Source organism: uncultured Tenacibaculum sp. (assembly GCF_947502995.1).
Classification (GTDB): domain Bacteria; phylum Bacteroidota; class Bacteroidia; order Flavobacteriales; family Flavobacteriaceae; genus Polaribacter.
Genome location: NZ_CANNBW010000018.1, coordinates 1 through 57,671 on the forward strand (window position 1 = coordinate 1; position 57,671 = coordinate 57,671).

A 57,671-nucleotide genomic window follows, 5' to 3' on the forward strand; every position below is an offset into this window, starting at 1 on the left:
AATGTTCTTTGAATTGGACCAAAGTTTGCAGTTACTGTTTTATCAGCATCCATTGTAATATTTAATGGATTTGTAGTTCCTGAAGCATCACCACTCCATCCTGTAAATTCATAACCTGAATCTGGTGTAGCTGTTAAAGTAACAACACTTCCATCGTCATAGGTTCCTGTACTTGGATTTGGAGCTACAGTAACGCTACCATTTGTTGCGTTTAATGTTAATGTTCTTTGAATTGGACCAAAGTTCGCTGTAACTGTTTTATCAGCATCCATTGTAATAGTTAATGGATTTGTAGTTCCTGAAGCATCGCCACTCCATCCTGTAAATTCATAACCTGAATCTGGTGTAGCTGTTAAAGTAACAACACTTCCATCGTCATAAGTTCCTCCAGCTGGGTTTGGTGTTATTGTTCCGTCAACTGCATTTAAGGTTAATGTGTATTGATTTGTTAGGCTAGGGTTATATTCATAAGCCCCCATATCTACAGTTGTATTAAAAATACGATCATTACCTTGTAAATCAAATGTAAATATTCCTGAAGGAATTTTTGAATTGTCTCCAGTATCTATCGCTGGGGAATTCGATTTCAGAGTAAAATCACCATTCAAAGCATTGGTAAATGAAGGATTACTAGTACCTATTCCTGTAGTATTTGAAATATTACTAAAACCATCTTGACCTACCGAATTTCCAACTTTATACTCTTGAAAATCTAATTGATTGGTATCATTTAACATAGAGATCATTACGTTGTTAGCCGCATTTCTATTTTCCCAAATGATCGAATTATAAACATGTAAAGAATTGAGCTGACCTACACTTGAAATTCTCGACGCATTTATTAATGTTGCATTATTACTTGCATTGGTATTATTTTTATTATACGCAAAAGTACAATTGGTAATAGTTACTCTTTGAGAAAAATTAAGGTCTTGTCTAAACCAAATAATTCCAGAATTACCTTGACCTGTAGGATTAATTGATTCTAGAATATTATTTTCAAATAAACAGTTCATAATATTTATATCCAAAATATCATTACTTGCTCTTGTATACAACGTAACACCTCCGTTTCCAAAATTATTTTTGAATATTGTGTTCTCTATATTCAGAAAACCATTTTGATCGATCATTTGAACAACCCCAAAACGACTTACTACATTTTTCTCAATGCTACAGTTTTTTACTGTTAAATTAGTCGATTGTATTAATAACGCGCTTCCTTCTTGAGTTTCACTTGTTGACAATTTATCAGCCTGACCGTTAGCTATCGTAAGTCCATCAAGAATACAATTATCAGCTTGAATTTTGACAATATGAATTGTATTATCAGTACGATTTACGCCAGTGTAACCTACGCCAGAGTCATCACCGTTAACATCTCCATCTAAAACAGTTTTGTATTGTGTAAAATCTCTATCCGACAATTGGCTTTCTGTTCCGTTAAATCCGCCATATAGTTTAACATTTGATTGATCAAGTACAAAACTATCTGTTCTAATTGCTCCAGGAGAATACGTTCCCTCTGCTATCCAAACTACATTATTACTGGCATCATTAGCTAGCGCGTCTTGGAGATCTGTATATGCATTCGTCCAAGAACTTCCATCATTATTTCCTGTCGCATCTTTATCTACAAAAATCAAATTAAAATTTGTAGTGTGCGAAGATTCATAACATCCATAATCTATACTTAGAGATTGAATTCTTTCATTGCCTAGAAGATCTGTAGTAATACCACTTGGCATTTTAGAAGAATCCCCATTATTTACAAATGGTGAAGAAGATTGAAGAGTAAAATCTGTACTACTTGTAAAGATTGGATTAGCATTAGAAATATTCGCTGTACTAGCGTTCACGTTAAAAATGAAATCGAGCGTAGAAAAATTATTGAAATTGTCTTCACCTACAGATGTTTCAACTACAAAATCATTAGTTCCTGTCTGAGAAGTATCATTACCAACTGAGGTCATAGTTCCATTTTGAGCATTTCTATTTCCCCAAAAAATAGAATTAAACACATTTAGAGAAGAAGATCTAGTATTTGAAGATAACCTCGAAGCATTAATTAATGTTGCTGGAACACTTACATTTGCTGTTCCTCTAGTCTTATTTTTGTTATTAACTAGTGTACAGTTCGTAATTGTTACATTTTGTGAAAAATTAAGATCTTGCCTAAACCATATTATCCCAGTGCTTCCTGATCCAGAAGGTGAAACGTTTTCTAAGGTATTGTTTTCAAATAAACTATTAATAATAGTAATATTTAAAGCTCCTCCATTGGCTCTTGTATATAAAGTAACACCACCGTTACCATAATTATCTTTAAAGATTGTATTTTCAATACTTAAAAAACCACTTTGATCAATCATTTGAATAACTCCAAAACGCTGAACAACATTCTTCTCAAAGGTAGAGTTTTTTATGGATATATTTTGAGCATCTATTAAGATAGCACTTCCTTCTTGGTTATCGCTTATTGAAGAGTCATTAGCGTGACCATTAGCAATTATAATTCCATCAAGAGTACAATTATTCGCTTGAATTTTTACTATGTTTAGCGTATTTTCATCTCTATTAACACCTGTATAGCCAACTCCAGTATCATCTCCATTTACATCACCGTCTAAGATTGTTTTATATAGCAAAACGTTTCTTTCTGATAAAAGTGATTCGGTTCCATTAAAACCACCATAAAGTTTGACATTAGTTTGATTTAAAATAAAACTATCAGTTCTATTTGTCCCAGGAGAGTAATCGCCTTCTGCTATCCAAATTTCATCACCACTAGAATCATTTGCTAGTGCATCTTGTAAGCTTGTGTAAGCATTAATCCATGAAGATCCATCGTTACTTCCTGTTGCATCTTTATCTACATAAATTTGTGCTTTAACCAGAAGACATGTAAATAAAAACAATAAGCATAATTTTATTTTCATAATAAATTTCATTTTTTACATTATGAAAACAAAGGTCTTACTTTAAATTGCTGATTATTTTTTTATTTAGTGAACTGTTAGGTTTTGTAAGTGAAATGTAATTAGTTAAATACTCTGTTTATCATTTCAATAAACTCATCTTTTCTATCTCTTGCTATGGGAATCGTACTTAAGTTATTCATGACGATGTGAAAACCATCTTTTTTAACTAATTCCTTCATAAATTTTAAGTTAATAAGATACGATCTGTGAGGTTTATAAAATAACGGTTGATTCACTAACTGCTCGGTAAAATGTTTTAATGTTTTACAGATTAATTCTGTTTTACCATTTTCTAAATGAACTTTTGTATAAACTCCATCTGCTTCGAAGTACATAATATCTTCATGTGAAGCAAAAATAATTCCTTTTGGAACTTCTAAAGCTATTTTATTTAATGATAATTGATGTAATGCTTTTTCTAGATTCTCTAGTTTATTTTTAATTTGATTATCGTTAATTACCTGTTTAGCTCGCTTAAATGCTTTAATTAATTCTTTCTCATCAATTGGTTTTAATACGTAATCAATTGCTGAAAGTTTAAAAGCTTCTACAGCATATTGTTCGTAAGCCGTTGTGAAAATTATTTGGAAATCAATGGACTCATTTGTAAAAAAATCAAGAATTTCTAAACCTGAATGTTTAGGCATTTCAACATCAAGAAATACTATAGAAGGTTTTTCTTTTTTAATGAGCTGAACTCCTTCTATGAGGTTTGATGCTTCTAAAATTATATTCACTTCTGTGCAATTATCTTCAAGTATTGATTTTAGTACACGTCTAGATCTATTTTCGTCATCGATTATTATTACTTTCATAGGGGCAAATTTATGGTTACTACAGTGCCAATTCCTTTTCGTTCTTCATCATAAAGATCTACTATTTTGACTTCTATATTTTTATTCATTGCTGAATTTAAAAGTGTGACTCTTTTTTGATTAGCTGACGTAGCAAAAGAAACATGATTTTTATGTCTTTTCTTATTAATTCTTGCGGCTGCTTCTCTTCCAATTCCATTATCAATAATGGTACATTGTAATGCGTTTCCATCTCTACTTTTTACAAACGAAATTTCTAGTTTTTTATCATCAATTTTATGCAATAAACCGTGCTTAAGAGCATTTTCCACATAAGGTTGAATTAATAATGATGGCACATAAATTTCTCTTATTTTTAATTCTTTATCTACATTTAAATCATAATCAAAATCGCCTTCAAATCTTTCTTTTTCGAGTTCTAAATATAAATTTAGAGTACTCAATTCATCCTCTAAAGATATTTCATTCTTTCTACTCTGATCTAAATACAATCGGATAAGTCTCGCAAATCTAACCAAGTAATCTCTAGCGAGTTTTTTCTCATTGATTATTATGTAATCCTGTATTGAGTTTAATGCATTAAAAATAAAATGCGGATTCATTTGAGAGCGTAAATTTTCTAACTGAGAAAACGTTAAATCACGATTAATCTCAGCTTTCTCTAATTGTATTTTTTGTGTTTCTTTTAATCTTTTTGTTCTTTTTCTAAAGTAAAAAATCACAATCATTATAGATAACACGGATAAAAGCAACCAGAATAATTCAGTTTTATAAAAAGGTAAGGTAATTTTGATGTTAATGCTATCGCCTTCTGAGACTTCTCCATTTACATCGTCAATAATTCTATATCTCAATACAAAATCACCTTCTGGCAAACTATTAAATTTAACATAATCCGAACCTCTTGTTAGCGTTATCCAATCTTTATCAACTCCTTTCAAACTGTATTGATAGATTATCGATTGATTGGAATGAAAACCTTTGATATTAAAATTAAATCGAACATTACTAGATTCTTGGCGTAATTGATAATTAGGAAGAATTAACGTGTCTTTCTCTTGAATTTGTACCGATTTGATATACGGCTTTTGTAATTTACGTTCTTTAAAAATTTTCGTTTTATCAAAACTAAATAATCCTAAATTTGAAGATAATAGAACATTATTTCCTAAAACTTCTATATGCTTAATGGCATAAGAATTTATTCCGTCTTGCTTTGTTAAAATTTTAAATGAATCAGTATTGGAACTGTACAGTTGAACTCCTTTTTCTGTAGCAATCCATAAATCATTTCCGTCAGTATTAATTGTATTCACAAAATTTGAAGCAAGACCATTTTCTTCATTCAATTTCTTTATTACAATATCATTTTTAATTCCATAAACACCTTTATCATAAGTGGAAACCCAAACAATTCCATTTGTAGATTCTGCCATTTTAAAAGTATAAATAGGATTTTGATTAATCTCAATTGCCTGTTTAACTTTTAAATCGTTGGAATATAAATTTAAACCATCAACATCACTAACATAGAGTTGATTATTAAATTTTGAAAACAAAGATGTATAAGCTCTTTTAAAAGTAATTCTAGTCAATTTACTTTTCCCTTTTATAATGTAAACACCGCTAGAAGAGCTAACAGCATATGTAGAATCGTTAATTACATTAGTGTTTTTAACTCCTAATGTATTCATTACACTGACGTTTTCCTTTCGGTTAAAAGCGTCGAATGTAAAAAAACTCTTATCTGATGCATATAATGTTTTTCCTGCCTTTTTATTGAATGATATACTCCTTATAAATGAATTATTAGAAAAAAGGTTTGTTTTAAAAATATTAGATGTTTTATAATACTCTAAAAGTTTACCAGATCTGGTTCCGATGTAACATGATGAATCATTTATCTTCTCTAAAACAGAGATATTATTCACATTGGAAATCTTTTTTAATTGCTCATTAGGTATTACATAAATACCGTTATTTAATGTTGATATCCATAAATTATTATTAACATCTATCAATGCTTTTGTTACAAATATCCCTTTTAGGTAATGATCTTTAATTTTGAGTGAATTATTCTTTTTAGTGCATATATACATGCCATTGGAAGTTGAAAAATAATAGTTATTATCTCTTTCGAATAACCCTTCGATTCTATGGGTATTTAACTCTTGTGGAATTTCGACTGGTAGCAACTCATTATCGTACTCATAAAAACTATTATTACTATGTTCAGCATTACTTTTTATGAGACAAAAACCTTCTTTAAGTTTATAAAAATTTGAAAAAGTAATATTATGAACCGTTCGATCACTAATTAATTTAGCTTCCTCATGTTCAAAACTATATGATTTTAACTTAAATCCCTTAGAAGTGTAATATAGAATATCATTAAATACAAATCCCATAGAGTTTCCAGTAACTGTTATTGGTAATTCTCTTTTTTTCTTAGTATTTATGTCTATTGCACAAATTTTTTGAGCTCCTTCTCCTAAATAAATTTTAAATACCAGCTCATCATTCAAAAAAACAAAATCTGTATAAGCTCCTTTAATAATATCTTGATAGTTTCCAAAGAGTTGCAATTTATTATTCTCAACATAGAAAAATTGGCCTGCTAAATTATTACACCAAACACGACCATAAGGATCTAAGGTTAAATTAAAGAATGATCTTCCTTGCTTTTTCGGATGCGTTAATTGAGTAAAATTTTTTCCATCAAATTTGAACAACCCTTTATTTGCTGCAATCCAAATGTCTCCTTTCTTATCTTGCAGTAAATCATAAACCTCATTATCAGGAAAACCATCCTTATCTGTAATATGAATAGTAATTGGATCTTGAGCATGAATCCCCAAGAAGAGTAAAAAAAAGTAAATATGGAATAAAGAGTTTTTCAATACGTTACTATTATACTCAAATTTACAATTAATTGAAAGTAGATTTATATAAATTTAATAAACTGTAATTGTTTACTAGTAAACAGTTCATTCTTTCAATAAAAAAGAGCTTATAAAATATAAGCTCTTTTAAATTAATCCCCTTTGATTATAACTTTGTCAATAAATATAGAATGAAACTATACAAAACAACCAAAGTTATTTCAAATCGGTATTTATCTTTACTCTTTTTCATTTATTTCTTGATAAATCTTCTGATTCCTTTTCCTGAATCAGTTCTTATCATTAAGAAATAAATTCCTTTACTTAAGCTAGATACTTCTATTCCTTCTGAAGAAAAATCCTTTACTTCAATTTCTTTTCCAAGCATAGAATATAGCTTTATTGCTTTAATATCTTCTTTTGATTCAACTTTTAAGAAATCAGTCACTGGGTTTGGATATAACTTAAAACGTACAGGAAACTCTTCTTCATTTACACTTAATGTATTTACTGAAAAGTTAGCTGTAACTGTTTTATCAGCATCCATAGTTATAGTTACAGGATTACTAGTTCCTGAAGCATCTCCACTCCAACCATCAAACTTGTATCCTGAAATTGGTGTAGCTGTAAGCTGTACCACCGTTCCTACGTTGTAAGAACCAACACCTGTAGCAGGATCAACAAAATCTGGTGCAGTGTCTACAGAAATATTACCATTAGTTGAAGCTAATATTAATCTAAATTGAACAATAGCAAACATTGCTGTAACTGTTTTGTCAGCATCCATCGTAATAGTTAGTGGATTTGTAGTTCCTGATACGTCTCCACTCCATCCAACAAACTCATAACCTGCGTTTGGCGTAGCTGTTAATGTTACCATAGTTCCATCTGTATAGGTTCCATTAGTTGGGTTTGGATTGGTTGTAACAATTCCGTTTGTAGCATTTATAGTTAATGTTCTTTGTATTGGTGTAAAGTTTGCTGAAACCGTTTTATCAGCATCCATTGTAACATTGATTGGATTTGTAGTTCCTCCAGCTACACCATTCCAACCTGCAAATTCGTAACCAGCGTCTGGTACAGCCGTTAAAGTTACCACACTATTATTATCGTAAGTTCCATTTACTGGACCAGGATTTGCTGTTATAGATCCATTTGTTGACGAACCTAATGTTAATGTTCTTTGAATTGGTGCAAAGTTTGCCGTTATATTTAAATCTGAAATGATTGTTACAGTTCTCGGATTTGTTGATCCTGTAAAATCACCACTCCATCCTATAAATTCATAACCAAGATTTGCCTTTGGTGTAAAAGTAACCGAAGTTCCATCATCATATGTTCCATTAACTGGATTTGGATCTGTTAATACAGTACCATTCATTGCATTTATAGTAACTGTACGCTGAATTTTACTAAAATTCGCTGTAACTGTTTTATCAGCATCCATTGTAATAGTTAATGGATTTGTAGTTCCTGAAGCATCGCCACTCCATCCAGTAAATTCATAACCAGCATCTGGTGTAGCTGTTAAAGTTACCACACTTCCATCGTCATAAGTTCCTGTACTTGGATTTGGAGCTGCATTAACGCTACCATTTGTTGCATTTAATGTTAATGTTCTTTGAATTGGGCCGAAGTTCGCAGTAACTGTTTTATCAGCATCCATTGTAATATTTAATGGATTTGTAGTTCCTGAAGCATCTCCACTCCATCCTGTAAATTCATAACCAGCATCTGGTGTAGCTGTTAACGTAACAACAGTACCATCGTCATAAGATCCTGTACCAGGATTTGGAGCTGCAGTAACACTACCATTTGTTGCGTTTAATGTTAATGTTCTTTGAATTAAAGTAAACGTAGCTGTAATATTTTTATCAGCATCCATTGTAATTGTTAATGGATTTGTAGTACCTGAGGCATCACCGCTCCATCCTGTAAATTCGTAACCAGCATTTGGTGTAGCTGTTAAAGTAACTGATGTACCATCGTCATAAGATCCTGTACCAGGATTTGGAGCTGCAGTAACACTACCATTTGTTGCGTTTAATGTTAATGTTCTTTGAATTAAAGTAAACGTAGCTGTAATATTTTTATCAGCATCCATTGTAATTGTTAATGGATTTGTAGTACCTGAGGCATCACCGCTCCATCCTGTAAATTCGTAACCAGCATTTGGTGTAGCTGTTAAAGTAACTGATGTACCATCATCGTAAGTTCCTCCAGCTGGATTTGGTGTTATTGTTCCATCAACTGCATTTAACGTTAACGTATATTGTGTAACTGCACTCTCATAAGCTCCCATATCTACTGATCCGCCTGAAACCCTTGTATTTCCAGCTAAATCTTCAGTAATATCAGAGGGTAAATCAGCACTTAAACCTCCGTCAATAGCATTTGAACCTGCTTGTAAAGTAAAATCATTATTTGCAGCATCAGTGAATAATGGGTCAGAAGCCATTCCTCCAGCTTGACCACCTTGAACAATAGAATTACTTACTGAAGAAGGAGTTCCTGTTGCATCGAAAGGAGATATTGAACCATTATCAAAAATAATACTGTTTTTAATAGTACTATTTGCTGCTCTCTCCATTTTTATAACATTCCCTAAATTCCCTGTATTTTTCGCAAAAGTAGAATTGATAATATCTACATCAATACCAGTTATATTTCCTCCTGAACCGGTTACCAAACGGATACACGAAGCACTTGTGCTGGATACATTATTATAGAAAAGACTATTTACAACTGAACCTCTACCAAACTGAGAGAAATTTTGTGATCCTACAAATAAGAAAGCAGATTGCGTATCTGAATAGTTATTTCTTATGATACAACTTTTGAAATCAGTATCACCTATAATATTGGTCTGCCCACATGGATTAAACTGAGCATATACTGCATATTCTGACCCCGAATTATTTTCTAAAATACAATTTTGAATTGTACTATAAATTCTACCAGTATTATAAGGTTGAACAATTATAGCTCCTCCTCTTCCTCCAACATCTTGATTTGTAGCTGAAGTTGTACAACTAGTACTATTTGGACCATTTGCATTTCCATCAGAAATTGTAAATCCATCAATGATAGTTCCAATTCCTGTTCCTTTTAAAGAAACTACGTGATATGAATTATCAGCTCTAGTTGGTTCAGTATTACTTAAATTACCATTATCATCTCCATTTAAATCTCCAGATAAAATAGTAACATTATTTTTATAATCTCTTTGATTTAAAGCTGTTTCAGTTCCGTTAAAACCACCGTAAATTTCTACAACTTTATTTTCTAACTTAAAAGTCCTACTATTTCCAGTTCCTGCTGTTGGTAAATACGTTCCTTGAGCCACCCAAATTTGAGTTGGTAAATTCGTGTTATCGATAGCATCTTGTAAGTTCGTATAAGCATCTGTCCAAGAAGTACCATCATTGTTACCTGTTGCATTAATATCAACATAAACTTGTGGTGCTGGAGCAACAACACCATAATATTGAACTGTAACTTTATTATTATCTAAATAAGCAACATATACTTTATTACCTGTATTATTAACAGTAATTTTTGCTTTTGGATCTACTCCTGTAAAATTTAAACCAATATTTAAATCACTCCAAGAGTTTAAATACTGATTGAATTGATTAATAATTAAATTATCACTACTGTTGTAATATAAAGCATAAGAATTATTATCTAAGTTATTATACTCCATGAACAAAGTTCTCTTTTTTGGAGAATCTGCTCCAGATGGCCTTGTTCCTGAAATCATCTCAATTCTATTAGTTGGAACAGTACCTTGATAATTATAATGGTGAATAATTCTATTACTTACTCCAGCCATTGTATACATGTAAGCATTTGCTCCACCTGGTGGTGTATACGAAGTATTTACATCGATATTCCAAGCACTACCATCATATGCATATCTTGTAGCTCTTGGTCTCCAATTTCCAAATCTATATCCCCAACCAACTACTAAATTATCTTCAGAAATTAAATCGTAACAGTTCTCAAAAATATTTCGGTTAAACTCGTTTGTCCAAGATCCACTTCTATTTGAATATAAATAGAAGATATTATTCGTAATATTAGAACCTGCTCTTGAAGTTCCTATAAAAGCTTGTCCTGTAGCCGAAAACTTTATAATCGTTTTACTATGTGGCGCGTAACTTGTTAAAGAAGCTACTTCACTAACCCAAGTTGTTCCATCAAATCTAATAACATCAAGTCTATTTGTTGTATTATTTCTAAAAGCAACCCAAGGTTGATTAGTTACTGGATTAATTGCAACTGCTATTAAACTTGGTGTTACAAGTCCAGTTGCATTACTTCCAACATCAACCCAGTTTGTACCGTCGAACTTTTGAACGTGTACTTGTCCATTTGTATTATCAGCATAAGCAACATATGGAACATCATTTGTATCAGATGCAATAGCAAGATCCGTAGCATCATTTGTAAAACGTGCTGTTCCCTCTACTTGCCATTGAGCAAAAGTTATGTTGCTAAGCAACAAAAATAAAAAGAGTAATTTTAATTTCATGATCTGTTTTTTAAGTCCTTATGTGTACAAAGTTGTCTTATTCACCTTAATATTTTTATGAAGAATTTCTGAAAGTACGATTTGAGTTGCTGAATTGAAGTGCGAAAACTTAAGCCTTTGTACATTATTTTTTTACATTAAAAAATAAAAACCATACAGTACAATAACTGTATGGTTTAAAAGCTAAGTATAAGGATACTTATAAAAATAGTGGGTATAAAAACTATTTAAAATATTTGTTTACCAAGCTTACTGGTATATCTTTTGAAAATTTATCTGAATAATTTTTTTCTATTACTAACTCTTTAGAAAAACCATTCTCTGTACTTTTTTGATTTATTTTTGCTGCGTGAATATCAGTATCATCTCCATTCACATATAAGTAGTATGCGATTAACTGTCTGTCTGTTACTTCATCTGTTACACGATCTGTTTTCTCTTTCCATTCATCTGAGTAGACTACTAATTTTCTTATTTTTAGGTTAGCATTATTTCTATACTGTTTTAATTTTTTATAGATCGCCTGCTCACAAAGTTTCGCTAATTCTGGTGTATGTAATTTACCTTCTTTAGGCATAAACTTAAATGATCCTATTTTTACTCTTTTTTCAAAATCCTTTACATAATTTAAAGCCTTCTCTCCACTCCACTCATCAAATTTTTCTGCACTTGGTGCTGCAATTACAAACGGTCCTTTTATTTTAGATTTTGATGACATAAAATATGGATACTTTCCTCCAATCTTTTTTCCTCCATCGAAAGCATAAATTAAGTACACATTATCTGGAGTTTTAATTACTCTTTTAGATGGAGAAGGAACTGGAGTGAACGAATGCTTAGTTCCATTTGTATCTGTCACATCTTTTAGTTCATCTATATGAAAAACTTCTTCTCCATCTTTTACGAAATTACTACAGTAAACACCATCTATATCTCTGCTATAATCGTCTTTAGCAAATCTTGGATATAATTTAAATGCTAATTTATTACCAGAACCAAAATGATATACATTAAACTCGTTTCCTTTTCTTTTTTCTTTAGCTGTACGCATTTCTAAGTTTGTAAAACCACTAGCAAACCTTGAACTCATTTGGTTTTTAGACACAAACTGTTGTCCACCCTTATTGGTACTAGCTGAAGCTTTATTTGATGATTTACTTTTCTTAGATGATTTGCTCTTGTTTAATACTTTTTTTAAGAATTGAGCATTTGCATTGGGTGCTGAAAATAAAATTGCACTAAACAATGCAACCGAAAATAAACCTCTCTTACTAATTTTAATCATTTCTTTTGTTTTTGATAGAAAAGCAACTAACTGCTTTTACTTGCTGTTAATGATTTAAAATTCTTCAATTAGTATGATTTAAAACCTTTAAAACTTCTCAAAGTTCGTTTTAAACTTCTCAATTAACTCATAAAAAACTGATTTAAAACAAAAAAGACTCTAAAAAAGAGTCTTTTCGAAGTTTGGTTAGTTGAAGTTAGATACTTTGAACTATGGTTAAAAATTCTTCTTTTTTATCTTTAGATATTGAAACAGTTTTATCGTTTTCCATGATTACGTAACCTCCATCTTTCTTAACATATTCTCTTAAAAATCTTAAATTGATTAAATATGATCTATGAGGACGATAAAATGTGCTTATTTTATGAAGTGTTTCTACAAAAAACTTTAATGGTTTACTTACTAAAATATTCTCTTTAGTAGTAGAAACCTTAGTATACATTCCATCTGCTTCTAACATGATAATATCATTGAAATTGACAAACTTAATTCCATTTCCGTTTGGTAATCCAATTTTTTTGAAGTCAGATTCTTGTAAACTTTGTTTCAATTCTTTTAATCTCTCATTAATTTGAGAGTTTCCAATAAATGTGATTACTTTTTCAACAGCTTCTCTAAGTTCTTCCCCATCTATTGGTTTTAATAAATAATCAATCGCATTTAATTTAAATGCTTCTATTGCATAATGACTGTATGCAGTTGTAAATATGATTTGAAATGTAATTTCTTCTTCAGAAAAGAAATTTAATATTTCTAAACCAGAATACTCTGGCATTTCTATATCTAGAAAAACAATATCTGGTTGATTCTTTTTAATTTTATCTATTCCGGTTAATAAGTCTTCTGCTTCATCTATCTCCTTAATTTTATGGCACTCTTCTGTTATAAGAGTTTTTAAAACACTTCTTGCTTTAGCTTCGTCATCTATTATTATTGCTTTCATATTTGCCTATTTTTTTTGGATAGTATTAAAAATCTATTGGAATTTGTAATTTTACTAGTGTACCTGTAGGTTTATTAGTACTATCGTATTGGTCTATAATTTCTAATTTTATCGGGGTTTCTCTTGTTTTATTTAACAAACTGATTCTTTTAGCATTAGCCTCAGAAGAAAACGATTTTGGTTTAAATGCTTTTCTATTATTTATTTCTTTTGAAAAAACACGACCAACTCCATTATCTTGAATTAAGCATTCTAAAACTTTTAACTCTTCATTTATTCTAAAACTAAGATTTAGTTTCCTATTTTCTTTTCGGTGTAATAATCCGTGTTTTATCGCATTTTCAACATAAGGTTGTATTAAAAACGTTGGAATTTCAACAGTATCTTGATCTAAATTTTCATCTACATCTATTATAAAAGTAAAAGAGTCTTCAAATCGATCTTTTTCTAACTCTAAGTAAAAGTTTAACGCTCCTAATTCTTCTCGAACTGTAATTCTATTTTTCTGACTATGCTCTAAATACATTCGAATTAATCGTGAAAACTTCACTAAATATGTACGTGCTAATTTTTTCTCGTTATTTAGAATATAATCTTGAATGGAATTTAATGCATTGAAAATAAAATGCGGATTCATTTGACTTCTTAAACTCTCTAGTTTTAAGAATATATTTTCTAACTCTTTATTTTGTTTGTCTAGAATTAACTTTTGCTTCTCTTTTAATTGTTTGTTTTTTCTATTAAAATAATACCAAAGAAAAGAAGAGACTGAGAGTGTGATTAATAAAAAGAACCACCATTGTGTGTAAAAAACACCTTTTACTGTAAATCGTAATTCTTGAATATCTGATGTATTTTCACCTTCTTTAGCTTTAAGTTGAAATATATAATTTCCTTGAGCCAGTTTATTATAAACAACCGTATTACTTTGCGATGTTTCTTCTTGCCAAGGAATATCTTCTTTTCGATTTTGTAATAATCTATATTGATAAGAAGTATGTTCTTTTGAAAGAAAACCATTTGTATTAAACGCAATCTCTAACTTATCAACATTACTAGAAATTATGTAATTTTTAGTAATTTCTTTGTTTACATTATCAATTTTAATTCCTTTAAAATAAGGTAAAGGTTTATTTTGTGTATTTAAATTATCAAAAATCTTTTCAGTATTGAACGAAAATAATTCAGTCGTTGTTCCAACATAAACTCTTCCATTAATAATTTCCATTCCTAAGAATTCATAAGATGACACTCCATTATTCTTGGTAAGGTTGCTAAACTTGTTTGTTGTTAAGTTTAGTTTTTGAATTCCTTTATCTCCAGCAAGCCAGATTGAGTTGTTTACACTATCGTACTTTATAAATGAATTAATATTAGAAAGTAATCCATCTTTACAAGTTAATTGCTTATTGATTTTATTCTGTTCAATTTTATAAACTCCTTTTTTAAATGACAAAGCCCAAACTGTATCTTTAGAAGAAGTAATATCTTTAATATAAATAGATTTATCTCCATTTTTAATTTCTTCTCTTATAAAGTTGTTGTTATAAACATGAAAACCTTTTACCGTTCCGAAATAATATTGATTATTATACTTATCTCCGTAACAACTATATGCCCTACCGTATGAAGATTTTGCATCGAATCTAGGTTTAGAAACATCTTTTAAGTTAATTAGCATAGATGTTTTTCCTGTCGCCATTAACAAGGTGTCTTTATTCACAAAAAAATGATCTTTAATAACATGACTCAAATGTTCTCTTATAATATGAACCTTATTATTTTTAAATCTTACCGCATTAAAAGATTCAACACTTTGTAAATAATATAAATCTCTCGATTTCTCGTAAAACATATATTCAATTTCAGAAGAATTTTTGAATTCGATAGTTGTTGTTTTTTGAGTATCTGTATTGAATATGTAAAATTCATTTCCTGTACCTATTAAAAAGATTTCGTTTTCTTTTCCTCTAAATATTTTTCGAATACGATTCGATTCTGGAGCAGTGAAATTTGATTTCAAATCTGGGTTAGGAACCACATATACCCCGTGATTTAGCGTTGTTAACCACAAGTTTCCTTTACTATCTTTTAATGCATCGCTAATTACAGTTCCTTCAAATATTTTCTGTTGTAATTTTAATTTTTGATTAATTAACTTATAAATATATACTCCTTTACTTGTTAGTAAATATATTTCTTCATTAAATACTCTAAGACTATTAATGATAAACTTCTCAGGTATTTCTAATTTTAAAAAGCTAAATTTCTTTTCAAAGTCTGTATCTAAAATATAGAACTCGCTACTTTTATCTTTATGCATAGTAGTAAGTAAATAAGAATCTCCTACTTGTCGTAATGTAGCTCCTCTAACTCTAGTTTCTGCAAAAGTCATTTTTTTTCCTAAATCGGTAAGTGTAAAAGTACTATCAATTCTTACTAAACTCCCTTCTAAAGTAAAGGCATAAATATTATTATCTTTTGAAATAACCTCACTATAAAATCTAGTTCTATCTGTATTATTTTTAAACTCTAGCTTTCCAGTATTCTTATCATAAATCATCAACCTTGAAGAACCTAAGAAAATTATAGTGCTGTTGTGTGCGAAAATTTGAATTACATTACCTCTAAAAAATTCTTTTAACTCTTTAAATAAGTGAACTTTTCCGTTTTTGATATAAAAAATTTGATTTGATAAGTTTGTATACCAAATTATATCATCTCTATCTTTTACTACCGAAAACACAGACAATCCTATTTGATCTGGATGTATGTATTGTTTAAATTGAAATCCATCATACCTATACAAACCTTTATCTGCAGCTAACCAAATAAAACCTTTATCATCTTCTAACAACCTATAAAACTCTTTATCTGGTAAACCTTCTTTTTCAGTTAAGTTTATAGCCATAGGTTGCTGAGCCAAAACAACCGTGGTAAATAAAAAACAGAAAAGAGTAATTATAAATCTCATGTAAATGGGGTATAAGCTATAACTTGCTTTTATGCATAAAAATAAACGAAGTTCATTTAATTTTCACAAATTAGTTTCCAAAATAAACTTATGAGCTTCTAAAAGAAAAAGAGGAAAACCTTTTTTAAGATTTTCCTCTTCCAGTTCGAGGGGAATTCAGAATACTGAATTACGGGGGGAAATAAACAATATTATTTTAATACTGCTCTAATAAATATTTAATTAAATCTGTTGTAGTTACTATTCCAACCAACACATTATTTTCTATTACCGGTAAGGCATGAAACTCTCTTGTTGATAAGATTTCTGCTACTTCCTTAATTGTATCTGTTGAGTTAACCGTAACCACATTTTTAGTCATTACTTGTTCAATTGTAAAAATGCTATTCAATACAATATCAACTTCTGTTTCATATTCTTGAACTGTTTCTGCATAACTTACTCTTAGTAAATCGGTGTGACTTAACATTCCTATAATTTCTTCACCTTGTACAACTGGTATGTGTCTTATTTCGTGAGTTTTAAATAGCTCTTCGGCAGTTGTTAAATCATCAATTGAACTTAGTGTTACTAAATTAGCACTCATTATTTTTGATACAGGTGTTCTTTTTTTCATAATAAATTAATTATTGGATTTATATTTTGATTGTTAAAACTGGTAAGGCTGCATGATTTACAATATCTTCAGCAATACTACCATCTAAAAAATGTTCAATACCATGTTTACCATGTGTTGGCATAATGATTAGATCACTTTGGTTAGCTTGAGCATATTCTAAAATTCCATCTTCAATTTTATAATCAGAAACTTCTACGATTTTAGGCTTGTTTTCAAAACTTTCTCCGACGTTGTATAAGAAACTATCAATGCGTTCTTTCTTTTCTTTTGTCGTTTTAAATTTGGCTCCTGGAGTATTCACGTGAACCAATTCTATTTCACATTTAAAAACTGATAAAATTTCTTTAGCTTGTTTATATGGTTCTACAAAATCATTTGAAAAATCACAGGCAAAAACTACTTTTTTGAATGGTTCTGTGATCGGAAGTCCTTTAATAACCAATACTGGAATTGTAGAGTTTCTTACTACTACTTCTGAATTCGATCCTAAAAACATTTCTTTAAAACCTATAGCTCCTTGTGAAGACATAATGATTAAATCTGCATCTTCTTGTCCTTTTAAATCATGAAAACTGCTAAAGTCTTTGTATGGCTGAATTAATGTTGAAACTGTGACATCTGATAAATATGGTTTATCTAGAAATTCATCGAACTTTTGTCGTGCCAACTTAATTTGGAATACTGCCTGCTCATTGATATATGATGACGAAACTGAAATTAATGCGTTAGATAATTCTAACATATGAACTGCAACTATTTCTGATTTAAATTGCTTTGCAAATGAAGCTGCTGTTCTTAAAGCATTCTCAGAATGTAATGAGAAATCTACTGGTACAATAATTTTTTTCATGATAGAGAGACTTAATAATTAATAGTGTAAAACTACTTTAACTCTCAAATAAAAACTATGATATCAATCAGTTACCCTTTTTTAAAACATGATATAAATCATGTTTTAAAAAAATTATTTGCAAACTGTTCGGTGTTCTACTAAATTACTAACAGAATTTGCTGGTGAGATATAGGGAATATCTAAGGCTAAACCTCGAAGAATAAATAACACACCTATAAGAATTACTGCAAAAGGAACTATTTTTTTAAAATAATTGTAAAACGTGAAATGTGTAAATTTCCCTAAGTATACAATTGAACTCATTAACGGAATTGTACCAACACCAAATAAAAACATATATAAACTTCCGTATAATGCATTATGAGTTGCTATGGCTCCTAAAATAGCCATATAAACTAATCCACAAGGAAGAAAACCATTTAAAAAACCAATAAGGAAAAATGTATTTCTTTTTTTCTCTTTGAGTTCTTTACCTAATTCAGATTTTACTTTGATAACAAACCTGTTTAATGAATTGGTAATTTTTAATCGGTGAATAATTTTGGGGAATAAAATGATTACAATCATTAGAACTCCTGTGAAAATAGATAAATGCTGTTGAAATGTAAATAACTCAAAACCTCTACCTAATAATCCGAATACCAAACCTAACAAAGCATAAGTTGATAGTCTTCCTAAATGGTAACTCATTAACTGAAAAAACTGCGTTACTTGATTTTGCCTATCTAATGGCAACATAAAAGCTATTGGTCCGCACATACCCAAACAGTGTAAACTACCCAACAAACCTAATATGAAAGCAGTGTACAACATTAAAGTGTAAGTTCTTTATGATATAAAAAAGGAGTTCCCTTATAATTAAAATCAACTATAATATTCCAACGTCCCCCAACTAAAAACTTTTCAGGAATATGAAGCTTTTGATTTTTTAAAACTATAGGAAACTCACTATCTAAAGTTTTATCTGAAGGTCTGTATAAGAATACTTTTCCTTTTATAAATTCTGATTGAAATTCTTTTGAAAACAGCAATTCTAAACCTTTCTGATTTGATTGAATAACTATCGCATCTTTTATTGCTAATACATTTTGTTCAGCATTAATATTATCTTGATATTTTAATTCTTTTTGATAATAACTGTCGGTTACCAAATCGTGATTGTATTTGTGGTCTGTTATCATTGTTATAACCATAAACATGATAAATCCAATAAAAACTATAATTGCTATTACTATACCTGTACCCCAATTGAGTTTCATATTCATTTTAATTTAAAGTGTTACCAAAATTTTCTAGGTCCTAAAAAATTTGTTGTGGTAGTTTCTATAAGTTTATCTTTACTGTATACTCCTATTTTGAGTTTCACTCTGTCTTTTTTTAACTGACTTTGATGTAACTCAATAAAAAGAGAACCTTCTGCCATACCTTGTTTAGGTATTGTAAAATCTTGATGTGTTACAATTTCTATTTTCCCTTTATGAGATAATAGTTCGTAATGTATATTGTTAATTTCTTCAGTAGTTTTATTTACAATTTTAAAAGAATACACGTTACTGATAATTCCGTCTGCTTTTCGTTCATATAACTGACCTGGTAATCGAAACACTTTGGCTTCAACATCGTTTCTTAAGAATAACATCCCTGTTAAAACCCCAAATAAGATGACAAGCACTGCTGCGTAACCTTTCATTCTAGCAGTAAACTTAAACGGACTCTTTTTTTCTATGTTTTCAATACTTGCAAAACGAATTAATCCTTTAGGATACCCGATGTTTTCCATCATAGTATCGCACTCATCTATACAAGCGGTACAATTCACACATTCTAGTTGAGTTCCGTTACGAATATCGATTCCTGTAGGACAAACATGAACACATTGCTTACAATCGATACAATCTCCTTTACCAGAAACAATTCTATCTTCTTTTTTATTAAATTTTGCTCTTCCTTTTTCTTTTTCTCCTCGTTTGTAATCGTAAGCAACAACAACCGATTGATTATCTAATAAAACACCTTGTAATCTTCCGTACGGACAAGCGATAATGCATACTTGTTCTCTAAACCAAGCAAAAACAAAGTAAAAAACACCTGTGAAAATTAACAGTACTATAAATGTTGAAACATGATTTGCTGGCCCGTTACTTATATATAATAAAAGTTCATCACTTCCAATAATGTAAGCCAAGAATACATTCGCAATACCAAATGAAATTAAAAAGAATACAAACCATTTTAATACCTTTTTTCTAATTTTTTCAGGATTCCAAGGTTGTTTTGCCAAACGAATTTGTTTTCCTCGATCTCCTTCTATCCAGTATTCTATTTTTCTGAAAACCATTTCTAGGAAAATAGTTTGCGGACAAATCCATCCACAGAAAACTCTTCCAAAAACGACTGTAAACAGAGTTACAAACACAACTCCAATAATCATTGATATGACTACTAAATGAAAATCTTGTGGCCAGAATGGAAATCCGAATACATTAAATTTACGTTCTAGAACATTAAATAATAAAAATTGATTTCCATTGATTTTTATAAATGGTGCAGACAATAGAAAAAGTAACAATGCGTAGCTCACATAACTACGATAATTGTATAGTTTTCCTTTAGGTTGTTTAGGAAACACCCAAGCACGTTTTCCTTCGGAGTCTATGGTACCAATACTATCTCTAAATTTTTCGTTTTTAGGTGTTTCCATTGTCAACTATCAAAACTAATTACTAACTATTCTTTTTATTTTTTGTCACTTCGAGTGCTTTTTTAAACTTTATAGGATAAAGTTAGATAGTGTATCGAGAAGTAATTTCTTTCCAGATGTTCTCGATAGAAATTTCACTCATTATTTTCGTAAAATTCACTCGAACTGACATTAGTTATTCTTCTTTTTTCCAGATTTCTCCTTGAGGTTTCTTTGGTTTAGCTGTTGTATTTCCTTCAATAGAAATAATATAACTCGCTACTTTTTGAATATCTTGAGGTTTTAAAACTCCTTTCCAAGGCACCATTCCTTTTCCTGCTCTACCTCCATTATAAACTGTATTGAAGACATTCTTAAATCCGCCACCTAAAATCCAATATTCATCTGTAAGATTTGGTCCTACACCTCCACCTCCATCAGGAGCATGACATGAAGCACAATTCAGATTAAATACTGCTTTTCCTCTTGCTATTGCTCCATCATCAGTAAGTAATTCTACTTTTTCTATATCAAATAAATTTGGTGTATTTGCTTTGTATTGCTCAATTTCATATTTGGCTTTTGCCATTGCTTTTTCATATTCCATTTCTTGAGAATCTCCTCCTGCAATATGAAAACGAATCAAGTAAATTACTCCGAAAACAATTGTTGCATAGAATAAATACACCCACCATGGCGGAAGCACATTGTCTAATTCTTTTATGCCGTCGTAGTTATGATCTAATACAATTTCTTCCTCCTCTTCTATTGCTTTAGATCTTGTAAACTTTTTAAATACTTTTCTGAACCAAACTTCCCATTCATCTTCTATTTCTTCTGGATTAAAACCTTCTTTTTCTAGTTTTAATTCCTCAGTCATTTTATATACTGTGTAACTAAAGTATTCTTTAACTAAAATGACTAATATTAAGAAGACTAACAGTATCCAAACTAATGGATTTTCGTATAAACTAAATGGATTTTCATATGAAGTAATTGCTTTAACCAAAGCCCAAAAACTTACAAAAACAAATAGTAGGTATATGATCGATTGAAAAACTCTTTTCATGATTTTTCTGTTTAATTATCTAATGGTATGTTACTTACTTTTTTTATGTATGATTTCTTTGCGGTAAAGACCCACCAAAAAAGCAATAGAAAAAAGGTGAAGAATATGCTTAATGAAATCAATGGATAGATTTCTATTCCTGTGATACTCTCTAAATGATTTTTTACAAACTTTAACATGATTCTATTTTTTTGATAATTTGTCTTTTACATCGTTTACTTTAATATCAACTCCTAATCTTTGTAAGTAAGCTATAAGTGCTACAATTTCTCTGTCTTTCATTTCTACAAAAGGAATATCATTTGCTTTTGCATACTTTTTACTTGCATCGTAGTTGCTAGCAAAATCTGGATCTTCATATAAGTTTTCCTGAATTTTCATTCCTTGTTCATTCATACTCTTTTGAGCATTTTTTACATCTTCTTCTGTATAAGGAACTCCTAAAGTGATCATGGCTCGCATTTTCTTCTCTGTTTGCGATTTATCCAGTTTATTTTTAATAATCCATTGGTAAGCTGGCATAATAGATCCTGGTGAAGTACTTTGTGGATCGTACATATGATTAAAGTGCCAACTGTCGTTATACTTTCCTCCTACACGATGTAAATCTGGACCAGTACGTTTACTTCCCCATAAGAAAGGATGATCGTACACAAATTCTCCTGCTTTAGAATATTCTCCATAACGTTCTACTTCACTTCTAAATGGACGAATCATTTGTGAGTGACACGAAACACAACCATTTGAGATATAAATATCTCTACCTTCTAATTCTAATGGAGAATATGGTTTTACAGCTTCGATATACGGAATGTTAGATTCAACCATTAGTGTTGGTACAATTTGTACTACTCCACCGATTAAAATTGCTATGGTTGCATACAATGTTAATTTCACTGGTTTACGCTCTAACCAAGTATGCCATGTTTCTCCTTTTGTTCTATATTTTGAAACTTTCGTTAACGGAGCTGCTTCAGCTAAATCATCAGTTACTTTTTCACCTTGTCTAATCGTTTGCACAATAACGTAAACCATTACAATTGCTCCGATGATGTATAAACTACCTCCGATAGCACGTAGCCAATACATTGGTAAAATCTCTTGAACTGTTTCTAAGAAGTTTGCATAAGTTAATGTTCCATCTGGGTTGAATTGTTTCCACATAAAAGCTTGAACAAAACCTGCAACATACATTGGTAATGTGTAGATAATAATTCCTAAAGTTCCAATCCAAAAATGGAAATTTGCTAAAGCTCTAGAGTATAATTTTGTTTTAAATAATTTAGGAACTAACCAATAAATCATACCAAAAGTCATAAATCCGTTCCACGCTAAAGCTCCTACGTGAACGTGAGCAATAATCCAATCGGTAAAGTGTGCAATTGCATTTACATTTTTTAGTGACAACATTGGTCCTTCAAAAGTTGCCATACCATAACCTGTAATTGCAACGACCATGAATTTTAAAACTGGATCTTGACGAACTTTATCCCAACTACCTCTTAAGGTTAATAATCCGTTGATCATTCCTCCCCAAGATGGAGCAATTAACATGATTGAAAAAACTACTCCTAAATTTTGAGCCCAGTTTGGTAAAGCAGAATATAATAAGTGATGCGGACCTGCCCAGATGTAAATAAAAATTAAAGACCAAAAGTGAATAATCGATAATCGATACGAATACACGGGTCTGTTTGCCGCTTTAGGAATAAAGTAATACATCAATCCTAAAAAAGGAGTTGTTAAGAAAAATGCAACTGCATTATGTCCGTACCACCATTGTACTAAAGCATCTTGAACTCCAGCATAAACAGAATAACTTTTCAATCCACTTACTGGTAATTCTAAACTATTAAAAATATGTAAAACAGCTACAGTAACAAATGTTGCTAGATAAAACCAAATGGCAACATACAAGTGACGTTGACGACGTTTTAAGATCGTCCAAATCATGTTTACACCAAACACAACCCATACTACAGCAATTGCAATATCTATTGGCCATTCTAATTCGGCATATTCTTTAGACGTTGTATATCCTAAAGGAAGTGTAATTGCTGCTGCTACAATAATTAACTGCCATCCCCAGAAATTAATGTTACTTAACAGATCGCTTGCCATTCTCGTTTTTAACAAACGTTGAAGAGAATAATACACACCTGCATAAATTGCATTTCCTACGAAAGCAAAAATCACTGCATTAGTATGTAACGGTCTTAAACGACCAAAACTAAGCCATGAAATCCCATCAGTTATATTTGGGAATAAAAACATAAAAGCTAAGAGAAGCCCTACTGAAAAACCTACGATTCCCCATAATAAGGTAGCGTAAATAAATTTTTTTACGATTTTATTATCGTAATAAAATTGTTGCATTTCCATAATTTAAATTGAATTAAAAATCTATTCTTTATTTGTATTCTTAGTTACTAACTCGTCGTCAAATAACATTCTAACTGAAGGAGTGTAGGTATCGTCATATTGTCCCTTTTTAACGGAAATTATAAATGCAATAAAAAAGACTATTGCTACTGACACACTTACTGCCAGCAATACATAAATTACCCCCATCTTGTTAGTTTATTAATTATATTTCAAAAGTAGTTTTGGAAAGATTTTTATACTATGACATTGGTCATGTTTGACTTTTATTCTTTAATGATGTTAAGAGCTTAACATCATTAAAGAGATGTCAGTTCGAGTGATCTCGATGCTAACCGAGATTGTATCGAAAACTAGCTTTTACTGATATTTATATTTCCTCTCCTTTGTCTTGATACAAAGAAGCAAAAATCAAGACAGGAATGATAAGAATTTAAAAAATACTACGGCATCTCCAGCCACAGATGAAAAGAACTCGCTAACGCTCAAACAACTTTTTATCTTACGGCCAACGCTACTACCTTGATTTTTGAAAATTCTTATCAATAGGTCATCTTTTTAGCGTTATGGCATTACAGTCGTTTCACAAAATTTTGTCTAGTGTCTTGAATTGACAATTTTGATAATTTAAAGTTTCGATATCGAATGCACGTTAAACTATATTGTCATTGAGAACAACTTTGTTTCAGGTTTCTTTCGTTGTAATCGTACATCAAAAGCCATACAAATATTTCTAATAAATGGTCGAGCTTCTTGAGCTACATTCAATGAATTACTATCAATTACTATTAAATTATCTGAAGCAATTTCTTCTAATAATTCTATTGATTTAGGTAAAGCTTCAAAATGCATTTTTTTTGGTTTCCAATTGGTAGAAAAATGACACATAATATTTAAAATGTGTTTTCGAATCACTAAATCTTCATCAGTTAAAATATGACCTCTAAATACCGGGATTTCACCATTATTAACTAATGCTTGATATTCTTTTACGGTTTTTACATTTTGTGCAAATCCGTACCAAGAATCACTAATTGCCGACATTCCTAAGCCGATCATAAGTTTGGTTTTACTCGATGTATATCCCATAAAATTTCTATGGAGTTTTTGTGATGTTGTCGCTTTAAACAAACTGTCGGAAGGTAAAGCAAAATGATCCATTCCTATTTCATGATATCCAATATTGGTTAGCATTTCTTTTCCTAATTCATACAAAGCTCTTTTCTCGTCTGACTTAGGTAAATGTTCTTCACTAAAACCACGCTGACCAACTCCTTTTACCCAAGGCACATGCGCATAACTATAAAATGAAATTCGATCTGGAAGCAATTCTTTTGTCTTTAAAATTGTGTTGGTAATACTTTCTTTAGTTTGAAACGGTAATCCAAAAATTAAATCGTGACTCACAGATGTATATCCGATTTCACGAGCCCATTTTGTAACTTGTTTTACGTTTTCGAAAGATTGAATTCTATGAATTGCTTTCTGAACAGTACTATCATAATCTTGAATACCAAAACTTACACGTGTAAATCCGAGATTATATAAAGTTTCTAATTGTTCTTTTGTTGTATTATTCGGATGACCTTCAAAACTAAACTCAAAGTCAGGGTGTTTTTGACTTCCTTCTAAAATTGAATTAATCAATTCTTTTAATTGTTCCGAAGCAAAAAAAGTCGGTGTTCCTCCACCTAAATGAATTTCTTTGATTACAGGAACTTGAGTCATTTTTTCTCTATATAATTCCCATTCTTTAATTAAAGTTTTGATATATGGAACTTCAACTTCATGACGTTTTGTAATGTGTTTATGACAAGCACAAAATGTGCATAAACTTTCGCAAAAAGGTAAATGTATGTATAAACTTATTCCTTCTGCCTGGTTACTTTCTTCAAATGATTTTTTAAAACTTTTGAGCCATTTTTCTTTTGAAAACGTAGTTTCATCCCAATATGGAACAGTTGGATAACTCGTATATCTTGGACCTGGAATATTATATTTTTGAATTAGTGATTTCATGTTATAGTTTTTTTCCTAAAATATTAGTTGCTATAGTGGTAAACACCACTATACTTATTGAACTTAAAGGCATTAAAATTGCAGCAATTACAGGAGATAATTGCCCGGTTACAGCGAAATACAATCCGACACTATTATATACCAGAGAGATGATAAAACAGTATTGGATAATACGCATCGTTTGTTTTGTAGCTCTTATAAATTTTGGTAGTTTTTCAAACTGATTTGCATCTAAAATTGCATCACAAGCTGGTGAAAACACATTAATATCTTCAGAGACTGCAATACCAACTTCACTTTGCATTAAAGCTCCGGCATCATTTAATCCGTCTCCAATCATCGCCACATTTTTATGCTTCTTTTGAAGTTGAGAAACATAGTCTAATTTATCTTCTGGTTTTTGATTGAATAATAATGTCGTGTTCTCTGGTAATCTTTTTTTCAAATACACTTTTTCTCCTTCATTATCTCCTGAAACAACAGAAAGATCATATGCTGAAAACGTTTGAAATACTTCATCTACATGTTTACGATAAGTATTTTTTAATGTGAACTTCCCTTTATAATTATTCTGAATACTTACATGTACAGAAGTATCTGAACTAAATTGTTCCTTTTCATTTTTCACAAAAGAAGCAGATCCAACTTTAACATCAACAGTAGCTACAGTTGCTTGTAATCCTTTTCCTGTATGTTCAAAAACCTGACTCTCTTTCTCCAAAGGAATGTTCGTCATAGTTTCATAAATTGTTCTACTTAAAGGATGATTCGAAGCTCGTAATGTTGCTTTTAAAGCTTTTTCTTCATTAAAACTTAAGACAGAACCTGTGTATTTTACTTCACTATTTGCTCTAGTTGTTAGGGTTCCTGTTTTATCGAAAACCAATGCGTCTACTTTTGCTAACTGCTCTATAACTGTAGCGTTTTTTAAATAGAATTTTTGCTTACCAAAAATTCGTAACATATTACCTAAAGTAAAAGGAGCTGCTAACGCAATTGCACACGGGCAAGCGATAATAAGTACAGCTGTAAAAACATTTAAAACTTTAGTTGCATCTGTGAAAAACCAAAACACACTTGCTAGAACAGCAATGGTAAGAATAGCAATGGTGAAGTTTTTGCTTATTTTATTGGTAATGGTTGTAAACTTGCTGGTTTTATCTTTTTCGAAAACGGCGTTACTCCACAATTGCGTTAAATAACTTTGTTCTACAGAATTGATTGCCTCAATTTCTATAGCTCCTGACAATTGTTTTCCTCCAGCAAATAATTTATCTCCTGATTTCTTCTGAACCGGATTTGCTTCACCCGTAACAAAACTGTAATCAATTTGAGCATTTCCATTGATTAGAATTCCATCTACTGGTATTAATTCTTGATTACGAATTAAAATACGATCTCCTTTTTCAATCTTATAAATCTGAATAGTTTCTTCATTTCCGTTTTTATTCACTTTCGTGACAGCAATCGGAAAATAAGATTTATAATCACGCTCAAACGATAAGTAATTATATGTTTTTTGTTGAAAGAATTTTCCTAGTAACAAAAAGAAAACCAATCCCGTTAAACTATCGAAAAAACCACTTCCTAAATCTAATAACACCTCAACAATACTTCTGATAAAAAGCACTAAAATTCCTAATGCGATAGGAACATCGATATTCAATAATTTAGATCGCAACCCTTTATAAGCAGAGATCAGATAATCTTGCGCTGCATACACAACTACAGGAATAGAAAAAGCAAACATCAACCAACGAAATGTATGTTTATACTTTTCTAGCCAAAATTCATTCACTTCAAAATATTCTGGAAAAGAAAGCAACATTACATTTCCGAAAGCAAAACCAGCCAAACCTAATTTATAAATTAAACTACGATCGACATTTTTACTTCCTGATTCATAATCTTCTAAAGAAATATAAGGTTCGTAACCAATGGAACTCAGCAATAACACTATTTCCTTGAGACTAATTTGATCAACTTTGTATGTAATACGTACACTCTTTTTAGGAAAATTAACTTGTGTAGTTACGATTCCTTTTTGAAGTTTCTGAAGGTTTTCTAACACCCAAATACATGAACTACAATGAATATGCGGAATGTATACATCTACAATCTGAACATTTTCGTCGTTAAATGAAAGTAATTTTTGAATGATACTTTCATCATCTAAATAATCGTATTTACCTTGAATATCTAATGGTGTTGCTCCCGGACTTTCTTGTAGATCGTAATAGCATGTTAAATCGTTTAGTGAAAAAATCTCGTAAACTGTTTTACATCCATTGCAACAAAACGATTTATCATCAAATTCTATTTTTTGATGCTCATTACATTCATCTCCACAGTGATAACATGTTGTTTTCATATACACGATTTACGTAAAGCAAATTTCTGTATGAAAAGAAAAGTAAACTATGATATTAATCAGTTCTGATCTTATAAAATGAAGCGATCTGACCAGTTTTGTTGTAATACTGGTTCTAATTTTTCTAAAGGAATTTCAATAGAATATGTTCCCACAAATGAAGGACACATAATACAATCGTTGAAGTAAAAAATGATGCGATTATCGTTAACTACAAAATCGTTTTTAGCAACTTCAAAATCATCTAAACTTACTTCGAAACATTCATAAAATAAATCTCCTTTAGCGATTTGTGTTCTAATTTCTGAATTTAAAATTTGATGAACTTCTGATAAACTTCCAGGTAAAAAGTAATCTTCAAAGTGAAGAAGCTTTCCTTTTATTTTATCAAAATTTACTGTTTTAAAAGTGTAGTAAGCTGCTTTAGTTTGTGCGTAATGATTTTCTAAATAAAAGAGTACACTTATGTGCGTTTCTTTTTGTTGATAAATCTTGTATTCTCCTATTCTGTGTTCTCGAATTGGATTTTTCTGTAGTGTATCACATAAGAGTTCTTGACTTTCTAAAACATCTTGTTCTATTCTTGAAAGTTGTATTAATTCATTCTCTACAAAATCATTAAAAAGTTCAAATTTCGGATTGTAATTTTCATCTAACTGTGGATAACAGAAATCAATTATATAATTATCTGTTTCTTTATACAGCTGTTTGTGTACGACATAATCTTTAATGAAGTTACTATCATCTTCATCTGATTTTATAGAATTAATTTTTACATTTTGCTGTAACTCTTCTGTATTAAGTTGAATGGTAACAGAATCATTAACAATTAATGAATCCTTACTACTAATTTCAGCAGTAATATGAGTTGGCTCTTTATCTAACTTACAACCAATAATTACTAATACTACTATTAAAAAAGATATAATTCTCATAATCGACATATTTAATTATGATAAAAGTATGTATCGTAGTACTTCTAAAAAATGATAAAAATCATTCTACTAATTTTAAGGCTTCCATATCTACAATTTTAATATTTCTGCCTTCAATTTCTATAATTCCATTCTTTTTAAGTTTAGAAATACTTCGGATTAAAGTTTCGGTAGCAATACCTGCAACACTAGCTAAATCGTGTCGTGCTATTCTAATAATATCATCTGGATTTCTATTCATGCGTTCAGCAAATTTTAGTAGTGTTGCTGCTGTTTTTTTATGAACAGAATTATAGGCCATATCTAATAGTTGTTCTTTTACGTCTTTTAAATTATCAGCTAAAAGATCAACTAAATCTAATACAACTTTATGATTTTTATGTAAAACTGAAATCAACTCCGATTTGTGAATCCCTACAAGTTCTGTTGCTTCCATAGTAACTGCTGTTTCTTGATAAGGAATATTTTGAGAGAAAGAAGTATACCCGAATAAATCGTCTTCTTTATATAACGAAGTTGTTAACACTTTACCTTGTTCATTAAGCTTAGAACATTTCACTCCACCTTTAGTAACTAAATAAATATAATTAGAGTTATCGCCTTCTTCATAAACTTTTTCTTCTCCTTGAAAAGAAAAAACAGTTCCGTTATCATCAAAGAAATTTTTAAGATCATTTAAATCTCTAAGTTCATTTTCATTCGGAATTTCTTCAACAACTGTTTTCTGTTCTTTTAAAATTGAAGACTTTGCCAATCTACTTTCAATTGCGCTAATTAATTCTTCTTCTGTAAAAGGTTTTGTGATATAATCGTCGGCTCCAAGATTCATTCCTTTGCGCACGTCACTTCGTTCTGTTTTTGCTGATAAAAAGATAAAAGGAGTAAATTGTGTTTTCGGATTTTTAGATAAAATTTCTAACACACCATAACCATCAATTTCAGGCATCATAATATCACAAACGATTAAATCTGGTAATTCGCTCAATGCTTTTTCTATACCAACTTTACCATTTTCAGCCATAATTACTTCATAGTAATCGGTTAACTCTAGTAATTCTGCTGTGTTTTCTCTTAATGTAATATCGTCTTCAATTAATAGAATTTTTCTCATAATTCAGCTTTGTTTGGTATCGTGACTATAAATGTTGAACCTACATTTTCTTTACTCGTAAAAGTAATGGTTCCTCCTAAGTTTTCTAAATGACTTTTTACAATATTTAAACCAATTCCTGTTCCTTCATTAAGCAATACATTTTCGGCTCTAAAATAACGTTGGAATATATTTTTTTGATCTTTCTCTGGAATTCCAAATCCTTGATCTTCTACTTGTACCGTAGTTTCTGAATGATTTTGTCGTACCGAAATTGTTATGGTTGTATTTTCTGGAGAATATTTTACAGCATTACTTAAAAGATTAAGAAAAGTAAGTTCCATAATCTTTTCATCTTGATGAATTATAATGTCTTCCATATCTGAATTACACACAATTTCCTGACCTTTTTTAAATAATAAACTAGCTCCGCTAATCGCTTCTTTTATCGTTCTTTTAATCTGAAAAGAAGTCAAATTGTATTTAATCTCTCCTTTTTCTAGTTTTTCAACAGATAAGAAATCATTTAGAATGTTATTTAAATAATGAACTTTGTTCTTTATAATCGATAAATGTTTTTCTCTTTTTTCTTGTTGTTCGGTTAATTTGTATTTCGACAACAACATCGTAGATGTTAAAATTCCGCTTAATGGCGTTTTAAATTCATGCGATACTAATGACAAAAACTTTGTTTTTAATTCATTTAATTCTCGTTCTTTCTTTAACGCCACTTTCGCCTTTTTCTCTGCAACTATTCTTTTCTTATTTTCTTCATCTAACTGCTGATTCATCTTTTCTAATTCATCTACAGTTTCACTTAAACTTTTGGTTCTTTCTCTTACCTTATTTTCTAGTTTGGTATTTAATTCTAGTATTTCTAATTCTTGATGTTTTCTCAAAGAAATATCTACAACTAAAGCCATTGTATACATTTCTCCTTGCATTTCAAACGGATTTAAACCTACTTCTATAGGAAATACACTTCCGTTTTTATGTGCAGCATACAAATCTCTTCCATGTCCCATTTGTCTTTTCTGCTGTACTTTTAAAAATGAATTAAAATGTGAATCGTGAGTTCCTTTATATTTTTGAGGAATTAATGTTTTTAATTGTTGATTTAACAATTCATCTTTGTTGTAACCAAACATTGCTTCAGCTGATGAGTTTACAACCATGATTTCTTGATTCTTATCTACAACAACTATACCTTCTGAAACAGCTTCAAAAAGAGTATCAAAAATTATTCTTTCTTCCTTGTCGAACATTCAATTAGAAATTTGATATAAAGATATATTTTATTAAAAAGAGTATAGCTGATATTTATCATTTCTAACTTCATTTGTTCATTTTATTTTTGTTCTGAATCGTATTTAGAATGAAAACACAAAAACTGAACATCAAGTTTTATCAGAATATTGCCAAAGTTTTTTATGCAGTTGCGAAGTCTGACAACAGTATTAATATGCATGAAATAAAAGCATTAAAACAAGTTGTAAAAGACAAATGGCTAATGATTGATGAAACTTTTGATATGTTTGGTACAGATACGGCTTATCAAATAGAAGTTGTATTTGATTGGTTATACAGTAAAAATGCAACTACCGAAGATTGTTTTACCGACTTTTTAGAATACTACAACAACTATTATTATTTCTTTACTCGAGAAATTAAGCAGTTGATTATAGAAACCTCGTATCGTATTGCTGAAGCTTTTAAAGGAAAAAATAAGGCTGAGCTTTTGATTTTAGAAAAACTAGAACATGAATTAACTCGATTAGTTTCTTAAGTTATTGTGATATAGAAAACTTACGTTCTAAAATTGGTTTTGTTTTCTTTTTTGTGACATCTCTATCGAATAAACGTTCTAGATTATTTCCTGAAACATCTTCGATTATTTTATCACATTTTAAAATATAATCACCTTTATTCCAAAAAGTATTTGGAGTAAATTCAATTACGCTTTCATTGGTTTTGATTTTAAAACTTCCTGAAATTACTTGTCCATTTATATTGACAATTTGTAAGCTATTATGTAAACTTCCGAAATCTAAATTATCATTTAATTGAATTACTAAAGGCTGATTTGTATTTGACTTTGGAAAAACAAATTCCCATTTTTTTATACTTGGCTGAATTCTATCTGGACCAATAACATGAAAACTATGTTCAAATGTTTTTCCCATAGCAACACCTTCTGTATCTTTTAATTTTTCATCAATCTGTAAGGTATACGATACTCCTGCATTTAAAACTTCTCCCAAATGTTTATTCGGACCTAAATCCCTTTTTTGCCTTCCAGGTTCAATCCATAAGGTTAATAATTTTCCATCGTTAGATAACAAAGCGTTTTCTAAAGGCAGCAAAGCTCGATCTACTTTTTCTTTTGTTTTATTATTTATCAGCGTAATATGATTATAAATATTAGCTGGATTTACTGGTTTTGAAAAGGCAACATACCATTTTAAAAAATTGGAAGGTAATTTTGATGTATTCGGATAAATTGCTGCTACATTTAATTTTTTATAATCTGTTTTTAATGGAATTAAAAACTCAAAAAAAGAATCGTTTACAATAGCTGTATATGCTGTATTTAATTGAAAAGGTAATACCGGAGTAAAAGATAAACTAGATGCATCTTTAAAAAGATCTCCTAAAATAGCTTCCTTATTTGCTAATTGCTCGTGTGAAGTAAATGAACCTTTATACACTTTTATTTCTTGTATATTTTCACTTGTTTTTACTTCAATAAACTCTTGTGAAAAAGAAAACTTTGGAGATTGAGAAAACACCTCCAAAGTCATCAATAATACTATTGTAAAAATTCCTGATCGTATCAAATTGAACTCTAATTATATGATTATAACCAACGATTAGAACTTGTTTTTAAAGCTAATTTCCCATTAGATTCTCTTTGAATGAAAACAAACTCTTTATCGTTAAGCTTATCTAATTGTTGCACGTTTACAAATGGTAAGTTAATAAAATCTACTCCTTCTGTTCCTGCTCGTTCTTTAACTCTGGTTGTTAATGAATTTCCAAAAGACTCGATATCTGAAACCTTAAATTTCATTAACGCTCTGTTAGAATTCGCCATTAGAATAAAACGTTTTCCTTTATTGTTTGTCATTTCAATAATATCTAAAGGTGTATTCCAATTTCCTAATTCAGCAACAGTTCTTCCTTTTGTATGAGAACCTGGTGTTAAACTTTCCATAGGAAAAACAACCAATGGCGTACAGGTATAACTAGCAATAATGTGTGGTTGATTATTTATAGTTGTAGTCATGAACGTTTTTATTGGTGCATGAGTTTCATATTTTCCGTGGGCTGCGTGATAAATTTCTAAAGAACTATCACTTTGCTTGTTTGTGAAAGGAAAAGGAATTGCTCTAAAAGTTGAAGCAAACTCTGCATTACTTAAACCAGAAACCATAATTTGTCCGTTTGCAAATTGAATATCAGTAATTGCTAAACTACGTAACGGTCTACCTCTTCTATCTTTAGCATCTGCATTCACCACATTTGAAACATTTACTTTTGAAAATGATACTGATTTTAGTGGAACATTTTCTAATGTATTGTTGTTTACCAAGAATAAAAACGATTTTCCTGAACTGTGTTGCGCTCCTAGATAAATATTTTGATTTACAGGATTTACAACCATATCGATAATTTGTAATTGATCACTATCAGATCCTAAAAGCTGACCTAAAAGTGCTTCAATATCTTTTAAATATAATTTTTGATTTGTTGCCTTTTTTGCTGAACTCATATCTACAGCTACAACTTGAGAATTCTTACTATCCCCTAAAAACAATATTCCTTTTGGACCAAAAGTCATGGCATTTATTGAACCAATTTCTGGATTTCCAGTTACAAAATCTTCTGTTAATGAATCAACTGCATAAATAGGTATGCATAACAATCCAATAATTAGTGTAAGTATTAATTTTTTCATTGTTTGATTTATTTCTACCAAAGTTAAACATTACAAAAGCTGATAATCGTGAAAGAAATGTTAACGTTTGTATACTTTAACACAGATAAACCACTTAAAAACAAAATTTTACACAATCACATCGATTTGTTAAGTATAAAACAAAAGAGGTTCAATTTCTTGAAACCTCTTTACATACTTATAATTATATCTGTCTTTAAATTCTATTTTATAGCTACATTTTTATTAGACTTCCAATACAATATTTCTTTAATTAAAAATATGTTTGCGACTACCATTAAGAATAAAATCAGAATTTCTGAGACATTACTCATCTCGTAAATAATAGCCGTTATCCAATGATAAATATTAAATAAGCCTAATAAAACTGCCCAAATCAAAGAAGTCCACTTAAACCATTTTTGAGCGAATTCTACAGTTAGAATTGCAAATAAAAACGCCATTCCTTCTAAAATAATTCTCCATTGATGAGCCCATCCTGGAATTTCTCCATCGGCTCCTTCTAATACTAAAGATTCTTGAAAATACACGTTTGCTATTCCGTAAACATGATGTATAATGAATCCGATAACCATGGTTAACCATAGTATGATAATTTTTGTTCGCATTGCTATAAAGTTTTTATCTATTGTTTGTTCTTTTGATTGATGTAATTTTTCTTCTTCCTGCAACTGTAATTTGGCTGCTTTATAATCGATAGGATTCTTCGTAAATGAACTTTGAGCTTTTACTTTTTCATTTATTTTAGTGTAAGCCAATAAACTTATAATTCCAATACTTAACCATAACATATCTATAGTTAAAATATCGTATTGATGCTCTTGAAAAGAAATCCATATCCATTGTTTAGAAACAATTCCGTTTACTATTGGAATTAAAACACCTGTAATTCCACCAAGTAATAAACTGATCTTATTTATTTTGTAATTATCTCTTTTAAACCTCATGAAGAGTATCATCAAAATCCAAAGTATGAAGTAGAAATAATATATGGCAGATTGTGAATTTGTGAATCGTGTTCCAAATAATTTTATGAACAGAAAAGAAATTGCTGTTACTGGTAACATTGATAAACATATTGACAAATAAATATGCCCAATATTAGCTGTAAATAAACGCTGACTCAAAGTCATGCTTTTTTTATTTCTAGCTTCAACCCAAATTAAAACTCCCGATAGTATGACAAAACAAGTAATTAATGCTAAGACGAAATAAATGATTTTCATCAAAACTCCCCCAAAATCACCAAAATGCAAACGAGTTAAGACTCGCTGTGTGTCTTCAATATAATTAAGTTCTCCTGGATTTTTATCTGCTTTTATTAATCCAGTTTCCATGTCAAAAATTACTCTTCCTAAACCAACAAATCTTTCTGAATCTTTCAACTCACCTTGAAGTACATACTTCATATTAGTGCCGCCATAATTTCTTATAAATGCAGTAGTAAATTCAAACTCATTCCAAAAGGTATCGGATTTTTGGATAAAGTCATTAAAAAGAGGAAGCTTCTCTGTTGCTTTTTCTTTCCAGACATACGTTTTTCGTTCTGGACGAATATCTTCTAAAAGTTTGGTTTGATCTCCATTATAAAGAAAATTAGCAGGAAGTAAAACCAAAATGGATAAACAGAAATATGCTCCTGTTACTGCAAAAATAAATTGAAAAGGTAATCCTATAATTCCTAAAGCAGTATGTGCATCTGTCCAAACTCTTTTTAAAGCAATCTTAGGATTGAATGTATAAAAATTTGAAACTATTTTTTTCCAATGTACTATCACTCCTGTGATAATTGCAAACAAGAAAAATATGGCTACAAAACCTGCCAAATAAATTCCAATAATAGGAATTTGATGAAAGAAATGTAATCTGTACAGAAACTCTCCGATACCATAGTACTCGTGGTATTCTTTTCTTTCTTCAGTATGAATGTCTAGAGAAAAAAACTGTGCAGTTTTGCTCTTTTCTGTTGCTGTAGAATCTTGACTAGCTAAAAGATATACATAAATTTTATCTTCATGCTTCCCTAAATCTATTTGTAGATCTCTACCAGATAAATCATAATCTTTATTTAATGTTGCTAATAATTTATCATAATCGATATCCTTTCTATTGGTATAGGTAGATTTTTTTCCTTCTTCCCAAATTCCAATTTCATCTTTGAATAAAGCAAAAGCTCCAGCAAAAAAGATAATATATAATGCTACACTAATTACAATTCCACTTACAGTATGCGTATTGAAAAAAACATTGTAATTTCTATTACTCATGATACAAATGGATTTTCTTTTTGAACTAAAGTGTATAGAATAAAAAGTAACACAATAATCAACATATACATTAGTAGTGATTTAAATCCGTTTTTAAATAAAAAAGGAATTATCAATAATGTTCCCCAAATTATAAACATGGTAAAAATTGATGTGATTAAAATCTCTTTATGAAATGGTAAAACCAAAGCTACAATCATATGTAGCAAAGCTGTTATGATATAGCCTCCAAGTATACCTGAAACAATTTTAGTTCCTTTATGCCAAAACGACGTTGTTAAGTATTTTCTGTTAGCTGGCATAATTCAATATTAGTTCGATTACAATAGAAAAAAACATAACAAAAACGGTATAGTTTGTTTTAAATAACCGAAGTGGATATATACATATGATAAGGCTCAACAAACTACTTAAAGCAAATAACCAGAATAAAAAACCAAGTGTAAATCCGTAAGAAAACATAGCATAAATTAATGCTGAACATAATATCGTTAATCCAATTATTTTCTTGAAAGAAAATGACCTATTTAAGATACTATCTAACCATGAATTCTTAAATAAAACTACTTTGCTTGAAGTGCTATACATTACAAAAGCTCCTATTAATAAAATTGAAATTTCAACGGTTATCATAATTTAATTTTTTAATCACAAAACTCTAAACCTTTTGATTTAGAGTTTTGCTTTCATGGCTTTAGTTCAAATTACTTAAGTCTTAAAATTTGTATGTTAAAGCACCAAAGTAAGCTCTAGGTTGTTGGGGGGTAAGTGTACTCCAACCTTTGTAATACACCTCATCTGTTAAATTATTTACATTAAAACTTACTCTAAATTTTGCGTGGTCATAATACACTCCTGCATTAAATACTGTATATGCTGGAAGTGTAAACTCACCTACATGCGGATATCCTTCCATAGTGTTGTAATCACTTGATCCATTAAATCCTGCAGTAATTCCTAAGTTTTTAATTTTACCTTCTTGGAATCTGTAATCTGCCCAAAAGTTATAGGTAAACTCTGCTCCTGCTTCACCAAATCTCTGACCAATTAATAATGGATTAGAAGTTGACTCAACTATTTCTGAGTCGTTGTAAGCAAAACCTCCTCTAAGGTTTAAACCATCAACAGGATATGCATTAAAGTCTAATTCAATTCCTTGACTCTTTACTTTTCCGTCTTGTTGTTGTGTAGCTCCAAATCCAATAATTTTATTATCAATTGTAATATTGTAGTAACTTATTGTAGTTTCTAATTTATTTCCAAATAAGTTTGCTTTTACTCCTCCTTCAAACTGATCTGCATTTTCTAAATCAAAAGAACGTAATACTAATGGAGAAGTTAAATCACCTGGAATTGAGTTTGCTAATACAGGATTCACATAATTAAATCCATTTTGGTAATTAGCAAATACAGAAAGCTTATTTAAAATTGGCTGATAAACCACACCTACTTTTGGTGAAAATGTAGATTTGGTATATTCCGTTGCATTATCTAACTCTGTATTTTTATCTCCTTGGTAATCGAAACGATCGTAACGTACACCTGCCATTACAGATAGTTCTGGTAAAATATTAATCACATCAGATACATAAGCACTTAATACATTTTGATTCACATTTGTATTCGCATTAACAGCTCCAGTAAGTGCTAAATCTAAATTATTTCTATTCGTTGGTAAACCTTGAATTAACTGTCCTTGTGCTGTAATTACATTTAATAATCTAAAATCTGAACTGTTATCAATATTCTGAGTTTCTAAATAATCAACACCAACTAATACACGATTACGAATAGTTCCTAATTTAAAATCTCCAGTAAAATTTTGTTGAATATCTAAAGAATTTGTTTCAGCATCACTTCTTTGTCCTACCGTTGCAAAGAAAGGATTAGGTTGTGTTGCATCTAAAGGATTCGCAAAAATATTATTGATAAATGTGTAATAACCTTTAGATTCTGCACTACTTCCAGAAATAATAGTTTGTGAAGACCAATTATCTGTAATCTTATACGCAATTTCTCCTCTAAAGTTTTGAGTTGGATTACTTATTTGAAGACTGTTATCGGTAAAAGATAAATTAGGATCGTAATTTAATGTTTCTAAATTACTGAATGCTAAAGGTCCTAATCTGTTTAAGAATAAGAAAACAGGATTGGTTTGTTTATTTCCTGAAACTTCATAATTAAAGTTTAACGTTAATCGATCGTTAACCTGATATGAAATAGCTGGCGCCATAAATACTGATTCTCTTAAACCAGCATCTTGAAAACTATCTTCTGACTGAAAACCTGCATTAAATCGAATAGAAAATTTCTCACTACTATCTGTAGTATTTACGTCTAATGCTAACTTTTTAAACCCGAATGATCCACCGCCAACAGATATTGTTCCGCCAGTACCTTTGTATGGTTTTTTAGTCACGATGTTTATTAAACCTCCGTAAGAAGTAACTGTACTTCCGAATAATGTAGCAGATGGCCCTTTTATTACCTCAACACGTTCTACATTAAATGGATTAATAAAACCATTTGTAATACCTGGCATTCCATTTACTAATTGTGGCTGTGTAGCGAAACCACGAATAGAATAATATCCTGCTCCATCTCCAGGTCTTCCTGTTGATTGCCATAATTTATCAACTCCAACAGCATTCTTTAAAGCATCTTCAAAATTATTTACATTTTGAGAAACTAATAATTCATCTGTAATTGTACTGTAAACCTGAGAATTTTCAATATTTTTTAAAGGCAGCTTAGCTACATAAGCTGTTTTTTTCCTTGAAAACTTATTCTTTTGATTGGTGATTGTTACTTCTTTTAACAGTTCATTTCCTTCATAAAGAACTATAACTGAATTACTAGTTAATTCTGAAACACGAATCGTTTTTGTTTTAAAACCTAAGTAAGAAAGAACGATTATATCGTTTTCTTCAGCTTCTACTGAAAACTTTCCATCTATGTCTGTTTCAAACTGTTTAGTTGTCTCCTTTATTATTATAGTAACCCCCGGTAAAGAGACATTGTTGTTATCTACAACCTTCCCGCTTATTTGTGCATTATTTACAACACTATATAAACACAGCAGAAAAAAAAGTATAATTTTTTTCATTTATTTTTATTTAGACTGATTAAATATTATGTTTGCAGCAAATGTATAATGTTCCCCGAATACTGCAAAATAATTTAGAATAATTTTAAATAACAAAACAAAGTTTATTATTCGAGCACAAAATTATTTACAGTAATGACTATTTAAATGACGTAACTGGGATAAAAAATGACGAACTATGGAAACTATTAATATAATAGTTGATGCGACTAATGAATATGTTTTAGATGACATTCTTGAATTAAAAGAGATAGATGAACATTGTGGTTTAACTACTAAAAAATATAGTCTTAAAAAAGAATTAGGTTCTGGAGAAGTTATCTCTTGGAATTTTGAAGGTTTAATGGTGAGAAAAAGAGTGTTTTCTTTTAACAACCCTATTAGATTTAAAGGTTTTTATGAAATGGATTCCTTAGTATATTCTGTATTATTAAAAGGTAAGAAACAACTCTTTATTCCAAATCCTAAGATTGAATTAATTCAAGAAGAAATGGAAAGCTGCATTTCATTTATTAGTAAAACAAACGGATATATCGCTTATCCTAAAAATATAACAATTAAAGAAATTGTGATTAAGATGTCTGATGAGTTCATAAAGAAACATAGTTTATCTTCTTCTTTTCCAATACATGAAAATTATGCTATAGAAAATCTTCGAGAGAATTTTACAAATCAATTGGATTATAAGACTGAAAATATCATTAATGAAATCGTATCAGATGATAAATCGGGATTATTAAAACGTTTATTTTTAGAATCTAAAGCTTTAGAATTATTAATGCTACAATTTGATAACAAAAAGAAAGGCATTAATAATTCTACTACTTTAAAGAAAACATATCTTGTTAGAGATTTAATCGTTAACAATTTACACACACAATATTCTGTGAATGAATTATCTAAAAAAGCATTTTTAAATGAATTTCTTTTAAAGAAAGAATTCAAAAAAACATTCGGAATAACTATTTTCGAATTTGCACTTCAGGAACGTATGAAAGAAGCTAAACTACTTCTTATAAACAGTACAAAACCAATTTATGAAATTGCTGAACTTGTTGGCTATAAAAATCCCACTCATTTTTCTGCAGCGTTTAAGAAAATTGAAAAATTAACTCCTAAACAATTTCGAAATAAAGAACAATAATTTAAGCTATGCTTTTTTCTTTCTTAGCTTTTTCTCTATAATACCTTGCTTTTTTTCCTCCATCAATATGATTCCAGCCTGGCGGCATAAAAATGTATTTTATTTTATCTAAAAGAGTAGGTGCATTTTTAATGTCAATCCATAATTCTTTCCAAAGTAAAAACTGAACATGCCAAAAACTCTCACTATTTAACGTATCATGCATTACGCCATACTCTATTTTTTCTTCTTGTATTTCTTTCTGAAAGGTTTTAAATAAACGATCCCAAATACTAAATGTTTCTCCATAATTTCTATCTAAATACACATGATTTCTAGCATGATGTACACGATGTACAGATGGAGTTACAAGAATTTTTTCTAACCATTTATGTTTCCAAACATACTTTTCATTGATATGCGTTAAAGTTGCATATAATCTTGCAACAGGCTCTATAACAAAAATCATAAAAGGATGAAATCCAAGAATAGGCAACCAAATAAAATTAAAAGGAGTAAAAAATACATCAAAAATAGATCCCCTTGCAACTACTGTTAAATTCATTTCTTCTGCTGTATGATGAACGCCATGAATACACCATAAAACTCTAACTTTATGACCTAGAAAATGAATAAAAAACACAGTAAAATCATATAATAAATACGCCAAAATCCAATTATACCAACTAAAATCTAAATTGAATAACTTATGTTCGTATAACCAAAACATAGTTCCTACAATAAAAATTTTAGCTAATAAGAAATACGGAATACTTTGAATTAAATAAGAAAGAATACTTACTATACTTTCTTTTTTCTTTTCAATATAATTAGTTAGAAAAAGTATTCCTAACTCTAATAACATAAGTACTAAGACAATTACACTCATATGTGCTAAATGTCCTGACAGAATCTCTAGTGATGTTAAATTCATTTTATTGATTTGAAAAAGTTGTAGTTAAAAAGTTAGCAATTTGCTCGAGAGCTGCTTTTGAAGCCGTAGTGTTTCTTAATGCATTAAGTACTATAAAATCATGAATAGTTCCTCCGTATCTTGTAGAAATTACAGGAACATTAGCCATACGTAACTTCTTAGCATAAGCTTCTCCTTCATCACGTAGCACATCGTATTCAGCTGTTATTAATAATGTTTTTGGAAGTTCTTTTAACTCTTTTATAGTTGCTTTTAAAGGAGCTACAGTTGATAAATTGTGTGTTTTCACATCTGGTGTATAGACTTCAAAAAACCATTGCATTGTTGCTCTAGATAAATAATGTCCTTTTGAAAATTGATGATAAGATGCTGTATTTAAATTCGTATCTGTAACCGGATATAATAGTACTTGTCCGCTTAACTTAAATTCTTTTCTTTTCTTTGTCATTAAAGCAATTACAGTTGCCATGTTTCCGCCAGCACTATCTCCTCCAACAATAATCTTTTTAGAGTTTAAACCTAATTTTTCTCCAAATTTGCTGATGTATAATGTTGCTAAATACGCTTCTTCATTTGCAACCGGATACTTTATTTCTGGTGTTCTAGAATATTCAACAAAAACTACCGCCGCTTTAGCTTTATCTGAAATATCAGACATTAAACGCTTATGGGTTTCAAAACTATTATAAGCCCAACCTCCACCATGAAAATACATTAATACAGGTAATAACTCCTTATTATTTATAGGTTTAGTAATAATAACATTAACGTTTTTATTGCGAAGCTCAAACGAATGTTTTTCAAAAGTTACTTTACTGTAAGAAATTGAACTATCTCTTTGCATATTTTCCATTGCATTTCTGGCAATGTTAATAGGCAGTTCATGAATTGGCGGACCATCATAAGAATGAATAACTTCTAAAAATTGTTGAACCGTAGGATCTAATCCATAACTTCCTGCGAGTTTAGCTTGAGCAAGAATACTGTATTGCAAAAAAGCAACACATAAGAAAATCATAAACCTCATTACTAAACTGTTTGTTGAATTAATCTTGCTTTCTTTTTTCTCTTAGGAATAACATATGAATTATAGATATACAACAATAAGAATGTTCCTAAATTGATACCGAAAATGATCAGTAGTGTGATTGGTTCATTGTAATGAGAAAAATTTGCAAAAGGCAGTAACCAATAAATTAAAACCCATTGAAGAATATAAAAAGGTGTGACATTTTTACTGCAATAGAATAATAATTTACTGATATAATTTTCTTTCGGAAGTAATAATTCTATTCGATAATAGACCCAAAATAATACTAATAAAATTCCCATTAATCCCATACTTCCTCCAGGACCTAAATGATAATAATCTCCGAAATGATATTCGTAATTATAGTCACAAAGTAATTTACCAATGATTAAAAAAACTATTCCGAAATATAGCATCGGTTTAAATAAAGATTGATTAGCGTCTTCTGGTTTATCTTGATAGCTTAAACCAAAATATAAGCCTACTAAAATGAAAGATAACCAAGGAAATAATGGAAAATAAACATCAAAATTATTACCCCATAGTAAATTTAATATGTAATCGATTACAGGAACTCCAAGTTGAAAGCCACTTACAACTTTAGACAGCCACATGATTATTAAAGCTAGAATGATTAATACATATTTATTTTTAATTAGAAATTTAAAAGAAAGTCCGATTAAGAATAATGAAATCCCTACCAATTGAAACATATCTCCTTTTAAAAAATAATTCCACATTCTATCAGGAATATTAAGTGCTAAACCACTAGCTTCAACAAAGCTTTCTGGAAAACCTCCAAAAAGCAATAAAGGCACAATAAATCTTAGAAAATTTAAGACATAACCCAAAGCGATAATTAATAAAGCTTTCCTTAGAATTCCACTTCTATTTGCATTTCTAGAGAAGGCAAAAGAAATTCCCATTACAATAAGAAATATAGGTGAACCTCTTTCTAGTAATTGTACAAAATTACCAGTAACAGTATTTTCCCAAGTTTCCATACTTGAATAAAGCATCATTACATGTACAGGTATCATCATCAAAACACTAAAGCCTCTAACGAAATCAACTCCTCTTACTCTATTTTGTTTTTTCATTTAATTTGATTTAATTTTTAAAATCCCAAGTCAATTTTTTAGACAATGGTTTTCTTCTTCTATTGCCTAATACAATATTCTCTTTCAATTTCCCCATGAATAAGATTCCTAAAAACTGTTCCCTTTCTTCTAAAGGAATTCTTTTTCCGTATTCCATAGTTGCTGAAGCTGTATCCCAATAACAACCGATATTTGCAGCAGTACAGCTTAACCACATATTTTGAACTGCACAGGAAATTGCTGCAATTTCTTCCCATTCTGGAAGTTGTGCTCTTTTACTAGGTTGAAAAATTACACCTAACAGCGTAGCATTTTTCGCATATTGCTTTGTAGATTGAAAACGTTCTGTAGAAAACTCTTTTTCAGTATATAATTCTCGGTAATATTTTGCCATAAACTCACCTAATGCTAATTTGTGATTTCCTTCTAAAACCACAAATCTCCATGGTTGCGTTAGTTTATGAGTTGGTGCCCATAATCCATTCGACACAATATTTTCAATAGTTTCTTTGGATAATTGTTCTTCTGAAAAATCGTATGCATATGTTGATCTTCTATCTTTAATCAACTTAGTAATTGCTTCAAAAGTCATACTATATCGTTTCTAAAGATGGTTTTGATTTTGTTTCCTTTCTGAATTTTGCTAACGGATTTTCAAGAGTTCCTACTAATTTTAAACTTTCGATAGGATCAGCTAAATTCAACATCTGTTTTGTATTTCCTAATTGGAGTCTATTTAAACAACAACGATCGAATTCATCAACAAATAAATTATAACGGTCATATTTATCCATAAACTCTGGATGTTGTTCTTGATATTCATAAATACAATCTGCTACCAATTGCCAGAAGTTATATTCAGAGAAGTTGACATGAAGTTCTAATTGTTCTCCTAAAAATCTGAAAAAACAGTCGAAAACATCAGTAAAAATTGATAGTACTTTCATTTTATCTGAAGTCTCTGTGTACAATCTATCAACATGCTCTGGTAAATTCATTTCTTTATTGAAAACAATCACCTCTTCTGTGATGTCTTTCATCAAAACATAAACTGGAGTATCTTCTTCTAAAACTAATATTAAGTTTTCCCCATGAGGCATAAAAACAAACTCATATTTGTAAAAACAATGTAGCAATGGAGCTAAATATGCTTTTAAATAACGCTGAATCCAAGTTGTAGTTCCGTACGGAGATTTATCAATTAATCCTGCTAAAAGAGAATTATCTTCTGCATCTATGTGCAATAGGGCAGCCATTGTTAACACTCTTTGATTGGAACTAATTTTAGTAAACGGACTTTCTCTCCATAATGCAGATAGCATTTTATTATGCGGATTTGTTTTTCCTAAAACTTCGTAATAATGATTCTGATAACCAATAGTTGCAACTTCACCTAACATGGTAAATCCATTATTAGTTAAGTATTCATCTTCAGCAAGTAAATCGGTTATCCAAGTTGTGATTGGTGGCGTACTTTGCATATAATAAGGCGATAAACCACGCATAAATCCCATATTTAAAATCGACAAAGCTCCTTTTGTATACAACTTTTCTGGATTAGTTCTATTAAATAATGTTCTGAGGGATTGCTGTGCTGAATAAAAATCATCACTTTCACCAACTAAAACAATGTTTTTCTTGGCGATATCTGCGGCAAAAACATGAGTGATTTTGTTGGTCCATTGCCAAGGATGAACAGGCATTAAAAGATAGTCGTCAGTTTTTACATTAACTTCTTTTAAAATTTGGTTGAACTCATATACTTTTTTCTTTCCTAGTTCATTATTTAATAAACTTTCATATTCAAAACCTTTTACAGCGGTGTAAGTTGCATAGTTTTTATGAACAGCTAACCATAAAATTTTAAATGGTGTGTTTGCTTCCGGAGCATATAAATGATAGTCGTTGGTATTAAAACCTATCCTTCCGTTATTTGCTACAAAACAAGGATGACCTTCTGTCATTGCATGTTCTATTTCTTGAAAATTTTGAGTCGCAAGTTCTGTTGCTGAATATTTTTCGTTTGATAGTTTGTAGGCCGCGCCAAAAAGAGTGCTTGTTATTTCTTCTAAATAGGTGGCTAAAAACTTATCTGGAATTCCTAAAGTAAATTTAAATTCTGTGATAAAATGAATTGCATCTAAATCTAAATTATTTCCTTTTGCATCATTTTTTATAATACTATTTTTATAAATGCTCCAATGATCTAAAAAGTTCTTTTTCGCTTCAAATTGATACTTGAATCTCTCACAATCAGTTTTAATTTCATAAACTGAACACTCACCTTTTTCTTTTATAAAACTTGGCTTTATAATAAGTTCATGGGCAAATTCACTGATTGCTTTTTTAATTAAGTTACGATTTACAATCTTCCAAATATGAGGCTGTAAATGTGCTATATATTGTGACATTTTATATCTTATTTATGGCTTCTTGAAATGATTCTTTAGTGCAAAAAGCAAGGGAAGCAATTTTATGAGATAACTCAATATCTTTATCGTAAATGAAGCCTGCTTTTTTGTTTAATACATGAATTTTCTCATTATTCTTATCTGGTTCAACTACAACTCTTTTTACAAAAGGCAAGCTGAAAAAATATTCCATAATTGTAGAAAACACATACCATGTAAATTGTGGAATCCTTTTTTCTACTGGAGCCACGAGAATGTGCATACCATAATCATTGGGTAAAGCATTATAATGTGCTGCTATTTCATCTTCTTGAGCTTTGTATCGTTCCATCAAAAAGACAGGAACATTATTCAACAAACCGATGAAAGTATGATGATTAGCATTATCTTCTATTTCTTGATAAGCTTCTTTTACTTCTTCAATAGTTTGACCTAACATTCCCCAATACTTTGCATAAGGTTGAGTTACCCAATGATGAAGAAAATTGATATCCTCTTCCAAATTGATAGGACGAATGCTCATTTTTCCTACATCAGGAATGTCTTTCGAAAAAATTACTGTATCAGTTGAAATCATTTCTATACAGTTTGTGTTTTAAATAGTGCTATTGGATTTTCTAAATCGCCTGCGAATTGAAGTAACGCTACAGGATCATCTAAATCAATCATTTGTTTATGATTATTTAATTGTAATCTGTTTAAGCATGATAGTTTAAAATCATCGGCAAACATGTCGTACTTTTTAAATTTTTCTTCTAATTCTGGAAAATGCACTTGATATTCTGTTACATTTTCTGCAACTAACTCCCAGAAACGTTCTTCTGAATATTGTGCATGTTCAAATAAAATCGGAGCTAAAAATCTAAAGAACCCGTCAAACATATCTGTGAAGATTGAAAGTAATTTTACATCTTCTGGTACAGGAGCATACATACGTTTTAAGTGCTCTGGTAACTCTACATCTTCGCTTAAAACACAAGCCTCTTCTGTGATGTCTTTTAATAAAGCATATACTGGGATATTATGCTCTAAAACTAAAATAATATTTTCTCCATGAGGCATAAACACTAAATCATAATAGTAGAAACAATGCAACATCGGACTCAAATAAGCTTTTAAATATTTTCTAATCCAATCGTCGATTGAAATTCCTGAATTTTTTATCATTTCTGGTAATAAAGCATTCCCATGATGATCAATGTGGAGTAAAGCCGCCATAGTTATTGGCTTTTGATTTTTTGTTACAACTGAGTACGGGCTTTCTCTCCACAATGATGCTAACATTTTGTTATAATCGTTATGTGGCCCAAACTCTTCAAAATAAGGATTTACATAACTTACGGATCCTATCTCACTTAACATTCTGAATCCGTTTTCTTTTATAAAAGCATCGTTGTACAATAAATTCTCCAACCAAACTGCCATCTTAGGAGCTGTTCCAAGATAATATAGTGGTAAACCTCTCATGAAGCCCATATTTAAGATTGACAAAGCAGATTTGGTGTAGAATTTTTGGGGATTAATTATGTTAAATAATGTACGAATTGATTGCTGTGCTAAATATTGATCTGGACTATATCCTAAACAAATTAAATCTCCTTTAGCTACTTCTGGTGCAAAAATGTTTGCTAGCTTATTAAACCATTGCCATGGATGAATCGGAATGAATAGATAATCTTCTGGTCGATGTCCTTTTTCTAAAATTGTATTATTAAATTTAACGATAGTTGTAGCATCTAATTCTTGCTGAATTAACTTTTCGTAAGGCAAACTTTCTAACGCAGAATAAACAGCTTTACTTTTATGACCAGCTAACCATAATAATGAAAAAGAGTTTCCTGCTTCTGGCGCATACGAACGATAATCTGTACTATCGAAACCTATTCTTCCATTATTGGCAACAAAACCAGGATGACCTTCAGTCATCGATTGTTCTATAGTTTGAAAATCTGCAGTTGCTAATTCTTTTGCTGTGGGGTTACCTTTTGTGATTTTATAAGCACTTCCGTATAAAGTACTAATGATTTCCTCTAAGTATACAGGCATTTTTTCATCTGCAATACCTAAAGCTTTTCTAAATTCTTTAATAAAAAAGATAGCGTCTAAAGCTACTTCTTCATCCTTTTTGAACTTTTTAATTGAAAACTCATCAATTAAAAAATGATTCATAGCCATAGGTTTTCCATAGAATTCATATCGAATTTCTTTCTGATCGCCGTAAACTTTATAATGATGAAATCCCTTATCTAAATTAGAAATGATTTCTGGCTGTATTAGTAACTCGTGCGAAAACTCACATAAGGCTTTTTTTATTAATAATCGATTGGCTTGTCGCCAAACTTTTGGTTGTATATGTTGTGTTGATTGTTGTGGAGAAACCACATTATCTATAGTATTCATACTACTTCTTTTTGAAGGTAAAAGTGTTTTTATTTTTTGCTGATAATTTTGCTTTGTTAAAAAAGCTAATTGAGCAGTTTTGTGTGGTAATTCGATGATGTCACCAAGTTGAAAACCTATACGCTCACAAAGCGCAAACATCTTTTTATTTCGAATATCTGGCTCTACTAATATTCGATAAACAGAATCATTAGAAAAGATGAAATCCATGATTGCTCTAAACATAAACCAAGTAAAATTTGGAATTTTAGTTTCAGCTGGTGGAGCTACGATAATATGTATTCCACAATCATTATGTTTAGCGTTGTAGAAATCCCCAATTATATCTTGCTTTGGATTGTAACGTTCTAGTACAAAAGCAGGCTCATTATTATATTCTCCTACAAAAACATCATAATGTTCTGGTTTTGTCAATTTTTTATATTCCTTTTTTACATCTTTTAAAGTAGCATCTTGCATTCCCCAAAAAAAGGCATACTCTTTTGTTACCCAAGAATGTAAAAACTCACTGTCATTTTTCACATCAAAAGATCGTATACTAATCTGACCTATTGAATCATACTTCTTTTCAAAAATTATTTTTTTCTTACTCATAACTTAAGTTTTAGCGAGTTCTTTATGAGTTACTCTCACAGATTTAAATACGAAGAAGTATAAAACTAGTGTAATCACAAATCCAACTAAAGCAATGGTGAACGGAATTTGTAAACTAAATTTATCTACAACAACACCTACACTTAATGAAGCTATTAGTACTCCTAAATTTTGAAAAAAATGAATCTTACTATAATCTAATGCATAAGAATCTGGAGTACTTAATTCGAATAAAAGAATATCAAATTTTACAACTCCTTGGAAAATTGCCCATCCGTAAATTATTCTTCCAACAATTACAAAAGCATCGGAAGGAATTCCTTGAAGAAAAAGTCCGATTAAAGCTATACAAAGTGCATTGATAATACCTTTGTAACCATCTTGAGTTTTTCTTTTGTTGTTAATCCAAAGTGTGATTAAGGCAACAAAGCCAGGAATTGCATACACTGTTCCAGATATAAACTTGGTTTTATATGCTGAAAAGCTCTCCCAATACAATGAGAAAAACGGTCTGATTAAGAAATCACTGAAATATAAAATCAGTGTTATTAATCCCAATTTCAAAATGAAACCTTTAGGAATTAATTTCTTTTCCGTCTTGACTTCTTTTGAAACGATTAATCCCGTTGCATACTTATCGCTTTTTAATAAATATCCGCTCATTCCCATCTGTATAAAATCTCCAGCAGCCATGATTAAAAAGATATTTCTAGGATCAATTAAATCTACAGTTAACCCACCAATTACTGCACCTAAAATCCCACCTAAATGCACAACAACAGATAACAATCCAATGGTTTTTGGATGTTCTTCTTTTGTTATTATTTTTAAAATATAAGGATACACTAAAAGGTAACTTCCTTTAAATAAAATCATAATTAAAGAAACTATCCAAAAAGTGATATATGAACTGGTATAAAAGCAATACAAGGCTAAAATCCCAGCTACAAACTGAGTATAAACTAATATATTTAACTCTGAAACTTTCTTAGAAATATATGCCCAAAAAGGAAAAGCAATCATTACCATGAAGCAAATTGCAGCAAAGTAATAACCAACCATTTCTGGATCTTTTACACCAAAACGCAATTCAAAAAATTGTGGGTAAAAAGGATGTAACAAATAATCACTGACAACAGCAACTAAAGTCATTAAAATCAAAAAGTTTTTTAATTTCATTTGCTTATTCAAAATTTCGTCGTTTTTACTAGTGAATGAAACAATCTACTTGGTTGATGATAGATTGCTTCATTTTGATTTCACTAGTAACGACGAATTACATATTTACTAATTGATTACATTCATTAGAATTTCTTCTTCTTGACTCACACCAAATTGTTGAAAAGCAATTTTACTCTCGATAGGATAATATTCTGCTCCTGTCATTTCTTTAATAATGTATGAGTTTCTGTAAGCTGCCATTCCTAAATCTGGAGTTACAAAACCATGAGTATGTAATTCTGCATTTTGTACAAAAATTTCGTTACCATTTTTATCTACACTATAGTTACGTGCTACATCAAAACGCTCTTTTGCATCCCATTGAATTCGATCTGAAATTCCATTTACAAATTCTGGTAATTGGTACGAATATCCTGTTGCTAACACCAATCCTTCAGTTTCGTGTTGGAAGTATTTATCCTGCTCAACTTGATGTAATTCTAATTGAACTGTGTTGTCTTGTAATTTAGTTTCAATAAGTTCAGTGTTTGTTCTTAAAGAAACTTTCAACTTATCTTCTGCAACTACTCGTTTCGTATATAAAGTATCGTGAATTGCAGCGATTAAATCACTGTTTATTCCTTTGTATAAATGTTTCTGATTTTTAATTAAATCGTCTCTTTTTTCACTAGGTAAATCATAAAAATAATCTACATATTCTGGAGATGTCATTTCTAATGTCAACTTAGAGTATTCTAGAGGAAAGAATCTCGGAGATCGTGTAATCCAATTCAATTCATAACCAATTGTATCTGCTTCTAATAATAGATCATGAAAAATTTCAGCAGCACTTTGCCCACTTCCTAAAACCGTAATTTTCTTTTGTTTTTGTAAACTTTCTTTATGATCTAAATATGCTGAAGAATGAACAGCTTTTCCTTTTAGTTTTTTACAACATTCTGGAATGTAAGGTGGAGTTCCTGTTCCTAAAACTAACTTTTTAGCTTTATAAATTTTTATTTCATGTGTTTTTGTACATCTTGCTGTGACTACATAAACTTTCTCTTTCTCATCGTAATCGATATGAGTTACATCTGTATTAAAATGAATATTATTTAGTTTACTAATAGCCCACTGACAATACTGATTGTATTCATTTCTTAATAACAAAAAGTTCTCTCGAATGTAAAAAGAATACATTCTTCCTTTCTGTTTGATATAATTTAAAAAACTAAATTCATTTGTAGGATCGGCTAATGTTACCAAATCTGCCATAAAAGGAATTTGTAATGTGGTATCTTCTAACAACATTCCTGGATGCCAATCGAACTTTTCTTTTCTATCTAAAAAAACACCATTCAAATTTTCTATATGCTCAGTTAAACAAGCTAAACCTAAATTAAAAGGTCCTACTCCAACGGCTATAAAATCTGCTACATTCTTACTCATAATAATTCGGTTTTTGGTTGATATAGTTTTCCTGTTTCTTCAATCATTTTCACAATATTTAATAGATTTTCTATTGTATTTTTAGGATTAAGAAGTGTAAATTTCAAATAGATGTTTCCGTTTAACTTTGTACTTGCTACAGAAGCTTTTCCTGATGTATATAGTTTATTTTTAATGTATAAATTCACATCATCGTGAGTAGGTTCGTGTGCTGCTTCAGAATTTTTATAACGAAAAACAACAGTACTTAATTCTGGAACATGAGCTAATTCAAAATTCGGATTCTCTTTTAAATGCATGTACACTTGTTTTGCTAAATAATGTACTTCCTCTAAGTATGAAGCAATAGTTTTTGTTCCTAAAGTTTTTAAGGTTAACCACACTTTTAAAGCATCGAATCTTCTGGTTGTTTGAATTGATTTTTCAATTAAATTCGGACGCTCTTTGTCTTTATTTTCTAGCGGATTTAAATAATCTGCATAATATGATACATATTGAAAATGCTGCTTATTCTTTACTAAAAAAGCACTACAACTTACAGGTTGGAATAACGTTTTGTGAAAATCGACAGTTACAGAATCTACCATTTCCATTCCTTTAAAATGATGTTTATGTGTTTCAGTTAAAATGTAACATCCACCATATGCGCCATCTACATGCAACCACATGTTTTGCTCTTTCGCAATTTTCCCTATAGTTTGTAATGGATCAAAACTTCCGTAATCTGTAGTTCCTAATGTAGCAACAACTGCAATAGGAATATTTCCTTCTTGCTTGGTTTTCTCAATAGCTACATATAAAGCTTCAGTATCCATTCGCATTTTTTCATCTACTTTAACAGGAATTACAGCATCGTAACCTAAACCTAATAAAGCTGCATTTTTTTGAATACTGAAATGTGATTTCTCTGAACAGAAAATCTTGAATTTATTTACTTCTTCAGACCATCCGTTTTGCTTAATATTAATTCCAAAATTTTCAAAAGCATAATGATCTCTTGCCATTAACAACGCCATAAAATTCGATTGTGTTCCTCCACTTGTAAACACTCCATCTGAGTTTGTATCGAAACAGAACTCATTACAAATCCAACGAATTACTTCTTGCTCTATAAACGTTGCCGAAGTACTTTGATCCCATGTTTCTACCGCTGTATTTACTGTTGTTGCTATAAGCTCTGCAACTATTGACGGTAATGTTATTGGGCAATTTAAATGCGCTACATAATTTGGGTTATGAAAACGTATTGCATGATTTATGTATAAATCATTAAGTTCCTGTAAAGCTTTATCAATTGATTTTGAGTTATAAACATCAACTAATCGAGCTTTTAATTTATTCTCATGAATTTCTTCGAGGTTGTCTCCTTTATAGAATTTTCTTGTTCCTAAAAACTTCTGAATATATCCTAAAGTTTTTGAAACATAATCTTCATATAACTGTAAAGATTCATCATTAAATAAATAATTGTTTAATGATAATTCTTTAAAAGGAGGAGCTTCATTTATAAACATTATTTTTATTTAGTCTTAATAATGAAGCAAAATTATTCAGAGATTAAAAAATTTTAGTGACGAATTAAGGATAAAAAAAGACGTGATTATAATCTACAAATATTCAAATTCTACTGGGAAAGGTTTTATTTCTACACCTTTTAAATCTGCTTCTTCTAAAGCTTTTTTTAAAGACTCATTAATTATTACAAAAGAAATATCTCTTAATACGAAGTATAAAACACTAAAAACAACCTTAATTCAAATTGGTAAATGAAAATTAATCATTTAATAATAGCTGTTTGTAATGAACAATAAAACTAATTTTTAATATTTACTTTTGTGAAAATTGCTTTAAACTTTTTATATAATTGGAAAAGGCTCCTAACTAAGGTAAAAAGTATAATATAAACACATAACTATATATTCAATTTCATTAATGTTATTAATAAAAATAATACTTTTCAGTATTGCTATATTTCAAGGAATGATTATTGGTTTTTTACTTTTAAAATCACCTTTTTTTAAAAGTAAATCTAACAAGTTTCTTGCTTATGCTCTTTTTTCTGCATCATGGGTTTTGTTAGATATAATATTAGAAATTTCTAATTCATATAAACTGTTTCCTTACCTTAAAGTCATAGAAACATTAGACGCTCTATTACTATTTCCAACTTTTATATTACTTTTTGTAATTCATCAGGTAAAATCGCCTCAAAGAAATTCTAAAAAATTATTATGGCTGTTTATACCTACAGCTTTTATTGTAATAGTATTGGCTTTTTTTAATTATTTCTTTAATGATTTTGAAGATCTAAATGAAACCAATATGTTGCTAGCATTCCTTTTAATTGGTTTATTATATATTACTACTCTTTCTTTTATTCCGTATTGTTTAATTAAAACATACAAATACATAAAACTTTCTATTTATAAAGAAGAAAAGCAATGGTTGTTAAAGTTATGGAAATTTGAACTTTTTTTATTGGTAATGGTAATGCTTTTATTCGTCATAAGTCCATTCGTAGTTGATTTGACAGCAAGTATAATACAATTAATAGCTCTATTTGGAACGCTATTTATTCATTGGATTGCTTATTCTGGAGTTTATAAATTGAAATTAAAAAGCGACAGGGAAAAAGTTAGAGCTCTACTTACCAATAAATTTTTTAACGCTAATAAATTTGAAAACATAAAAGAAAAATCTTCGTTACCAAAATCTTATAACAATGTAACAAACAATAACGAAGATTTAAAAGTAACTATAACTAATTTAAACATAGAATCACATAAACAAGAATTTAAGATTAATGAATATACTCCTACCTTATCAAAAGAAAATATTTATTTCAAAAGATTAGAAGATCTTTGTTTAAATGAAAAAATATATAGAGATAATACATTAGATAGAAATAAAGTAGCTAAAATGCTAGGTATTAGTCCTAATTATTTTTCTCAAATTATCAACTCTGAAACAGGGAGTAATTTTACTACCTACATTAATCGATATAGAGTAGAAGATGTTAAGAAGATTATTTTAAACAAAGAGTTTGAAAAGTATAGCTTATTAGCAATTGGACTTGAATGTGGTTTTTCTTCAAAATCTACATTTCATAATTCGTTTAAAAAAATTACAGGTATGACTCCAAACGCTTATAAAAATATGCAAAAATAAGTTTCAATTTGTACGATTCGGTCTTTTTAAAACCTCTTACTTACATCTTTTATAGAGTTTTGCTGTAGAAAAATTAAAAATCTATAGTAATGAAAGTTTTAAAAAAAGAAAAAAACACAACTTATAAAACAATTACAATTTTAAAAATATTTATGGTTTTACTACTTGTAAGTTGTAAAAAGAGTGATCCTATTCCACATTCATCATTATCAGATCAAATTAGTAATCAAAAATATGTTGATATTTTAGAAAGTAATTTAACAAATTTACCTGAAGGAGCCCAAGTAGCTATCGCACTAATTAAAGGAGATAAAACCGAATATATTGGAGTTATTAGAGAGAATGGAGAGTTAAAGGTAAAAGATAATACAAATAGTATATTTGAAATTGGCTCAATTACTAAAGTATTTACTAGTATATGCCTATCAAGCATGATAAACAGTAATGAAGCTAGCTTATCTGAAACTTTACAAGAGCAATTTGATTTTCCTCTATTAGCAGTGGGAAATGTTACTTTTAAGCAAATGGCAAATCATACTTCTGGCATACCTAGGATGCCAAATAATGTTAATGAAATAATAGGTTTTAATCCAGAAGATCTCTATGCGGTTTATACTTATGAAAATTTGAAAAGTTATTTACAAAATCATGTCGTACTTAATAATCCTAGTGGTACTGTTTATGAATATTCTAATATAGCCACAGGTATTTTAGGATATTCTTTAGCAAGAAAACGAAATACAACCTACGAAGAGCTATTACAAGATATTATTTTTAACCCGTTAGGTATGAACAGTAGTACGACATTACTTAGCAACGTTGACACTTCTAGATTAGTAGAACCAAGAGATATTAACGGAAATATTAAGATACATTGGAATTTTGCCGAAACCGTAACCGCAGCAGGATCCATAAAGTCTTCTGTTAACGATATGGAAAAATTTATTCGTAAAAACTTTGAAGATGATGTAATCTATAATCTACCACAACAAAAAACATTTAAAAAAGAAACAGATCAGCATGTAGGTTTAGGGTGGGGAATTAGTGATCATGAAGGCTTTTCTTTATTACAACATGATGGTGGTACAGGTGGTTTTTCTTCAATACTTTTTATAGATAAAAACAATGAAATTGGAGTATTAATATTAAGTAATGTAGAAGAATATCATGAAACAATAGTTCCAATGGCTACTAATTTTTTAATTGAATTAAAATTCAATAAAGAAAAAGTGAAAAGTTATTGAAATATTTGTCGGAGACACTATAATCTTTAAAATAAAGATGATATTTAACCACAATTATGACGGATTCAATTAAATCTGAATCCGTCGTAATTTCTAAAGTTAGTACTAAATTGATCACTAACCTCTGTAAACCACAAAAAACCTCAACTAAAAACTTGTAAACAAAACATATAAATATGAAAAAGACCAGATTATTATTAATAGCATTAACTTTTACTATTATTATAAATGGACAAACTTTAAAAATTCAAGGAGGAACATCGATATCAAAACTTAATTGGAAACTATCAGGGATTAATGACAATCCATTTTATAATGAAACATTGATTGGATATTCCATATTTGCTGGATTAAATTATCTCGAGAAACAGTATTTCAATCTTTCAAGTAACATTGGAATGATTAGAAAGGGTGGTAAAGATGAAATTCAACTTACCGACCAATTTGGAGAATTTACTGGACAGACAGTTACAGAAAAACCATCACTGGATTATTTATCAATCAATACTACGATTGATTTCAAATATAAAATAAAAGAGAGGTTGTCTCCATTTATAAGTTTCGGACCTCGATTTGATTATTTAGTAAATAGTAGCAAACATTTTGAAAGTCTTGAAAATATTAATGAGTTAAAACGTACATCTCTTGGGTTAATTTTTGGTGGAGGATTAAAATATGACATTTCAAACTTTCAACTTGGATTGAGAGCAGATTACTATTTAGATTTTACAAAAGTCGCAAATTGGGAAACTGAAAGTAGTCCAAATGGTGGAGAAGTAACCGTAGATACTTTTACTATAAATTTGACAATTGGATATAGATTTAAATAATTGCTGATGCCAATACAAGGTAATAAAACATTCAAGTAATAATATCCAAATCAGAAAAACATTTAATCAGAAACATAGAAAACTAACAATCCTACATTTCAGATCGCCATTTTTAAAGGCAATATTTACCAATAACAAACTTTAAGAAACAAAAAAAGCTTCACAAAAATGTGAAGCTTTTAAATTTAGTAGCGGGAACAGGACTCGAACCTGTGACCTTCGGGTTATGAGCCCGACGAGCTGCCTACTGCTCTATCCCGCGATATTGGACGGCAAAAATACATCTTTTTTCTAATAAAATCCAAATAAAAAATAACTTTATTTTCCAAAAATTAATAATTGATAAAATTACTTCATTAAAAAATTCACCAAGTTATTATTAACATGCATGTCAACCTTCATTTTAAGAAACAAAAAAAGCTTCACAAAAAGTGAAGCTTTTAACTTTAGTAGCGGGAACA

At 29.9% G+C, this 57,671-nt stretch carries 42 protein-coding genes and 1 tRNA gene; 5 read left to right on the forward strand and 38 right to left on the reverse strand.

Annotated elements, in window-relative coordinates; translation table 11 throughout:
• From Q1A46_RS15035 to Q1A46_RS15135, 21 genes are all read right to left on the reverse strand, one after another.
• On the reverse strand, window positions 1-2,939 hold a 2,939-nt coding region (locus Q1A46_RS15035), incomplete at its 3' end, for a choice-of-anchor Q domain-containing protein (protein ID WP_299680475.1).
• Between the two features lie 101 nt (window positions 2,940-3,040).
• On the reverse strand, window positions 3,041-3,796 hold the full coding sequence (locus tag Q1A46_RS15040) for a LytTR family DNA-binding domain-containing protein (RefSeq protein ID WP_299680478.1): 756 nt from the start codon (window positions 3,794-3,796) through the stop codon (window positions 3,041-3,043).
• Window positions 3,793-6,654 (reverse strand): histidine kinase, encoded by a 2,862-nt coding sequence (locus Q1A46_RS15045; RefSeq protein WP_299680480.1) that lies wholly within the window; start codon window positions 6,652-6,654, stop codon window positions 3,793-3,795. Before Q1A46_RS15045 ends, Q1A46_RS15040 begins: the two co-directional genes overlap by 4 nt.
• Window positions 6,655-6,931: 277 nt before the next feature.
• The gene (locus Q1A46_RS15050) at window positions 6,932-11,215 is read right to left on the reverse strand and encodes an InlB B-repeat-containing protein (protein ID WP_299680483.1); all 4,284 of its coding nucleotides are present in this window, start codon (window positions 11,213-11,215) and stop codon (window positions 6,932-6,934) included.
• Window positions 11,216-11,438: 223 nt separating this feature from the next.
• Window positions 11,439-12,500 (reverse strand): hypothetical protein, encoded by a 1,062-nt coding sequence (locus tag Q1A46_RS15055; RefSeq protein WP_299680486.1) that lies wholly within the window; start codon window positions 12,498-12,500, stop codon window positions 11,439-11,441.
• A gap of 196 nt (window positions 12,501-12,696) precedes the next feature.
• Window positions 12,697-13,443, reverse strand: coding sequence for a LytTR family DNA-binding domain-containing protein (locus Q1A46_RS15060; protein ID WP_299680489.1), 747 nt, complete (start codon window positions 13,441-13,443; stop codon window positions 12,697-12,699).
• Window positions 13,444-13,468: 25 nt separating this feature from the next.
• A complete protein-coding gene (locus tag Q1A46_RS15065; protein WP_299680492.1) occupies window positions 13,469-16,417 on the reverse strand; it encodes a histidine kinase in 2,949 nt (982 codons plus the stop codon).
• 196 nt (window positions 16,418-16,613) lie between these two features.
• On the reverse strand, window positions 16,614-17,033 hold the full coding sequence (locus Q1A46_RS15070) for a CBS domain-containing protein (RefSeq protein ID WP_299680495.1): 420 nt from the start codon (window positions 17,031-17,033) through the stop codon (window positions 16,614-16,616).
• 19 nt (window positions 17,034-17,052) lie between these two features.
• Window positions 17,053-17,886, reverse strand: a complete 834-nt coding sequence (locus tag Q1A46_RS15075) for a universal stress protein (RefSeq protein ID WP_299680497.1) — start codon at window positions 17,884-17,886, stop codon at window positions 17,053-17,055.
• A 114-nt stretch (window positions 17,887-18,000) separates the two neighbouring features.
• Window positions 18,001-18,702, reverse strand: a complete 702-nt coding sequence (locus Q1A46_RS15080) for a sulfite exporter TauE/SafE family protein (RefSeq protein WP_299680499.1) — start codon at window positions 18,700-18,702, stop codon at window positions 18,001-18,003.
• Complete coding sequence (locus tag Q1A46_RS15085; RefSeq protein ID WP_299680502.1) at window positions 18,702-19,148, reverse strand: FixH family protein; 447 nt, start codon at window positions 19,146-19,148, stop codon at window positions 18,702-18,704. The genes Q1A46_RS15080 and Q1A46_RS15085 overlap by 1 nt, the downstream gene beginning before the upstream one ends.
• A gap of 20 nt (window positions 19,149-19,168) precedes the next feature.
• Window positions 19,169-20,590, reverse strand: coding sequence for a cytochrome c oxidase accessory protein CcoG (ccoG, locus tag Q1A46_RS15090; RefSeq protein ID WP_299680505.1), 1,422 nt, complete (start codon window positions 20,588-20,590; stop codon window positions 19,169-19,171).
• 175 nt (window positions 20,591-20,765) lie between these two features.
• Window positions 20,766-21,638, reverse strand: a complete 873-nt coding sequence (locus tag Q1A46_RS15095) for a cbb3-type cytochrome c oxidase N-terminal domain-containing protein (protein ID WP_299680508.1) — start codon at window positions 21,636-21,638, stop codon at window positions 20,766-20,768.
• An 11-nt stretch (window positions 21,639-21,649) separates the two neighbouring features.
• The gene (locus tag Q1A46_RS15100) at window positions 21,650-21,817 is read right to left on the reverse strand and encodes a cytochrome C oxidase subunit IV (RefSeq protein ID WP_075340982.1); all 168 of its coding nucleotides are present in this window, start codon (window positions 21,815-21,817) and stop codon (window positions 21,650-21,652) included.
• Window positions 21,818-21,821: 4 nt separating this feature from the next.
• On the reverse strand, window positions 21,822-24,020 hold the full coding sequence (gene ccoN, locus Q1A46_RS15105; RefSeq protein ID WP_299680513.1) for a cytochrome-c oxidase, cbb3-type subunit I: 2,199 nt from the start codon (window positions 24,018-24,020) through the stop codon (window positions 21,822-21,824).
• A gap of 21 nt (window positions 24,021-24,041) precedes the next feature.
• Entirely contained in the window at window positions 24,042-24,209 is a 168-nt protein-coding gene (ccoS, locus tag Q1A46_RS15110) for a cbb3-type cytochrome oxidase assembly protein CcoS (RefSeq protein WP_095069516.1), read from the reverse strand.
• A gap of 468 nt (window positions 24,210-24,677) precedes the next feature.
• Window positions 24,678-26,039 (reverse strand): oxygen-independent coproporphyrinogen III oxidase, encoded by a 1,362-nt coding sequence (hemN, locus tag Q1A46_RS15115; protein ID WP_299680516.1) that lies wholly within the window; start codon window positions 26,037-26,039, stop codon window positions 24,678-24,680.
• A 1-nt stretch (window position 26,040) separates the two neighbouring features.
• A complete protein-coding gene (locus Q1A46_RS15120; protein ID WP_299680519.1) occupies window positions 26,041-28,410 on the reverse strand; it encodes a heavy metal translocating P-type ATPase metal-binding domain-containing protein in 2,370 nt (789 codons plus the stop codon).
• A 71-nt stretch (window positions 28,411-28,481) separates the two neighbouring features.
• Window positions 28,482-29,345 (reverse strand): RsiV family protein, encoded by an 864-nt coding sequence (locus tag Q1A46_RS15125; RefSeq protein WP_299680522.1) that lies wholly within the window; start codon window positions 29,343-29,345, stop codon window positions 28,482-28,484.
• Between the two features lie 61 nt (window positions 29,346-29,406).
• Window positions 29,407-30,456 carry a response regulator gene (locus tag Q1A46_RS15130; protein WP_299680525.1) on the reverse strand — a complete coding sequence of 350 codons (1,050 nt, stop codon included), beginning with the start codon at window positions 30,454-30,456 and terminating at the stop codon, window positions 29,407-29,409.
• The gene (locus Q1A46_RS15135) at window positions 30,453-31,700 is read right to left on the reverse strand and encodes an ATP-binding protein (RefSeq protein ID WP_299680528.1); all 1,248 of its coding nucleotides are present in this window, start codon (window positions 31,698-31,700) and stop codon (window positions 30,453-30,455) included. Before Q1A46_RS15135 ends, Q1A46_RS15130 begins: the two co-directional genes overlap by 4 nt.
• A 110-nt stretch (window positions 31,701-31,810) precedes the next feature.
• Between Q1A46_RS15135 and Q1A46_RS15140 the strand changes: the two genes are divergently transcribed.
• Complete coding sequence (locus tag Q1A46_RS15140; protein WP_299680531.1) at window positions 31,811-32,221, forward strand: hypothetical protein; 411 nt, start codon at window positions 31,811-31,813, stop codon at window positions 32,219-32,221.
• Between the two features lies 1 nt (window position 32,222).
• Here the strand turns inward: Q1A46_RS15140 and Q1A46_RS15145 are convergent, their stop codons facing one another.
• The 6 genes from Q1A46_RS15145 to Q1A46_RS15170 form a co-directional block, all read right to left on the reverse strand.
• Window positions 32,223-33,272: a hypothetical protein gene (locus Q1A46_RS15145; RefSeq protein WP_299680534.1), complete on the reverse strand. Its 1,050-nt coding sequence runs from the start codon at window positions 33,270-33,272 to the stop codon at window positions 32,223-32,225.
• Window positions 33,273-33,292: 20 nt separating this feature from the next.
• Window positions 33,293-34,393 (reverse strand): hypothetical protein, encoded by a 1,101-nt coding sequence (locus tag Q1A46_RS15150; protein WP_299680537.1) that lies wholly within the window; start codon window positions 34,391-34,393, stop codon window positions 33,293-33,295.
• A 203-nt stretch (window positions 34,394-34,596) separates the two neighbouring features.
• Window positions 34,597-36,660 carry a PepSY domain-containing protein gene (locus tag Q1A46_RS15155; RefSeq protein ID WP_299680540.1) on the reverse strand — a complete coding sequence of 688 codons (2,064 nt, stop codon included), beginning with the start codon at window positions 36,658-36,660 and terminating at the stop codon, window positions 34,597-34,599.
• Window positions 36,657-36,962 carry a hypothetical protein gene (locus Q1A46_RS15160; RefSeq protein WP_299680543.1) on the reverse strand — a complete coding sequence of 102 codons (306 nt, stop codon included), beginning with the start codon at window positions 36,960-36,962 and terminating at the stop codon, window positions 36,657-36,659. The genes Q1A46_RS15155 and Q1A46_RS15160 overlap by 4 nt, the downstream gene beginning before the upstream one ends.
• Window positions 36,952-37,293, reverse strand: a complete 342-nt coding sequence (locus Q1A46_RS15165) for a hypothetical protein (RefSeq protein WP_299680546.1) — start codon at window positions 37,291-37,293, stop codon at window positions 36,952-36,954. Before Q1A46_RS15165 ends, Q1A46_RS15160 begins: the two co-directional genes overlap by 11 nt.
• Before the next feature lie 82 nt (window positions 37,294-37,375).
• Window positions 37,376-39,766, reverse strand: coding sequence for a TonB-dependent receptor (locus Q1A46_RS15170; protein WP_299680549.1), 2,391 nt, complete (start codon window positions 39,764-39,766; stop codon window positions 37,376-37,378).
• A 178-nt stretch (window positions 39,767-39,944) separates the two neighbouring features.
• Between Q1A46_RS15170 and Q1A46_RS15175 the strand changes: the two genes are divergently transcribed.
• On the forward strand, window positions 39,945-40,910 hold the full coding sequence (locus Q1A46_RS15175) for a helix-turn-helix transcriptional regulator (RefSeq protein WP_299680552.1): 966 nt from the start codon (window positions 39,945-39,947) through the stop codon (window positions 40,908-40,910).
• Between the two features lies 1 nt (window position 40,911).
• Here the strand turns inward: Q1A46_RS15175 and Q1A46_RS15180 are convergent, their stop codons facing one another.
• The 10 genes from Q1A46_RS15180 to Q1A46_RS15225 form a co-directional block, all read right to left on the reverse strand.
• On the reverse strand, window positions 40,912-41,823 hold the full coding sequence (locus Q1A46_RS15180; RefSeq protein WP_299680555.1) for a sterol desaturase family protein: 912 nt from the start codon (window positions 41,821-41,823) through the stop codon (window positions 40,912-40,914).
• 1 nt (window position 41,824) lies between these two features.
• Window positions 41,825-42,850, reverse strand: a complete 1,026-nt coding sequence (locus Q1A46_RS15185; RefSeq protein WP_299680558.1) for an alpha/beta hydrolase — start codon at window positions 42,848-42,850, stop codon at window positions 41,825-41,827.
• 2 nt (window positions 42,851-42,852) lie between these two features.
• Window positions 42,853-43,953 carry a heparan-alpha-glucosaminide N-acetyltransferase domain-containing protein gene (locus tag Q1A46_RS15190; RefSeq protein ID WP_299680561.1) on the reverse strand — a complete coding sequence of 367 codons (1,101 nt, stop codon included), beginning with the start codon at window positions 43,951-43,953 and terminating at the stop codon, window positions 42,853-42,855.
• A 10-nt stretch (window positions 43,954-43,963) separates the two neighbouring features.
• On the reverse strand, window positions 43,964-44,545 hold the full coding sequence (locus tag Q1A46_RS15195; RefSeq protein ID WP_299680564.1) for a nitroreductase: 582 nt from the start codon (window positions 44,543-44,545) through the stop codon (window positions 43,964-43,966).
• A gap of 1 nt (window position 44,546) precedes the next feature.
• A complete protein-coding gene (locus tag Q1A46_RS15200; RefSeq protein WP_299680567.1) occupies window positions 44,547-46,364 on the reverse strand; it encodes an IucA/IucC family siderophore biosynthesis protein in 1,818 nt (605 codons plus the stop codon).
• Window position 46,365: 1 nt separating this feature from the next.
• Window positions 46,366-46,941 (reverse strand): GNAT family N-acetyltransferase, encoded by a 576-nt coding sequence (locus tag Q1A46_RS15205; protein WP_299680570.1) that lies wholly within the window; start codon window positions 46,939-46,941, stop codon window positions 46,366-46,368.
• 2 nt (window positions 46,942-46,943) lie between these two features.
• Entirely contained in the window at window positions 46,944-49,358 is a 2,415-nt protein-coding gene (locus Q1A46_RS15210) for a GNAT family N-acetyltransferase (RefSeq protein ID WP_299680573.1), read from the reverse strand.
• 3 nt (window positions 49,359-49,361) lie between these two features.
• Window positions 49,362-50,537 (reverse strand): MFS transporter, encoded by a 1,176-nt coding sequence (locus tag Q1A46_RS15215; RefSeq protein ID WP_299680576.1) that lies wholly within the window; start codon window positions 50,535-50,537, stop codon window positions 49,362-49,364.
• A gap of 108 nt (window positions 50,538-50,645) precedes the next feature.
• Window positions 50,646-51,968 carry a lysine N(6)-hydroxylase/L-ornithine N(5)-oxygenase family protein gene (locus Q1A46_RS15220; protein ID WP_299680579.1) on the reverse strand — a complete coding sequence of 441 codons (1,323 nt, stop codon included), beginning with the start codon at window positions 51,966-51,968 and terminating at the stop codon, window positions 50,646-50,648.
• Window positions 51,965-53,482 (reverse strand): aspartate aminotransferase family protein, encoded by a 1,518-nt coding sequence (locus Q1A46_RS15225; RefSeq protein ID WP_299680582.1) that lies wholly within the window; start codon window positions 53,480-53,482, stop codon window positions 51,965-51,967. The genes Q1A46_RS15220 and Q1A46_RS15225 overlap by 4 nt, the downstream gene beginning before the upstream one ends.
• 418 nt (window positions 53,483-53,900) lie before the next feature.
• On the opposite strand from Q1A46_RS15225, the gene Q1A46_RS15230 reads away from it, so the two are divergent.
• The 3 genes from Q1A46_RS15230 (at window position 53,901) to Q1A46_RS15240 (ending at window position 57,210) form a co-directional block, all read left to right on the forward strand.
• Window positions 53,901-55,136, forward strand: a complete 1,236-nt coding sequence (locus Q1A46_RS15230; RefSeq protein WP_299680585.1) for an AraC family transcriptional regulator — start codon at window positions 53,901-53,903, stop codon at window positions 55,134-55,136.
• Between the two features lie 89 nt (window positions 55,137-55,225).
• Window positions 55,226-56,380 (forward strand): serine hydrolase, encoded by a 1,155-nt coding sequence (locus Q1A46_RS15235; protein WP_299680588.1) that lies wholly within the window; start codon window positions 55,226-55,228, stop codon window positions 56,378-56,380.
• Window positions 56,381-56,556: 176 nt separating this feature from the next.
• Window positions 56,557-57,210 carry an outer membrane beta-barrel protein gene (locus Q1A46_RS15240; protein WP_299680591.1) on the forward strand — a complete coding sequence of 218 codons (654 nt, stop codon included), beginning with the start codon at window positions 56,557-56,559 and terminating at the stop codon, window positions 57,208-57,210.
• A gap of 189 nt (window positions 57,211-57,399) precedes the next feature.
• Here the strand turns inward: Q1A46_RS15240 and Q1A46_RS15245 are convergent.
• Window positions 57,400-57,472 (reverse strand) — tRNA-Met (locus tag Q1A46_RS15245).
• Between the last annotated feature and the right edge of the window lie 199 nt (window positions 57,473-57,671).

Excerpts from the sequence above, each read along its gene's own strand:
- Q1A46_RS15040 (WP_299680478.1), bottom strand. The coding sequence starts at position 3,796 with ATGAAAGTAATAATAATCGATGACGAAAATAGATCTAGACGTGTACTA.
- Q1A46_RS15100 (WP_075340982.1), bottom strand. The coding sequence starts at position 21,817 with ATGTTAAAGTTTGTAAAAAATCATTTAGAGAGTATCACAGGAATAGAA.
- hemN (WP_299680516.1), bottom strand. The coding sequence starts at position 26,039 with ATGAAATCACTAATTCAAAAATATAATATTCCAGGTCCAAGATATACG.
- Q1A46_RS15080 (WP_299680499.1), bottom strand. The coding sequence starts at position 18,702 with ATGTTGTACACTGCTTTCATATTAGGTTTGTTGGGTAGTTTACACTGT.
- Q1A46_RS15205 (WP_299680570.1), bottom strand. The coding sequence starts at position 46,941 with ATGATTTCAACTGATACAGTAATTTTTTCGAAAGACATTCCTGATGTA.
- Q1A46_RS15155 (WP_299680540.1), bottom strand. The coding sequence starts at position 36,660 with ATGAGTAATAGAAATTACAATGTTTTTTTCAATACGCATACTGTAAGT.
- ccoS (WP_095069516.1), bottom strand. The coding sequence starts at position 24,209 with ATGGGGGTAATTTATGTATTGCTGGCAGTAAGTGTGTCAGTAGCAATA.
- Q1A46_RS15120 (WP_299680519.1), bottom strand. The coding sequence starts at position 28,410 with ATGAAAACAACATGTTATCACTGTGGAGATGAATGTAATGAGCATCAA.
- Q1A46_RS15225 (WP_299680582.1), bottom strand. The coding sequence starts at position 53,482 with ATGTTTATAAATGAAGCTCCTCCTTTTAAAGAATTATCATTAAACAAT.
- Q1A46_RS15050 (WP_299680483.1), bottom strand. The coding sequence starts at position 11,215 with ATGAAATTAAAATTACTCTTTTTATTTTTGTTGCTTAGCAACATAACT.
- Q1A46_RS15170 (WP_299680549.1), bottom strand. The coding sequence starts at position 39,766 with ATGAAAAAAATTATACTTTTTTTTCTGCTGTGTTTATATAGTGTTGTA.
- Q1A46_RS15160 (WP_299680543.1), bottom strand. The coding sequence starts at position 36,962 with ATGCCAGCTAACAGAAAATACTTAACAACGTCGTTTTGGCATAAAGGA.
- Q1A46_RS15085 (WP_299680502.1), bottom strand. The coding sequence starts at position 19,148 with ATGAAACTCAATTGGGGTACAGGTATAGTAATAGCAATTATAGTTTTT.
- Q1A46_RS15215 (WP_299680576.1), bottom strand. The coding sequence starts at position 50,537 with ATGAAATTAAAAAACTTTTTGATTTTAATGACTTTAGTTGCTGTTGTC.
- Q1A46_RS15210 (WP_299680573.1), bottom strand. The coding sequence starts at position 49,358 with ATGAGTAAGAAAAAAATAATTTTTGAAAAGAAGTATGATTCAATAGGT.
- ccoG (WP_299680505.1), bottom strand. The coding sequence starts at position 20,590 with ATGGAAACACCTAAAAACGAAAAATTTAGAGATAGTATTGGTACCATA.
- Q1A46_RS15175 (WP_299680552.1), top strand. The coding sequence starts at position 39,945 with ATGGAAACTATTAATATAATAGTTGATGCGACTAATGAATATGTTTTA.
- Q1A46_RS15150 (WP_299680537.1), bottom strand. The coding sequence starts at position 34,393 with ATGAAAAAATTAATACTTACACTAATTATTGGATTGTTATGCATACCT.
- Q1A46_RS15130 (WP_299680525.1), bottom strand. The coding sequence starts at position 30,456 with ATGAGAAAAATTCTATTAATTGAAGACGATATTACATTAAGAGAAAAC.
- Q1A46_RS15135 (WP_299680528.1), bottom strand. The coding sequence starts at position 31,700 with ATGTTCGACAAGGAAGAAAGAATAATTTTTGATACTCTTTTTGAAGCT.
- Q1A46_RS15220 (WP_299680579.1), bottom strand. The coding sequence starts at position 51,968 with ATGAGTAAGAATGTAGCAGATTTTATAGCCGTTGGAGTAGGACCTTTT.
- Q1A46_RS15200 (WP_299680567.1), bottom strand. The coding sequence starts at position 46,364 with ATGTCACAATATATAGCACATTTACAGCCTCATATTTGGAAGATTGTA.
- Q1A46_RS15140 (WP_299680531.1), top strand. The coding sequence starts at position 31,811 with ATGAAAACACAAAAACTGAACATCAAGTTTTATCAGAATATTGCCAAA.
- Q1A46_RS15095 (WP_299680508.1), bottom strand. The coding sequence starts at position 21,638 with ATGAAAAGAGTTTTTCAATCGATCATATACCTACTATTTGTTTTTGTA.
- Q1A46_RS15125 (WP_299680522.1), bottom strand. The coding sequence starts at position 29,345 with ATGAGAATTATATCTTTTTTAATAGTAGTATTAGTAATTATTGGTTGT.
- Q1A46_RS15195 (WP_299680564.1), bottom strand. The coding sequence starts at position 44,545 with ATGACTTTTGAAGCAATTACTAAGTTGATTAAAGATAGAAGATCAACA.
- Q1A46_RS15060 (WP_299680489.1), bottom strand. The coding sequence starts at position 13,443 with ATGAAAGCAATAATAATAGATGACGAAGCTAAAGCAAGAAGTGTTTTA.
- Q1A46_RS15240 (WP_299680591.1), top strand. The coding sequence starts at position 56,557 with ATGAAAAAGACCAGATTATTATTAATAGCATTAACTTTTACTATTATT.
- Q1A46_RS15075 (WP_299680497.1), bottom strand. The coding sequence starts at position 17,886 with ATGAAAAAAATTATTGTACCAGTAGATTTCTCATTACATTCTGAGAAT.
- Q1A46_RS15070 (WP_299680495.1), bottom strand. The coding sequence starts at position 17,033 with ATGAAAAAAAGAACACCTGTATCAAAAATAATGAGTGCTAATTTAGTA.
- Q1A46_RS15165 (WP_299680546.1), bottom strand. The coding sequence starts at position 37,293 with ATGATAACCGTTGAAATTTCAATTTTATTAATAGGAGCTTTTGTAATG.
- Q1A46_RS15180 (WP_299680555.1), bottom strand. The coding sequence starts at position 41,823 with ATGAATTTAACATCACTAGAGATTCTGTCAGGACATTTAGCACATATG.
- Q1A46_RS15190 (WP_299680561.1), bottom strand. The coding sequence starts at position 43,953 with ATGAAAAAACAAAATAGAGTAAGAGGAGTTGATTTCGTTAGAGGCTTT.
- ccoN (WP_299680513.1), bottom strand. The coding sequence starts at position 24,020 with ATGGAAATGCAACAATTTTATTACGATAATAAAATCGTAAAAAAATTT.
- Q1A46_RS15185 (WP_299680558.1), bottom strand. The coding sequence starts at position 42,850 with ATGAGGTTTATGATTTTCTTATGTGTTGCTTTTTTGCAATACAGTATT.
- Q1A46_RS15065 (WP_299680492.1), bottom strand. The coding sequence starts at position 16,417 with ATGAGATTTATAATTACTCTTTTCTGTTTTTTATTTACCACGGTTGTT.
- Q1A46_RS15055 (WP_299680486.1), bottom strand. The coding sequence starts at position 12,500 with ATGATTAAAATTAGTAAGAGAGGTTTATTTTCGGTTGCATTGTTTAGT.
- Q1A46_RS15230 (WP_299680585.1), top strand. The coding sequence starts at position 53,901 with ATGTTATTAATAAAAATAATACTTTTCAGTATTGCTATATTTCAAGGA.
- Q1A46_RS15235 (WP_299680588.1), top strand. The coding sequence starts at position 55,226 with ATGAAAGTTTTAAAAAAAGAAAAAAACACAACTTATAAAACAATTACA.